Here is a 57,671-nt window from a genome sequence, read left to right on the forward strand (position 1 = left end):
ATCAATCCCTCGAGAAACTATCCAGTCAAACCCAGACTTTCTCAAGAACGAAGGACTTCGTCGCCAGCAGCGCCGCCGCCCTCGTCAGTGATCGGCGTTATAGGGAAACCAATTTTATCCGTCAACAGACGATTTCAAAATCATTCAACGAAAATGATAAGTCGTTGATATTACGATCTATATTTTCAGTTTGGCTAGCTTTTGAGCAGGCAGTGACCATTTCTTGCGCAGGATCCATTGAGATTTGACCGTCGCGACAACCGTGTTTCCGTGATGCTTGTCTATGTCTTGTCGGCTTGTTCTGGAGCTCTTTCACGTGCGATAGAAAGGTTCGATAACACATATGAACCACGCGGCCTTTCCACGGCCGATATCGGGATGAAAATGATGAACGTATTGGCCGAGGTCGAACTACCTGAACTCCCAAATCACTATCGTGGAAAGGTCCGTGACAATTACGATTTGCCGGACGGGCGTCGCATCATTGTTGCCAGCGATCGTTTGAGTGCGTTCGACCGTGCCCTGGCAGTCATACCGGACAAGGGTCGCGTCCTCACGCAAACCGCGCGGTTTTGGTTCGAGAACACGAAAGATATTTGCCCTAACCATGTGCTCGATTACCCAGATCCCAATGTTGTTATTGGCAAGCGACTGGACATCCTGCCGGTGGAAGTTGTTGTTCGGGGTTATCTCGCCGGAACGACAGGGACGTCGCTTCTGACGCTTTATAAGCAGGGTAAGCGCACGATGTATGGCCTTAACCTTCCGGATGGCATGCGTGACAACCAGGCTCTGCCACAGCCTGTCATCACGCCAACGAGCAAGGCTTTCGATGGCGGCCATGATGAACCGCTTTCTGAGAAGGAGATCGTGGAAGGCGGTTTGTTGACACAAGCACAGTGGGACGTCGTCAGTGGATACGCTCTGGCACTGTTTGATCGCGGTCAGACATTGGCAGCGAAGAATGGACTGATTCTGGTTGATACGAAGTATGAGTTCGGGGTCGACGAATCCGGAACGATCATTCTGGCCGACGAAATCCATACGCCCGACAGCAGTCGCTACTGGATGGCGGATAGCTACCAGAGCCGCTTTGAGGCAGGTGAGAAGCCCGAGAGTTTTGACAAGGATTTCGTTCGCAACTGGGTCGCCGAGCGATGCGATCCTTACAAGGATGACATTCCGACAATCCCGGGGGATCTTGTTGAAGCGACAGCGCGCGTCTACCGTGACGCCTACAACAAGATTACGGGCAAGGTCATCGATCCCATCTCTGCAGATGTCGATATCCATGCGCGCCTGCGATCGAACCTGGAACCCTATTATTCCAAGGGCTGAACGTCGAAAGAAAATCAAAGGCAGAAACGGCCACGTGCGTAGACCAAGACGAAAAGCTGAGGACACAAGAGCTGAAATCCTGGATATGGCCGAGCGGGTATTCACCGAACGCGGCATAGCTGGCTCTTCGATCGCGCACGTGGCACAGGCACTCGGTATGTCGCCTGCCAATGTCTTCAAGCATTTTCACTCAAAGGTCGCATTGGCCGATGCTATCTGCCAACGCAGCATCGAGAATATGGCAGCACAGTTGCAGGCTCTGAACGTGGAGGAGCCTGCACCAGACCGCTTGCGAAGCGTTGCGCACCAGTTGATGGCCATGCATCTGGCAGCCTTCAAGACCGCACCTTACATGATTGAGATGCTGCTCATCCTGTCCGAAACGGAAATGGCCAGCGGCGCGCGCTATGGCGAAATGATCGAAGGACTGTTCGCAGGTCTCATACGGCACGGCATCGAATCAAATATCTATTATTGTCGGGACATTCCGGCACGCAGCAGAGCTGTCGCGGCAGCTTTCGTGACCATTCTTCATCCCGTCTTCCTCGTCCGAACTCCTATGGAAGAGCTCGAAATGCGCTGCGATGAAATTGTCGAACTTGTGAATATTGCACTGCAGAATCCACTTGCTAAGTGACGATTTGTGAATTACGTCACTTTTAACGTTCTATGTTGAATGCACGGATCGTGCGCCTTTGCGCGCGCAGTTCTCTTGCTTGGCGTCGAACTTGCTCCATTATCAAGCCCGCATCTAATTGCCGATTGCCCCACGAAACCGGATCCCGCCTCATGAACACACGTCGTTACGTTCTTCCGCTCATGCTGTCACTCGCACTCGTGGGCTGCAGTGAGCAGGGAAACCAGAAGGCTGGAGCAAACCAGGCAGCGGGAGGCGGACAGCAGAGGCCACCTTCGAAAGTGAGTGTGGTCACAATGAAACAGGCAGAACAGCCTGTAACTCGGGTTCTGCCGGGTCGGGCCGTTGCTTTCCAGACCGCCGAGATTCGCCCGCGCGTGAATGGCATGATCGAGCAGATCAAATTCAAGGAAGGAAGCACGGTCAAGGCTGGCGACGTTCTTTATAAGATCGACGATGACACCTATGCCGCCTCGCTGGAGGAAGCAAAGGCTGCCCTTGCGAAAGCTGAAGCAAGCGTGCCGAGTGCTCAAGCCAACCTCAATCGCTATGAACGCTTGGTCAATAGCGGCGCGACACAGATCGAATATGAGAATGCCCGGGTAACGCTCCTGCAGGCGCAGGCTGATGTTGCGCAGGCAAAAGCGGCTCTCCAGAGCGCCCAGATCAATCTGGGATATACCGAGATCAAGGCACCCTTCGATGGTGTGACGACCATCTCGACTGTCAGCATCGGCAATATTGTAACCGCCAATCAGACGACAGCGCTGACGACATTGCGGCGGATCGATCCAATTTACGTCGACTTGACCGACTCCAGTGCCAACCTGCTCGAATTACGCTCCGCAATTGCGGCCGGCCGGCTCAAAGGCAGCCAGACTGAGGCCGATATAACGCTTACACTGGAAGATGGCACGAAATACGACAAGACTGGAAAGCTCGATATGGCCGAGATGGCCGTCAGCGAGACAACCGGAACCTACCAGATCCGTGCTGTCTTCGATAATCCGAACAACCTCATCCTGCCGGGCACTTACCTTCGCGCAACGGTCATCGTCGGCTACGAGAATGGTTTTCTCATTCCTCAGCGAGCCGCAAACCGTAATGCAAACGGCTCTCTGACAGCGAAATTTGTCACCGCCGAGAACAAGGTCGAAACGCGCACTTTCGATAACACCCAGCTTTCGGGCACGAACTGGCTGGTCACGAGCAATATCAAGGACGGCGACAAGCTGATCGTCGATGGCTTCCAATGGATCGCAGAGGGTGCTGTGGTCGCACCGGTTGACGCCAAGCTTGATGAAAACGGCTTCGTCGTCGAGCAGGCCGCAGCTCAGCCTCCGGCAGCTTCCCCTGCAAAACCTTAAAGCTAGTCGGCACGAAAGTCAGGCGTCAAGGAATAACCAATGGCCAAATTTTTCATTCGCCGACCGATCTTTGCTTGGGTCATCGCGATCATCATCATGCTTGGCGGTGGATTGGCGATCACCACGCTTTCCGTTGCACAATACCCGGAAATCGCCCCGACCACGGTTCGCATCTCGGCAACCTACACCGGCGCAAGCGCGGAAACCGTTGAAAAGTCCGTAACGACGATCATTGAGGACGGCATGACCGGGCTGGATGATCTGACCTATATGACATCCTCCTCAAGCACCGGTTCTGCAACCGTCACCCTGACATTCGGCAATACCATCGACCCCGATATTGCTCAGGTCCAGGTACAGAACAAACTGCAGCTGGTTCAGTCACAACTGCCCGATGTCGTCCAGACGGCTGGCATCACGGTTACCCGGTCCACATCCAGCATTCTGCTCGTCGGCGCGCTCGTCTCGACCGATTCGAAGCGCATGCCGGTGGAGCTTGGTGACATCTTCAGCACGCAGATCGAAGATCAGATCAAGAGACTCGAAGGCGTCGGTAGCATTCAGGTGTTCGGCACCGGCTATGCGATGCGGATCTGGCTTGATCCATTCAAGCTGAACAAGTTTCAGTTGACTCCGACTGACGTGACTGCGGCCATCCAGGCACAGAACCAGCAGGTCTCGGTTGGATCTCTAGGTGGCCTGCCTGTGGTAAAGGGTCAGCAGATCAGCGTTACTGTGACGGCCCAAAGCCAGTTGCAGACCGTGGACGACTTCAAGTCAATCATCTTGAAGACGGAGACAGGCGGCGCGACGGTGCGCCTCAGCGATGTGGCGCGCATCGAAATCGGTCAGGAAAGCTATTCGACGAACTCCCGCTCCAACGGCAAGCCGGCTACCGGCTTCGCCGTCAACCTCGCGACCGGAGCGAATGCACTGGATACTGCCGCACGCGTCAAGTCCGCCTTGAGCAGCGTGGCATCTTCACTGCCAGAAAACGTCATCATCACCTATCCGTATGATACGTCGCCATTCGTCCAGCTCTCGATCGAAAAGGTTGTCCATACCCTGATCGAAGCCATCATCCTCGTTTTCGTCGTGCTCCTGATCTTCCTTCAGAACCTCCGCGCGACATTCATTCCGATGATTGCCGTGCCGGTGGTCTTGCTGGGAACCTTCGGGATCCTTGCGCTTGCGGGGTACTCGATCAATACCTTGACGATGTTCGCAATGGTTCTGGCAATCGGCCTGCTCGTCGACGATGCGATCGTCGTGGTGGAGAACGTCGAACGAATCATGACCGACGAGGGGCTGTCCCCGCTGGAAGCGACGGAAAAGTCGATGGGCGAGATCACCGGCGCCATCGTCGGTATCGCGCTCGTCCTCACGGCCGTGTTCATCCCGATGGCCTTCTTCGGAGGCTCGACCGGCATCATCTACCGCCAGTTCTCAATCACCATTGTCTCGGCAATGCTGCTCTCCGCCTTGGTGGCGATCGTTCTGACACCTGCGCTTTGCGCAACCATCCTCAAGCCGACAGGCCATGGCCCGAAGCGCGGAATTGCCGGATGGTTCAACCGGAACTTCGATCGCACGACCAACGGCTACACGTCGACCGTCGGCTACATGCTCAAGCGACCACTGCGCGTCATGCTGATGTTCGCCATCATTATCGGTGGCTGCGGATGGTTGTTTACGCGTCTGCCCAATTCATTTCTTCCGCAGGAAGACCAGGGCGTTCTGCTGACGATCATACAGCTTCCCAATGGCGCCACGCAGGCGCGGACGGAAGAGATCATCAAGAAGATCGAGACCTACTACCTGGACAAGGAAAAGGATGCCATTCAGGACGTTTTTGCGGTCTCTGGCTTCTCATTCACCGGTTCAGGCCAGAACTACGGCATTGTCTTCGCAAAGCTGAAAGACTTCGACTTGCGCGAAGACCCCAAGCTGGCTGCATCTTCAGTGGTGCAGCGCGCAATGGGTTACTTCTTCACTCTGCGTGACGCTCAGGTCTTCCCTCTTCAGCCACCGGCGATTCCGGGTCTGGGAACATCAAGCGGCTTCTCCATGTATGTGGTCGACAGCGGCAAGACCGGCACGCAGGCGTTAACTGCGGCGACCAACCGACTTATCCAGCAGGGCAACTCCAATCCTAACGTATCCGCCCTGCGTTCGAACAATCCTCCGGCCGAAACTCAGCTGAAATTCCTGCTCGATCAGGAAAAGATGGGGGCCATGGGTCTGGATATCGCTACGGTCAACTCCATGCTCTCGGTGATTTTCGCTGGCAGGGATGTGAACGATTTCACGCTGAACAACGAGTTGAAACCCGTCTACGTCCAGGGCGATGCGGCGTATCGCATGCAGGCTGATTCGATCAACAGCTGGTATGCACGCAACACGCAGGGAGAGATGGTTCCCTTCTCCTCCTTCATGAAGACCCAATGGGTCAGCGGCGCGCCTACCCTCAGCCGCTTCAATGGCGTCAGCGCAATCTCGCTGGATGGCTCGGCCGGTGCAGGCGTAAGTTCGGGCACGGCCATGGACACCATGGAACAGCTGACGTCCCAGCTGGGTGGCGGCTACACTGTGGCGTGGCAGGGCATCTCCTATCAGGAACGCCTGTCGGGCTCGCAGGCGCCGCTCCTGTACGCGCTCTCGGTTCTGATCGTCTTCCTGTGCCTCGCTGCTCTCTACGAAAGCTGGTCAATTCCGTTCTCGGTCATCATGGCCGTGCCTGTGGGCGTTTTGGGAGCCTTAGGAGCAGCTTTGCTCTTCGGTCAGTCCAATGACGTCTACTTCAAGGTCGGACTGCTGACGACAATTGGCCTGGCGGCCAAGAACGCGATCCTGATCGTGGAATTCGCAAAGGATCGGCAGGCGGCAGGCGTAGGGATCATCGATGCGACCCTTGAAGCAGCTCGTCTGCGATTGAGGCCAATCATCATGACGTCCCTGGCCTTTATTCTGGGCGTTGTACCGCTCGCAATCGCGACCGGCGCGGGTTCGGCCGCTCAGAACTCGATCGGCATCGGGGTGCTGGGTGGTATGCTTTCTGCAACACTCCTCGGAATTTTCTTCGTCCCATCGTTTTTTGTAGTGGTGCGAAAGCTTTCAGGCGGTAAAAAATCCCCGGGTTAACCTTTGGCCGCCTTTCGTTAACAATTAAGGCTGACGGATGGCTGCTTCCCGCATAGGGATGCAGCCCATGGCCCGAGGCTTAAAAGTATTTCGTCAAACCAGGATGCTCACATGACCTCCATTCGCGCAGCAGCCCCTCTTGTCATGCTCCTGCTGTCCAGCTGCGTCCTCGGACCAGATCACAAGGCTCCCGAGATCGCACTTCCGGCAAAGTTCAAGGAAGGTAGCGTCCGCAGCAACGGCAACATTGCCCAGGAAGCGTGGTGGACGGCATTCCGCGACCGCCGTCTTGATGGCTACATCCAGAAGGGTCTGGATCAGAACCTCTCTGTTCTTCAGGCGCTGGAGCGAATCACTCAGGCTGAGGCGAGCGTTACCGCAAACGCTGCCGGCGGCTTGCCGAACCTGACCTTCTCAGCACAGGAACAGCGCAGCGGTACCAAGGGTTACAAGGGAACGCAGGTATCGTCGCCACCCTCGACGGCTGTGGCAGTCTCTCTCGATGCCTCTTGGTTCATCGATCTCTTTGGTCGCTATCGGCGTGCCAAGGAAAGTGCTTTGGCGAGCCTTGATGCCGCCTATGCAAACGTCGATGTCGCAAAGCTCTCGCTGCTTTCGTCAGTCGCTGGCGCCTATATCGATGCCCGCTACTTCCAGCAGCGCATAGCACTGGCGCAGCAAGACGTGAAATCCCGTCGCGAAACGCTGGATCTCACACAGCTTCAGCTTCAGGCCGGCGCCGCCTCGCGTCTGGATGTGGTTCAGGCAGAAGGCCTCGTGAATACGAGTATCGCGCAGATTCCCGGCTTCGAGACCCAGTTCCGTCAGGCTGCACACCGCATTGCTACCCTTCTCGGCATGCCTGCGTCGTCTCTGGTCGATGAACTACAGCGTAGCGGTGCACAGCCGGTCGCTCGCTTCAATATCCAGGCAGGGGTTCCGGCTGATCTCATCCGCAACCGTCCTGATATTCGGGCGGCTGAGCGCCAGCTTGCGGCGGCGACTGCGAATATCGGCGTTGCTGAATCACAACTCTACCCGTCGATCAGCCTTGGCGGCTCCATCACGCCCGCCTACACGAAGTTCGTGGGTGGCTCCGATGCGCACCGTATCTCCTGGTCCTTCGGTCCCACGCTCAACCTGCCTATCTTCGATGGCGGTCAGCTGCGTGCGAATCTGAGTGCTGCCGAATCGCAGGCGCGTGAAGCCTATCTCGCCTGGAAGTCGACGGTGTTAACCGGTATTCAGGAAGTGGAAAATGCGCTCGCTGCCGTACAGCGTGACGGCCGCACGGTTGCAGCCCTTCGCAACACCGTGAAATCCTACCAGGAAGCGCTTCAGCTTGCGACGGCCAGCTATCGTGATGGTGCGTCCTCGCTGCTCGACGTTCTGGATGCCCAGCGTCAGGTGTCGAATGCTCAGGCAAGCCTTGCGCAGGCCATCCAGCAGCAGGCACAGGACTATGTTGCACTCAACGTCGCGCTCGGAGGCGGTTACGCTTGGGGCACCAGCACCCAGAAGGGCCCAACAATCGTTGCAGCAGCCAAGGCTGCAAAGGCGCAGTAAACCGCGACTAGGCAGGGCAGATAACAACAAAGCCCCGGATCGAGCCTTCGATCCGGGGCTTTCTTTATGGCCAAAAAAAAGCGGGCCGAGGCCCGCTTTGTCGGAAAGGTTGGACCGGATCCGGATCAATCCTTTGCGCGCTCGACGTAGGAGTTGTCTTCGGTCGCGATGACGACTCGCGTGCCAGCGTCGATATGAGGCGGCACCAGGGTCCGGAGACCGTTGGAAAGAATGGCTGGCTTGTAGGAAGACGAAGCGGTCTGACCCTTGACGACCGGCTCGGTCTCGACGATTTCCAACGTTACATGGCGAGGAAGCTGAAGAGCCAGCGCAACACCTTCGTGCATGGACAGGATGCAGGTCATGCCTTCCTGCAGGTAGGCCTTCTGGTCACCCATGGTCTCGGCGCTGACGACAACCTGATCGTAGCTCTCCGGGTTCATGAAGTGGAAGCCTTCGCCATCCTCGTAAAGGTACTGGAAGTTCACGTCTTCCACGAAAGCGCGCTCGACCTGCTCGGTCGTGCGCCAGCGCTCGGAGACCTTCACACCGTCGACGATACGGCGCATGTCCACCTGGGTGACCGGTGTGCCCTTGCCGGGATGGAAATTCTGCGCCGTCAAAACGACGTAAAGCTTGCCGTCCACATCGAGAACATTGCCCTTGCGGACGGAGGAGGCGATAATCTTGACCATAGGGTTTCCTTGTGACTGCCTTGGCTTGTCAGTGCGTGGAATGCGTCGTAGAGGACCAATCAGCCGACGGACCGTTGACGCTTGATCTTTCTTCAAGGCGCGCAACTACCTCAAATCCGCGGAAAGTGGAAGCCTTTGCAGTCAAGGCGCAAGAAGAAAGCCGGAAAGGAAAGCTATCTCGTGTCGCAAGAAAGCCCGTTTTCGCCCTCGTTCTGGTGGCGGCCGGATGTTCATGCCGATCGTAGACCCTTCCTTGTCGGCCGTAATCGTATCCAGTCGGCCTTCCGCGCCTATTTCGACGCGAACGAATTTCTCGAAGTCGATACCGCGACCCTGCAAGTTTCGCCCGGAAACGAAGCGCATCTGCATGCCTTTTCGACGATTGCTTTGACAACCGACGGCCGAGCCCTGCCCTTGCATCTGCACACCTCTCCGGAATTCGCCTGCAAGAAGCTGCTGGCGGCGGGTGAGCGACGCATAAGCTGCTTTTCGCATGTCTTTCGCAACAGAGAACGGGGGCCGCTTCATCACCCTGAGTTCACGATGCTGGAATGGTATCGGGTTGGCGAAGACTATACGCAGCTGATGACCGATTGCGCCGACCTCGTCGCGCTCGCAGCCAAGACGGCGGGCACTACGCTTTTCAGCTATCGCGGCATGATCTGCAATCCGTTCATCCCGGCAGAAAGACTGAGCGTCGCGGATGCATTCCGCAAGTTTGCCGACATCGACATCCTGGCGACGATCAGTGAAGACGGGACGACGGACCGAGTGGCTCTGGCCAACCAATTAGGTAAAGCCGGCATCCGCCACGCAGACGACGATACATGGACAGATCTCTACTCTCGTGTGCTGGTCGAAAAGATCGAACCAAATCTGGGAGACGGACAGATGACGATCCTCGACCGATATCCGGTATCCGAGGCCGCTCTGGCGCGACCTTCTTCCGACGATCCACGCGTGGCGGAACGGTTCGAACTCTATGCCTGCGGGGTCGAACTCGCCAATGCCTTTGGAGAATTGACCGATCCGGTGGAGCAACGCCTGCGCTTCGAGGCCGAAATGGCGGAGAAGATGCGCGTTTACGGTGAATCCTATCCGCTCGATGAAGACTTTCTGGCGGCACTTGCCATCATGCCCAACTCAAGCGGCATCGCACTCGGCTTCGACCGACTCGTCATGCTGGCGACTGGTGCGCTCCGGATCGATCAGGTCATGTGGGCGCCGGTCGCGGATTATCGATGATGGCAACACGCCCGCTCAAGACACCATCCGAACTGCTGGACGCAGACCTGATCTCGCAGGAGCATCTGGCCGACGCTCAGGCGGTCGCTGAGCGCTATGCGATTGCCTTAACCCACACCGTGGTCGACCTGATTGATCGCGGCGCTCCCGACGATCCAATTGCCCGGCAGTTCATACCGGATATTGCAGAACTGACGACGACGAACGAAGAACGTGCGGACCCGATCGGAGACGGCGCGCACAGCCCCGTGCGAGGTATCGTACATCGCTATCCGGACCGTGTCCTTCTGAAGGCTGTTCATATCTGCCCGGTCTATTGCCGCTTTTGCTTCCGTCGCGAAATGGTCGGACCGACGGGCGACGGCACACTGTCACCGACAGAATTGCAGGATGCGCTGGACTATATCCGCTCCCGAACCGAAATCTGGGAGGTCATTCTGACGGGCGGAGACCCGCTGGTTCTCTCTCCGAGACGTCTTGCCGAGATCATGAACAGGCTGCGTTCCATTGAACATGTGAAGATCGTCCGATTGCATTCCCGCGTTCCTGTCGTCGATCCGCGCGCCATCAATGCGGAGCTGGTCGACGCCCTTCGGCAAAGCGGCAAGGCGGTCTATGTCGCACTTCATGCCAACCATCCCCGCGAAATGACGGATGAGGCGCGCGCTGCCTGCGCAACATTGATTGATGCCGGGATTACGATGGTCAGCCAGACCGTGCTTCTGAAGGGCGTCAACGACGATCCGGATGTGCTGGCAGCCTTGATGCGCGCCTTCGTTGAGGCGCGGGTGAAGCCCTACTATCTTCATCATCCGGATCTCGCGCCCGGCACCAGTCATTTTCGATTGGATATCGCCCGGGGCCAGGAAATCGTTGCTGCCCTTCGTGGCAATCTCTCCGGCCTCTGCCAGCCGACTTACGTTCTCGACATACCCGGCGGGCACGGCAAGGCAGTGCTCGGACCTCAGGCTGTTCAGGCGGCTGACGACGGCTGTTATTCCGTGAGTGACTACCGAGGCGGAACACATCGCTACCCGCCAAGCTAGCTGTCTTTATCGTCCGCAACTGATGCGTTTCAGACTGCTTGAGCGGTCCATTGCAACCTGATTCGCTGTCTCTTTAGCACCTATAGCCACACGCGTTTCAACGAATGCTATGGACGCAGGCGCTGATCGCGCTATTCTCCTTATAAATCAACAGCCTTCCGGGGGAGTAGCGATGGCTGACGCTGAGTACGAGACAAGCCCTGAAGCCATGAACGACGGCGAGCAGTCAGCTTACTGGCCTGAAGCCGACGAATTCGTTGCCGAGCACTATGGCCTGGCCGGGGAAGTCTTACCCGTCGATATCGACCCACCGCGCTTCTTCATTCGGTACGAAGAAGTTACCTGCAGGCTCGATTTCGGCGAAGAACAACAGCTATTCGAGCGCTTCAAGATCGAGCACGAGCTGCTGCATCGGTTGCGAGGAGAGACAGGGCGTATCGGCGCACCGGAACCGCTTGCAGCCCAGCAGGGAGCGGATCTGATCAGCCTGGACGGAAGTCTTGCGGAAGGCGATCAGGCATTTGCGCGTCTTTTTGCGTTTCCGCCCGGGGAGCCCATGCCGGATCTTGCGGAGCTCTCGGATCTGGAGATTGGCCGGATCGGAACATTTGCCGCCCAGTTGTCTCGTGATCTCGTCGCCATTTCGGATCTTGAGGGACATGCTACCCAAACGTCTCAGCTAATCGTCGATCAAGATCTGCGGCAGGTCGGGCCACAGGTTGTTCATTGCCTGAGAAATCTCACCGAACCGGCGGTGCGCGATCCAATCGCTCGCGCCACCGTGACCGCGCTTCGACAGGTTCAGCCTCTGGGAGAACAACTGCGCGTTCAATTGATCCATCATCGACCGATTGGTGATAATCTGGTTGGCCTGCCGGGGGAAGCCGGTTGGGTACCGACCGGCTTTACCAGCCCGGAGCTTTTGGGTAGCGGCTGGGTTGTCGCGTCTCTGGCCGGCGTCTGCGCAGAAATCCTGCAGCGCGGCACGGGCGGTGCATTGTCCGTTCTGCCAGCCATCAAGGCATTCCACGCCGAACTTCCCCTGACCGAAGCGGAACTGACAGCGCTTTGGCCACTGGTCGTTGCCACTGTTGCGCGTGAGCGTGCACAGCATGAGCTTGCGTCTAAGGACGTCAGCGCTAGCCCAAAACTACAGGAAAGCAGAACCGGCTTTGAGAAGACAGCCGACGTTGAACCCGGCGTGATGCATGCAGCCATCCTGCAAGCCGTTGAGTGGCCCTTGCCAGAAACGGCAGAATTTCTGCCGCTTCTGCCGGAACTGGATCTCCAGGATCTCCGTCTTGTCGATCTCTCCGCAACGAGCCCGCTTTTTGTGGACGGTAACTGGAACGACCCCGAGATCGATTGGCGTCTCCTGGCACGAATCGCCTGGGAAACAAAAATGGGGGCCACCCGCTTCGGAGAGTATCGTCTATCTCGTGGCTCGGCGGATGCTGACGCTCGCAACGTCGCCCTTCATATCGATATCTGCCTGCCGGCTGGAGCCACAGTGGCCGCTCCGTTCGGAGGCACCGTAAAGCAGACAAGCGGCCCGCTCATTCTTTCCGGCAAGGATGCCACTCTCTATCTCGAAGGCGTTGAAACGGTCTTGGCAGAGGGGACCATGTTGTTTGCGGGCGACCGTCTGGGGTCGGTCGGCGGTCCGGAGGGATCCGTCGGTGGATTGCGCATTCGCCTTGCACGCTCGCCGGACGTGGATCCGCCCTTGTTCTGTTCCGGAAACGAACTGGGGCTTTGGAAACGTCTGGTCCTGTCTCCTTCTATGGTGCTCGGTCTCAATGTGGATGCGCCCGATGTAGCCGGGGAAGGCTATGTGCGAGGCTGGAATGAGTATCTTTTCGACAGCTTCGGTCACCGCCGGATTGATTTGACAGGGTCAGCAGGCATTCTCGGCTATGGGCATGGAGTGCTTGCAGAAGCAGCTTACCGCCAATGGCTCACGCTCGGAGGCACAGTCGGGACCAGCCTGGAAGCGGAGTATCAGGCCGCCCTGCTTCAGGACATGCCGGGCCATCTTGATACCGTTCTTGCTCTGACCGACGAAACGCAGGCCATGGAGATTGCACGGCAATTGGCGGACAAGCTGTTTGATGATCCGGATGCCGTCTTGATTGCAGACGAAAGGCAATCCGGCTTCTGGCGCAACGGCAAAAACGCCTGGTCGTTTCAGACGGCAGAGCAAACTCCGGATATTGTCATCACCGGTTCGCCTGTTCCCCAGGAGCGGCTGGCAGCCGTCATCATCAGTCGATCGGTACTGCCGGATGGACTTGAACTGCCGCAACCCGATGCGACAGCGGTGGCTTGTCGTATGGGTCTGGCAGTTCTGGATGCCCTTGATGACGCAGCGCTGCGGCGTGAGGCGTCGAATGCTGCGGACCTTCTATGGACCAGACTGGAAGAGCTATCAAACAGGAATCCTGCACTCATCGGTATAGAAGGATCCGGTCTCGATCTTCGATTGAAGCTTTCCGGCTTGGACGCCACCGAGGTCGCAAACCTTCTTCAAGGCCTCGGCGTCCTGGTGTCGCCTCCCACGGCATCGGATGCAATCAGCGTTGTTGCACCGCTCACGCTATCGGAGGGCGCAGTCGCAGAATTCGTGGAAGCTTTGGCTGCCTGCCTGCCCGCCGTCGAATCCGGGCAGGACGAACAGGCACGCGATCTCGAGCCTCAAGACAAGCCAGATCCCCAATTTGAGAGCGAGCGTGAGCGAATGTGATCGCAATCCTATACAAAGGCAGATGCGCGAACAAGATTTCACACATCTGCCCGATTGCTGTCATCAAACAGAAAAAAATTCTAGCTATTCATAATTCCGATTGAACTGGAGCTTCGACTCGCTTATGGTCCAAAACACCTGAGACGAGCCGAAGAAGGTTCAGTCCGGAGAAGCGCAACACGAACGAGGGAGTGACAATGACGCTTATGATCCGCACTTCTCTTATTTGCGATGCGTCTGTTGTGAAACGCGTGGGCCAGATCTCCACCCCGCGCTGTCGAATGTGACGTTTCACCCGAAAACCGTCTGAAAAGTCTAATTCGTCATCGCTGCGTCACGCAGCCACACTAGGAGTATGACCATGCAAAAGCAGGTTATCGAATACGCTGGCGAGCCCGTTGGCATCGTTGTTCCCGACAACGATCGCTTGAAGTTCATAGCGGTCAAATTTCATGTCATCGATCTGGACGAGCAACGTTTTTCATCTGCTGATGAGGTGCGTCTCGCAATTCGCAATCACGTCCGCGATCAAGCCATCGCCGACCGTCGGGCAGTCGCCTGAACCTTAAATATCCCGAACGAGCGGACCGCCCAACATGTGAAGGGCGGTCGCGTTGTTCGCATCAGAACGCGGTAAATGTGAGCGTTGTAAGAGAGCGCTCGATTCCGGGAATGGATGCAATCTTTTCATTCACGAACTTCCCGATCTCTTCTCCCTCGCCGATGTAGATCTTTAGGAGCAGGTCCCAGTCGCCGCTGGTGGAATAGAGTTCGGAAACCAGTTCGGTCTTGTAAATGGCATCAGCCACTTCGTAGGTCTTGCCCGGCGCACAGCGCAACTGGACGAAAATCGGCTTCATGTCATTTTCCCGTATCTCAGGCTGTCGGCCAGCCGTGGTTGACGTGTGAACGAAACTATTGGCCGATGCGACTGCTTCGTGCAACCCGGTCCTGCGTTCTTGCAGCCTCCTCGACAATCCAGGTTCTGAACGCCGCAAGTGGCGGATAGGAGCCGCGCTCCGGTGGATAGGCCAGAAAGTAACGACCGCTGTGGAGTGGATAGGTCTCAATGGCTGGCACAAGCAAGCGCTCATCCAGTTCGCGATCAATCAGAAATCGGGGCATAAGAGCAAGCCCCATACCCGCGACTGCAGCTTCAAGCATGGTAGAAAACTGGTCGAAGAGCATTCCGTGCAGAGCCTCGAATTCGATGCCTCGTGAGGTAAACCAGTTCTCCCAGGCGTCTGGACGCGAATTGAGATGCAGCAGAGATGCGCCACGCAGATCGTCGCAAGACCGGAGATCATCACGCGACAGGTAAGCGGGGGCACAGACGGGGATCACATCTTCGTCCGTCAACACGGAAAGGCTTGCGCCTGGCCAGCGTGGCTCTCCGAAATGAATCGCGGCATCGAGAGTATCGAAACGGAAGTCGAATGGCTCAAGCCGGGTAATCAGATTGACCACGACGCCGGGATGACGTTCCAGAAACCGTGGCAGGCGTGGGGTCAACCAGCGACTGCCGAAAAAGGGCAGGATGGCAAGGTTCAGCGTCCCGCCAGCCGGGTTCGCCCGCAGATTGAGGGATGCATTGGAGATGCGTCGCAACGCCTCGCGGACCTCTCTTGCGTAGGTATCACCGGCAATCGTCAGGCGGATCGTCTGCCGCTCGCGCAAAAACAGGGCCACACCGAGCTGCCTTTCCAGAGACGAGATCTGGCGGCTCACCGCGCTTTGTGTCAGACCCAGTTCATTGGCTGCTGCGGTGACGCTGCCGGTACGTGCCGCGGCCTCGAAAGCGGCCAGAAGCGAAAATGAAGGCAGGAATCGGCGCGGCGGCAACATTGCGAGATCATTCCTCCTGAGAATGAACTGATGAGGAGAATTCGATATTCACGCCTTTGACGCGGCTGTAAAGATAGGTCGTCAAGCCTTCGGAACGATGATCCATGCTCAATGATCCCCGCACCCACGGCCTGTGGGCAAAGACTGCACCTGCCGCCCCGCCGACGACGCCACTCACCGGCGACAGGACGGCCGAAATCGTCATCATCGGTGGCGGCTATACGGGCCTGTCTGCGGCTCTGCACCTTGCGCAGTCGGGACGCTCCGTTATCCTGCTGGAGGCCAAGGACATCGGCTTTGGTGGTGCCGGACGAAATGTGGGCCTCATCAATGCGGGAATGTGGGTCATGCCGGACGATCTTCCCGGCGAACTTGGAGAGATCCACGGCGAACGCCTGCTGAACCTCCTCGGCAACGGCCCTCAAACGGTCATGGCACTCATTGAACAGCACGCAATAGAATGCGAGTTGACGCGCTCGGGCACCCTTCATTGTGCGGTCGGCGACGATGGCTTGAAAGAAATCGAAGAGCGCGCGCGGCAGTGGCAGAAGCGAGGTGCGCCCGTTGAACTGCTCGATGCAGCAGAAACGGAACGACGTATCGGCACGCGCGCTTATCGCGGTGCGCTGCTGGATCGTCGCGCAGGAACGCTCCAGCCACTCGCCTATGCTCGGGGTCTAGCCAATGCCGCCATCAAGGCGGGCGCCCTGCTGCATACGGGAAGCCCGGTCATCGGCTGGCAGGTTCGCGGGCAACGCCATATCGTTTCCACCGGCACCGGGAGCGCGACCGCAAACTGGGTGATCGTCGCAACGGATGCCTATAGCACCGGCCCATTCGAGACAGTGCGGCGGGAGCAGGTTTATCTACCCTATTTCAACCTCGCGACCACGCCCCTCTCCGACAATCTGCGACGCTCCATTCTGCCGGAGCGCGAGGGCTGCTGGGACACGAAGGAGATTCTCTCATCCTTCCGCATGGATGCCAGGGGCCGCCTGGTGTTTGGATCTGTTGGCGCACTGCGAGGCACCGGGACGGCAATCCACAAAGGCTGGGCCCGTCGCGCCCTTGCCAAGCTGTTCCCACAACTGGGCGAAGTGGAATTCGAGGCCGAATGGTATGGCCAGATCGGCATGACCGACAACGCCCTGCCGCGCTTTCATAAATTCGCCGATCGCGTCATTGGCTTTTCGGGCTATAACGGGCGCGGCATCTCACCGGGTACCGTTTTCGGCAAGGTTCTCGCTGCGCATGTTCTGGGCGAATTGCCAGAAGCTGATCTGCCTCTGCCGCTGACGGAACCAACCGAACCGCTGATGAGACCGATCAAGGAAGCCTATTACGAGGTTGGAGCACAGATTGCTCACCTTGCGGGCGATCGATTTTAAGTACTGAACGATCAGATGATCATGACCAGAAGACGAGAAGGACCAAGATGAGCCTCGCCACTCTGAACCTTGCCGCCGAAGCGGATACCATCCTTGCCAAACTCGGTGTGGCACCCAGCGCCTATAAAGGTGGAACTTTGGTCGTCCGGTCCCCCATTACGGGCACCGAAATCGGGCGTCTTTCTGAGCTGACATCGCAGCAGGCTCAGTCTGTCATCGATGCGGCGCATCAGGCTTTTCAGGAATGGCGCCTGGTGCCAGCCCCGAAACGCGGTGAACTGATCCGTCTTCTTGGTGAGGAACTGCGCGCGGCCAAGGCGGATCTCGGCAAACTCGTCTCCATCGAGGTCGGCAAGATCACGTCTGAGGGCTTGGGCGAAGTACAGGAAATGATCGACATCTGCGATTTCGCTGTCGGTCTCTCACGCCAGCTCTACGGCCTGACCATCGCCACGGAACGGGCGGATCATCGCATGATGGAAACCTGGCATCCGCTTGGTGTCGTCGGCATCATCTCTGCCTTTAACTTCCCGGTTGCGGTCTGGGCTTGGAATGCGGCGCTCGCTTTGGTCTGCGGCAATGCCACCGTCTGGAAGCCCTCTGAGAAGACGCCGCTGACGGCACTGGCCACGCAGGCAATTTTTGAAAAGGCGCTCAAGCGTTTCGTAGCCGAGGGCGGAAAGGCACCGGCCAACCTCTCGTCGCTTCTCATCGGCGGCCGCGATATTGGTGAAGTTCTGGTCGACCACCCGAAAGTGCCGCTGGTTTCTGCAACCGGTTCCACGGCCATGGGTCGCGCCGTTGGACCACGGCTAGCGAAGCGCTTTGCACGCGCCATTCTGGAACTGGGCGGCAACAATGCCGCCATCATTACCCCGACCGCGGACCTGGACCTGACATTGCGGGGCGTTGCCTTCGCTGCCATGGGGACAGCCGGTCAGCGCTGCACAACGCTTCGCCGTCTTTTCGTCCACGACAGCGTCTATGACAACCTCGTGCCACGCCTGAAGAAGGCTTACCAATCGGTTACGATCGGCAATCCAACTGTTGACGGAAATCTTGTCGGCCCGCTGATCGACAAGGCCTCATTCGAACGGATGCAAAAGGCCATCGAAGCTGCCAAAGCGGAAGGCGGCGCAGTGACCGGCGGCGAACGCGTTCTGGAAGCCGAAGCCGCTGACGCCTATTACGTCCGCCCGGCTGTTGTCGAGATGCGGTCGCAGTGCGGTCCGGTCACTGAGGAAACATTCGCGCCTATCCTCTATGTCATGAAGTATTCCGACTTCGACGCCGTGCTCGACCTGCACAATGGTGTGCCGCAGGGCCTGTCGTCGTCCATCTTTACCAATGACATGCGCGAGGCGGAAACCTTCATCTCGGCACGCGGATCCGATTGCGGCATCGCCAATGTCAATATCGGCCCGTCAGGTGCGGAAATCGGTGGCGCCTTTGGTGGCGAAAAGGAAACCGGAGGCGGTCGCGAATCCGGCTCCGATTCCTGGAAGGCCTATATGCGCCGCGCGACCAATACGCTGAACTATGGCCGGACATTGCCCCTTGCCCAGGGCGTCAAGTTCGATATCGCCTGACAGGCAGGAGGCACCGCATGGCTGAAACGCTCAATCTTCTCACCGATATCGAGGGGTTGAGTGTCGGCCATGCGACCGACCTGAACCTGGGTTCAGGAGTCAGTGTCGTTGTGTTCAATGAACCGGCCATCACTTCCGGCACCGTTCTGGGTGGTGCACCCGGCGGGCGGGACACCGCTCTTCTCGACCCGGCCATGACAGTGGAAAAGGTTGACGCGCTGGTCCTTTCCGGAGGCTCGGCATTCGGCCTCGATGCCGCAGGCGGTGTACAGGCTGGTCTTCGCGAAATGGGACGCGGCTTGCAGGTTGGTACGACACGCGTTCCGATCGTGCCGCAGGCAATCCTCATGGATCTATTGAATGGCGGCAACAAGGATTGGGGCCTTCATTCGCCCTATCGAGATATGGGGTATGAAGCATTCAAGGCGGCCCAGACCGGTCGTTTTGATCTGGGAACAGTCGGGGCAGGCACAGGCGCTACAACGGCCACCTTCAAGGGTGGCTTGGGCTCAGCCAGTGCGGTGACTTCCACCGGCCATCGAATCGGAGCTCTTGTTGCGGTCAACGCGCTGGGATCGGCGACCGTTAGTGAAGGCCCGCATTTCTGGGCTGCTCCCTTCGAGCAGGGTAATGAATTCGGCGGTCTTGGCCTTCCTTCGCAATTCAATGCGGATCATCTGGCACTGCGCCTGAAGGGCGTCAATCTCAAGGCCACGACCATCGGTCTGGTGGTGACCGATGCCATCCTGACCAAGGCGCAGGCTCATCGACTATCCATTATGGCTCAAGATGGACTGGCGCGGGCAATCCTGCCTGCCCATCTGCCCGCAGATGGCGACACGGTCTTTGCCGCCTCGACGGCCAGACGCGCTTTGGCGCAGCCTTCCGATTTCATGGAGTTGTGCCATCTGGCCACGCTGACATTTGCCCGGGCAACCGCTCGTGGAGTTTACGAAGCACGCGCCCTTCCCGCTGACAACAGCCAAAGAGCGTGGCGAGACCACCACGCATAACCTGATAAGAGCATCGGGCGAAAAAGTAGAAACCGGCTTTTCGCTCAACCGATGCGTCAACAAAGAATTTGGAGCGCCGGGCCGTTCCCGATTAGTCGCCCGACGCTTTAAAGGTCCGTCTCAGGCCGGCTGCGCGCTTGTTTTCATGACCCGCACAGTTATGAACCAGAAGAGGATCCCGACAGCGATCAGAGCTCCGGCAATTGCGTACTGAATAGGATCACGACCTGTCCATGGACCAGCAAGGAAGACGCAGCTGATCGCGCCAAGGACAGGCACGATTGTCGGCGTGCGAAAATGCTTGTGTTCCACTTTGTCCTTGCGCAGGACTAGTACGGCGATGTTGACGATCGCAAAAACACAGAGAAGGAGCAGAGCAGTCGTTCCCCCAAGCGCAGGCACGGCGCCAACGAAAGTAATCAGCAGCACAGCGATCGATGTTGTTAAGAGAATTGCGATGTAAGGCGTGCGTCGCTTTTCATGAACACGACCGAGCAATGTTGGGAGAACGCCTTCTCTGGCCATGCCATAGATCAGCCGACTCGCCATCATCATGTTGATCAATGCAGAATTTGCAACAGCGAACATGGTGATGATGCCAAAGACGCTGATTGGAAAGCCCGGTGCTCCCGCCTGAACAACTTTAAGCAAGGGCGTCTCGCCTTCCCCGAGATCTGCTGCGGGAACAAGGGTGATGGCGGATATCGCAACCAGGACATAGATGATCCCCGTAATGATCAAACCACCGAGCAAGACCTTTGGGAAAATGCGGCTCGGCTCCTTGCATTCTTCAGCCATGTTGACCGAATCCTCAAACCCAACCATGGCAAAGAAGGCCAGAGTGGTTCCGGCAATAACAGACCAGAAGAGGCCATGATCCTGAGCAGGCTGGAATGTGAACGCGCGAGACACATCGCCCTGCCCGCCCATGATTGCCCAGAAGCCGATGCCGATGATGATCAGCAATCCGCTCAACTCAACAACGGTGAGCAGGACATTGACCTTTACGCTCTCGCCCACGCCACGGAAGTTGACGGCTGCGACCAAGGCAATGAATGCGAGTGCGACAAGCGTGATCGTCAATCCGCCGGACGCAAGACCGGTTGAAGCTACGAAATTGGCTGCAAACGCACGTGAAGCGGTCGAAGCAGACGTGATGCCCGAAGACATCACTGCGAACGCAACAAGGAAGGTGAGGAAATGAATACCGAACGCCTTGTGCGTATAAAGGGCGGCACCTGCGGCCTTCGGGTACTTCGTGACCAGTTCCAGGTAACTGAATGCTGTAAGCAAGGCGACACCGAAGGCGACAAGAAAGGGTAGCCAGACCACGCCTCCGACTTCGGCAGCCACCTGTCCGGTCAGCGCATATATGCCTGTTCCAAGAATGTCGCCCACGATGAAGAGAAGCAGGAGGCCCGGCCCCATGACCCGCTTGAGTTCATGGGTCTCGCCCAGGTGTTCCGCCATCTTGCCGTCTTTCATGCTGACCCTCCCGCGCATTTCAAATCTGCATACGGACGACAAAATCCCTCGATGCAGCTTCAGGCAGTAGTTAGAGCAGCCGCTACCAATTCCGAGTGGGCCAAAGACGGAAATGCTGGAAAGGATCGTCTTCTATCACACAAACAATGCGTCCTCCTCTCGAAAGCACGGCTCCAGGTGCTGAGCAGTTTCGGGATCATATTCAATTTGGGACATTTCGGGATTGATGGCAGAAAGTACCTGATTTTTCGATGACACGGACGTTTTCGAGATCCGTAAGGAAAATCAACCGGGCGTGTGACAGGAATTATCTGCGCCATTACTGACTGACGCCCGACCGACGCACCGCCTCTAAACTGCATTTGATCTATAGTTGACGCTGTCAATCAGGTATCATCTAACCACCTCAAACAGCATTCGAATTAGAATCTGAGAAGCTTAAACGTTAACCATGTTTGTTATCCAAACTTAACAAAAAATTAATAATAACTCTTCGCAGATGCGGTAGGTCTGATAATGTGTCGGCTAAGCGGCTGAGGGTTATGCACATGGCGGAAGTAACGGACTACGAGCGTCTGGCCTATCAACTTATGAAGGGTCATCCAATTTTGGGACAAATCCCGGAAGGACTGGATGACGAAAAACGTGTCAATACGACACATTTCCGAGAGCGCCGCGAAGGCTTGCCACCGGAACTCAGCTTCGCTCTCCGAGAGTGGGAAAATCTCAAGATCAAGGTCGATCCGGCGAACCGGACACTGTGGTACTACATGACACCGCACTCGGCGCCCAGTTTCACACCAGGCCTGCTGAGCGATCTCATCGATTTCCGCAACACGGTTCAGTCCATTTATCATCGCACGCCAGCGGATCAAAAACTGCTCTATCTGGTCAGCGGCTCCGGCCTGCCAGGCATTTACAATCTGGGCGGCGATCTTGGGTATTTTGCGCAGCACATCCGCTCGAAAGACCGCGAGCGTTTGCGCCGTTATGCGCATGATTGCATCGATCTGATGTACTCGTGCGCCAGCAGCCTGGGCCTCCCCATCATCCTGATATCCCTTGTTCAGGGGGATGCACTTGGCGGAGGTTTCGAAGTCGCGCTCTCATCGGATATCATCATCGCGGAGCGTTCTGCGAAGTTCGGTCTTCCCGAGATCCTCTTCAATCTCTTTCCGGGCATGGGAGCCTACAGCTTCCTGTCTCGCAAGCTGGATCCGGCCCGAGCGATGCGGATGATTACCAGCGGCAAGGTCTATACCGCGGAAGAACTGCAACAAATGGGATTGGTCGAACTGGTTGTCGATGATGGAAAAGGCGAGGAGGCGGTTCGGGACTATATTGCCCGCAACAGCCGCAAGCACGCCATTCACCGGACCATCCGGGACGTAGGACGCCGGGTCAACGGGCTTACCTATGAGGAGCTTCGAGACGTCGTTGATCTGTGGGTGGACGCCGCGATGAATCTGGATGAGCAGGATTTGCGAAAGATCGAGCGTTTGCGAGCCGCTCAGGCCAAGCGGGTTGGCTTGACCTGACCCTGCGCCTCGTCAGGATGCGCGCCTCTTGCGTGAATCCAGCTCCTGCCGGAAGCGATCGATTTCCTCATGCAATTCATGAACGTGGATTTCGCCGCTTTCACTGAGTTCGCGGTCGGCGATCTCCCGCCAGTCAAGACACATCTGGTAGATGCGCATGGCGCCGACATTTGCCGCGGCGCTGCGCAAGGCATGCGCAGAATTTCGGAACTCTCCGACATTTTCCTCTGCAACGGCATTTGCGAGCGCCTTCATCGCATTGGCAGAATCGTCCACGAATTGCGTCAGCAAAGCGTCAACGAATTCATCACCACCAAGCTGCGCCAAGGCGGCAGTTGTCCCGCTGTCGATGACCGGCTGCTCTGATGCAGAGGGGGAATCCGCATCTGTGCCAGTTTCCTCGGATGATTCACGTGCAACAGGAATGGCGCCATCGAGCAGCCGATCAATTTCAGCAAGCAACCGCTTTGGCTCGATTGGTTTCGTAAGGCATTCCATCATGCCGGCATCGAGACATCTTTGTCGAGCCTCTCCGGTCGCATCTGCTGTAAAGCCAACAATTGGGATCGCAACCGTTCCGAGGGATGCGAATCGATAGAACTTTGTCGCCTCGATACCGTTCATGACGGGCATATTGACGTCCATCAGCACGAGGTCGAAACCACCCTTCAGCATCAGGTCGACGGCATCTTCACCGTTATCGGCAATCTCGAAGCTATGACCACCGCTCTCCAGCGTTTTGGCGATGACCATCTGATTGGTCTTGTTGTCATCCGCAATCAGGATCCGGTATCCGGCCGTAGCGGCAGGCTGGTCGTCCACAATCAATGGCGCTCCGCTCAAACCGGCCAGATGCTTCGCCAGTTCCATGTCACTGCCATTGGTGACCGCGACAAACAGGTTCCGGTCGAAGTCTGGAACCGGCGAAACGGGATCGACGAGAAGAACGAGAACCGGCTCGTCCTCCCCCGTGCCTGGCTGCAGCAGCGCGTGGGCGACTTCGACCGCTGTCGGATCTGTCAAGGCGGCATCGATCAGTACAGCGGGACGCGACATTCCGTTCGCTTGAAGCGAACGTATGCGGGCTATGGCAGCCTCTAGGCTGGTGACCGGTGAAAGTCCGGCGACAAGCGCACCGTCGTGATGCCGTTGCGATATGAGTATGGGAGCCGCTTCGGATGCATGCGGCGCCTCAAGCTCAGCCACCTCCACCGGCAGATGGAATGAGAAGACACTGCCACGACCCAGAGCGCTGGAGACGGATATTTCGCCGCCCATCGTTCGGACGAGTTGGCGAACAATTGCAAGACCGAGACCGGTTCCGCCAAAGCGGTCCATGATACTGCCATCAGCCTGCGTGAACCGCTCGAATATGCGCCCATGGGCAGACGGATCGATACCGATGCCGGTGTCAGCCACATCAACCAGCAGATCGCCGCGTTCATCCGTTTCCGAGCGGAACCCGACCTCGAGCCGCACATAGCCGTGCTCGGTAAATTTTACTGCATTGCTGGCAAGGTTCAGGATGACTTCCTCGAGATGGCGGCGATCGGCAACGACGGCACGTGGCGCACCAGGCCGGATGTGGATGGCAACACGCAAGCCCTTCTTGCTTGCGCTGACGCCGATCATGGCCCGGACGTCCCGCAGCAATGCGGATAGTTCAATAGGCTCGCTCTTGATCGTCATTTGCCCGGATTCGATCCGGGCAAAGTCCAGAACTGTTTCGATCAGCGACAGCAGCGAGCGCCCTGAAGCTCCGATAACACGCGCCATCTCATGCTGTTCAGTTTTCAGGCGCGCAGAGACAAGAAGATCCGCAAGGCCGATGATCGCATTGAGCGGCGTGCGCAGCTCATGGCTCATGCTGGCCAGAAACAGACTTTTTGATCTGCTGGCCTCCTCGGCCTGCTGCTTGGCTTCTGACAGTTTACGAATGAGCTTCGAGGTATAGGCGGGTATCACGATCAGTGCTGCTGCCAAGCCGATCGAAACACTCGGCTGGCTCTGCCAGAACGGAGTGTTTGCGTAGACAACGCCGAAGCAGACAAGCGCCGTGACCGCCGCGATTGCCAGATATGTCAAACCGAAGCGAAAACCATTCCCCAACACGGCCCAGAAATAGACCAGGATGAAAGCCGCGCCAGCCTCGCCACTGATGTGGACCCCGAAGGAAAACAACCCCAGATCGGCAACGATGCCGATAAGGCGGCGAACATGGGACACGCCGGGTGAAACAAGCAAATGAAGAAAAAGCGCGCCGGCGATGGCCTCGAAGGCAAGCGCAGGAACGGCGGCAATCTGCAAGGCAGTCGTTGCAGCATCCGACCCCATCATGTGCGATATCACGAGATAGATCAGGAATGTCGACGACAGCAGCAGTCGATTGGCGGTTAGTTCATGCTCGGTGTCAGGACGCTGCTTCAGGAGGGCCCGCATGTCATAGACGGATTGCGAGATCGACTGTTTGAAAAGGCGGCCGAAATCATAGGGACGCAGGCCGGTCATGCCGTCAACTCGAGCTTGCGACTGGCACGCACCATGGCGATGAAGTCTGCTGCCGGCATAGGCTTTCCATAGAAATAGCCCTGCATGACATCACATCCGTCTGCCTTAAGAAGATTTGCCTGCGCTTCGGTTTCAACCCCTTCCGCCACAACCGTCAGGCCGAGACTATGTCCAAGATTGGCGACTGTCCGCACGATCGCATGATCGCTCGGGTTATCGATCATATTGCGAATGAAGCATTGGTCGATCTTGATTCGGTCGAGCGGAAACTGCTTGATGTAGTTCAAGGACGAATAGCCGGTTCCGAAATCGTCAACGGAGATGGTCGCTCCGAGCTCGGCGATCTGTCGCAAGGTGGCGACCACCGACTCGCTGTCCTCCATCACGATGTTTTCCGTGATCTCGAGATCAAGGCAACGCGGATCGAGTTGCGTAGCAGAAAGCGCCTTGACGACCAGCGCCGAAACATTGACGCGCTGGAATTGGATAGGCGAAAGATTGACGCCGATCTTGATGGGACCAAGGCCCATTCGGTGCCAGGACTTGGCTTCACGACACGCCTCCATCAGCACCCATTCGTTGATCGGAACGATCATGCCGTTTTCTTCGGCGCGCGGCAGGAATTCGCCTGGCGACACCATCCCCCTGTCGGGACTGTTCCACCGCAAGAGCGCTTCAGCCCCAATGATCTGGCCTGTCGCTGAGGAGACTTGCGGCTGATAGTAAAGCTCGAACTCCTTTCGGTCGATGGCAAGGCGCAAGCGACTGTCCAGAGCCGCGTGATTGCGTGTGCGCTCGGCCATGTTCGTTTCGAACAGCCGGAACTGATTCCCGCCCCTTTGCTTGGCCTGCTGAAGAGCAAGCTCGGCATTCTGCATGAGACGTTCGTCCTCCGTTGCGTCGAACGGATAGAGAGTTACACCAACGCTTGCACCGCAGGCCGCGTCCTTGCCTCCAAACTCGAATGGCGCGCCGAGCGCCGTGACGATTCGATCTGCAAGATCGGCAGGCGGCAAAGTGTTGCCGGAAATCGATTGGAGAAAACCAAAGTCGTCCGCCCCCACCCGGGCGACAAAATCGTCAGGACCGGCAAGTGCCAAAAGTCTGCTGGCCACTTCCCGGAGGTAGGCGTCTCCGGCTTCGTGTCCAAGCAGATCATTGATGCTTTTGAATTCGTCAATATCCACCAGATGGATGGCGAAAGCACGATCGCCGCGGCGTGCGCGCGCAACTTCACGTCGCAGTCGATCCTGGAAGAAATTGCGGTTTGGCAGGCTTGTAACGGCATCATGCTGGAGGGCATGCAGCAGATGCTCGTCGGCCCGCTTTCGATCCGTGATATCGAGTGCGCTTGTCACGACGCCCATGATGGCGTCGTGAGAATCACGCAGCGGGCTCTTCGTGGTGAGGAAGACACGCTTTTCGCCAAAGCTGTTGGTTAGTTGGCGCTCAAAACTCATCAAGGGCTGGCCACTTCGAATGACCTTGCGATCCAGCAACCGGTTGGGAGCGATGAGATCCGGATCCACCAGGGCGTCGCTGCTTTTGCCTACAAGGTCAGCCGGATCGCAGCCGAAAAAACTTCCGGCGAAGTGGTTGGCGAACAGAATGCGACCATCCAGATCGCTTGCGCTGACCATGGCCGGAACCGTATCGATAACCTGGGCCAGTCTCTCGCTGGAATCGCGGAGAGCCGCTTCACGGCTTTCTTCACTGCTGGCGAGTTCCTGAGCCAGAACTTCTGCACGGGATTCCAGCAGTAACTGCTGTTTGCGCAGTTTGAGGAGATTGCGTGCGCGGGTGACGAACTCCTGATGATCGACCGGGCTTTGAAGAAAATCGGTAGCGCCGGCCTCAAGCGCACGCATGCGGAAGCTGCGTTCTTCGTAAACCGTAATGACGATGACCGGAATTTCAGAAAAGCCAGGAAGCAGGCGCAAGGCCCGAATGAAGCCTTCTCCGTCCATGACGGGCATTTTGTAGTCGGTCACGATCAGATCAGGCACAAGCCCTTCACCGAAATCCTTCAGCGCGAGCGACGGATCTCCAAACACACGGATAACCATGCCGCTTTCGATGGACGAGGCAAGCCTCTCGAAAATTCGGCGATTGGTCTCCTGATCATCGAGAATGACAATGAGGGGCATCAGGTTTCCGATATCATTTCGGCGCGCTTGTCGCACGCCGACAAAAAAATCCACGTGCGCTTTCGAACACACAGTTCGACAATTCACTGACATTAGATCGGATACCCGTTAAGATTTCGCTACCAAGATATGCAACCAAATCAAAACAATACATTCATCCCCGCGTTGTATGTGTTAACGCGGGACACATGGAACGGATCTCAGAATAAGCGTCTTGTTTTGAAGAGAAATTGAATGTTCTGGCGCGATTGGTCAGGACGTCCGTAAGACACGACAGTCTGCCAGAGACAGACTGCGGATGAACAATGTCATGAGTGGGACTATGACGCGTAAGGAAAAAGCCAATCGTCTGGACAAGCTGCGCAAACATTGGCATCGCGCCAGCAGGCAGGAGCGGCTTGAATTTCTCCGCGAATTGGGGACACTCTCCGATAGTCCAAACCTTAGTGCTGGCAACTTCATGCCGAGAGATAGGAAACAGGAGCCGATAGCGGATGGCCGCTACCTGCTTCCTTCTGCGGTCAGCCGTATCGAAGCCATCCTTCGAAATCGCAAGATCGGACCTTCCGAACTGGTCACAGAAATCGGTTTTCCCGAAGAGACCATGGCAATGACCAAAGCGCTTGTCCGCGGCAGAAGCCTTCGGCTAATGATGATTTCAGCGCTCGCAAACTGGCTGCACGATCAAGAGGCGACAGCGCATGCCAGGCAACCTGACGACTAGAGCACTCAGAAATCGATAGCGCGTCCGTTGATTTCCCAATCGCCGAACCGCGCCGGGTCCGCACCTCCGCGACCGCCATGCTCGACAGGCAGATCGAACTGCATCTCACTCTTTCGGCGCTCCTCCGCTTCGCGCAATGCACGTTGAGCTGCAGGCGACAGGGTCTTCGGGCGCTCCGAGACTGACGCGTCGGCTGAAGTTGAAATTTCATTGTCGTTATCGGGTGCAGGCATGGCCATCACGTCCTTGTTTCAGATGGTCAAAGATCAAACCAGTTGAAATGAAGGTTCAGTTCACCACATCATTTATGCCTGTTCTGCCGCAGTTTAAAGGCCATTTTGGACGTCTGGAAGGTCACGACTATGAATACGATGCGCACAGCCATGCTATTGGCGTTCATGACAGCCCTGTTCATGGGGGTCGGCTTTCTGATTGGTGGCCGGGGCGGGATGATGATCGCCTTCCTCATCGCAGCCGGGATGAACCTGTTTTCCTATTGGAACTCGGACAGGATGGTTCTGTCCGCCTATCGGGCACAGCAGGTGGACGAAAGCAACGCGCCGGAATTCTTCGGCATGATCCGTGATCTCTCGGCCAATGCGGGCCTGCCCCTGCCCAAGGTCTACATTTACGAAAGCGCCCAGCCGAATGCGTTTGCCACCGGACGCAATCCGCAGAATGCAGCGGTCGCCGCCTCGACAGGTCTTCTTCAGCAACTGACTCCGGAAGAAGTCGCCGGTGTGATGGCGCATGAACTGGCACACGTTCAGAACCGGGACACCTTGACCATGACGGTGACGGCCACACTGGCCGGCGCCATATCCATGCTCGGGAATTTCGCCTTCTTTCTTGGCGGCAATCGCGAGAACAATAATCCACTCGGTTTCATCGGCGTTCTGGTCGCGATGATCGTCGCGCCCTTTGCGGCAATGCTTGTACAGATGGCAATCAGCCGCACGCGTGAATATTCTGCCGATCGCCGAGGCGCGGAAATCTGTGGTAACCCGCTATGGCTGGCATCCGCCCTTGCAAAGATTGCTGGCGCTGCGCAGGTCATTCACAACGCAGATGCCGAGCGAAACCCGGCAACGGCCCATATGTTCATCATCAACCCTCTCTCGGGCGAGCGCATGGACAACCTGTTTTCAACACATCCGAACACGGAAAATCGCATTGCCGCTCTGCAGTCCATGGCAGCCGAATTCCGCTCGTCTCCCTCGACGCAAACCTTCACGGCTGCTAGACCGAGCCGGACAACCCGCTCGGTGCCCAACACTGGTTCCGTGCGGGGCAATGACGAACCGCGCAAAGGTCCCTGGTCTTGAACGAAAACACGCAGAACAAGAAAAACAAGCCTCAAGGCCGTTCGGCGGTTCGCCCATCAAGACCATCTCCCGCGACCCAGGACGCAAAGCCGGGTCTGGACGTTCGGGTCGCTGCCTCCAAGATTCTTGCTGCTGTCATCGACAAACGCACACCTCTGGACGGGATGCTGGACGCCGGTCATGGCAATCCCGTCTATCGGGCACTCAGCGACGCAGACCGCGCCCTTTGCCGGGCGATCCTGAACGCCACTCTGCGCCACCTGCCGCGAATTGAAGCCGCCTTGGCCGCAATGCTTGACAAGTCGCTGCCCGAGGGGGCCCGGGCGCTCCAGCATGTGCTGACGACCGCAGCGGCACAGATCCTGTATCTGGATGTTCCATCCCACGCAGCGGTGGATCTTGCCGTTGAGCAGGCCAATCGCGACCCTCGCAATCGTCGCTTCGCGAAGCTGGTCAACGCGCTTCTTCGGCGCATGGTGCGAGAGCGAGATGCGATCCTCGAAGACGGGCGCGACATCTCCCCGATGCCGGCATGGTTCCTGAAACGGCTTGCTGCAGCCTATGGGCCCGAAACCGCAAAAGAAATCGCCGAATCCCAACTCACGCCAGCACCTATCGATCTGACGGTGAAGAGCAATCCGGAAGATTGGGCAAAGCGGCTGAACGGTCGTCTTTTGCCGACCGGGACAGTTCGTCTTGCTGCATTCGACGGCGCCATTCCTTCACTGCCCGGCTTCGCAGATGGGGAGTGGTGGGTTCAAGACGCCGCGGCCAGCATACCCGCACAGCTGTTTGGCAATGTTCAGGGCAAGCGTATTGCCGATCTCTGCGCAGCTCCAGGCGGAAAGACGGCTCAGCTTGTCGTCCGCGGCGCAAAGGTGACCGCCGTCGAGCAATCGGCAAATCGCGCCAAGCGTTTGGCGGAAAACTTTGCAAGGCTCAAACTGGACGCCGAGGTCGTTCACACAGACCTGTTTGCATTCAAACCAGATGAATTGCTCGATGGCGTTCTGCTTGACGCACCCTGCTCCTCGACCGGGACCACCCGCCGACACCCTGACGTCCTCTGGACCAAGGGTGTTTCAGACATCGAGAAGCTTGCAGCCCTGCAGGCCAAGATGTTGCGGCACGCCATCACGCTGGTCAAACCCGGCGGCCTGATTGTCTTCTCCAACTGTTCTCTCGATCCCCTCGAAGGCGAGAACGTCGTTCGTGATCTCTTGGCCGAAACGGATACCATAGAGCGGGTGCCTGTTCCGAAGGCGGATTGGCCCGGCCTGGAAGATGCCATCAATAATTCTGGCGAGTTCCGCACCTCGCCCGCAATGCTTAAGGCAGAAAATGGCTATGCGGGCGGCATGGATGGCTTCTTTGCGTGCATCCTGCGGCGTCGGTAAGGGTTTCTTCACCATAACGCGCCAGACTCGGCTGCCAAGGTGTAGTCCGCCATACTCCTGCGAGAGCGATTGGCGCCGGGCGATCCCAGCTCAAACGGCAATCATCGCTTGGGTGTCTGGAAACACCTGAAACAATTTATTGGAGCGTTTCGGGCGATCCGTTCGTGTCGCTTGGCACGCCCTCTCTCACGCATGTCGGTATTCATGATGCAGTTGGCCGAGCGCCGTACACGATTATCTCTGGCACTGATGGAGGCCCGACGACGCTTTGGTCGTCGCATGGCGAGCCTTTGCATGTCTATCGGTCGAGCGTCGCAGGGAGTTCCGGAGCGTTTGATCGTTGCTCCAACTGATTTACGCGCCGTTGATCCCTTCATCGCGGAGGAGATCCTGGCTGGCCGGTTTCCGCTGGCTGGACGCTTGCTGGAAGTCGAAAACGACTCACCCTTTCTGCAACATCTGCCGTCCAAGGCCTTTGCAGAACGTCTGCACGCCTTTTCCTGGATGCGGCATATGCGGGCGCTCAAAACAGCCAAGGCGCGAAACCAGACACGGGCCATCATTTCGTCCTGGCTTGCAATCCATGGTCACCATACAAGCGGCATAGCTTGGGAGCCACATGTCACGACGGAGCGCGTCATCGCCTGGCTGTCACACTCGCCGGTGGTGTTGAATGGCGCGGAAGCAAGCTTCTATCGCCGCTTCATGAAGAGCCTGGCCTTCCATAGGCGATATCTGCGCAAGATTTCCACCTGCGTGGGCGAAGGCGAGGTGAAGCTGCGAATCCACATCGCGCTCGCGATGATGTCGCTTGCGATGCCATCTTCTGCCAAGCTGGTGCTCAAGGATGGTCAGAAGCTGGATCGCGAGCTGGAGAGACAGGTCTTGGCAGACGGCGGCCACATCTCCCGCAATCCCCGCACCGCGTTGGAAATCCTGCTTGATCTTTTGCCGCTGAGGCAAACCTATATCAATCTGGGGCAGGATGTTCCCACCAAACTGATCCCCACGATCGACCGCATTTATCCGGCGTTACGCTTTTTCCGCCATCAGGATGGAGATCTCGCGCTTTTCAATGGAGCGACAGCCACCCCGGCTGCCGAACTTCTCGCGGCTCTGCGTTACGATGAAACCGGTGGCAAGCCATTCAAGGCGCTTCCTCATAGCCATTTTCACAGGCTCGCCGCCGGTGAAACCACCATAATCGTCGATACGGGCAAGGCTCATCGGCTCGATGTCTCGCAGACTGCGCATGCGGGGTGTCTGTCGTTTGAAATGTCGGCTGGCAGAAGCCGGTTCATCGTCAATGCGGGTATGCCACGCTTCGCGAACCGCAGCTACCGGCTGATGGCGCGTTCGACCGCAGCGCATTCCACGATCACACTTGGCGAAACCTCCTCGTCGCGAATCCTGCAGTCGAACTTGCTGGGACCGCTCATTCTGGACGGAATCGAAGAGGTGACTGCCGAACGATGGGAGGACTCTTACGGCAACGATTGGCTGAAGGCGAGCCATGACGGCTATGTAAGACCCTTTGGCTGGGTGCACCGGCGCGAGATCGGGCTCGCGGCGAAGGGAAACAAGATCAAGGGACACGATCATTTCTTCCGTCCCGAAGATCAGATCGAACAGCGTCATGACGAGAGTCTTGCCGCAACCGCCCGCTTCCATATTCACCCGTCAATCCTCCTGACGCAATTGCATGAAGACACGGTCATGCTGGAGGGAGCGGATGGTGAAACCTGGCTTTTCTCGGCACCCGGACAGAGCGTCGATATCGAAGACGACATCTTTTTTGCCGACGTGACCGGCATCTGTCCCAGTCAGCAGCTGGTGATCGAATTTACCCTGCCTCAAACGACAGATCTTCGTTGGATGCTAAAGAAACAAGGGTAGAACTGATTCGCATTCCCTCGAAGGTCAAGCTGTGCTAGGCGGCGCGCATGAAAAAGGCGCCAGCTGACGGGCGTCCCACCTGAACGGAGTGACCGATGGCCGTTGTTTCCAAAATGATCCCTGCCCCTGACAAAGTGAAGATCCGCACAGCGCTCTTGTCCGTCTCGGACAAGACCGGCGTCGTGCAGCTCGCACAGGCCCTCAGCAGCCATGGAGTACGCCTTCTGTCAACCGGCGGCACCTTCAAGACGCTGGCCGCAGCCGGTCTCGACGTCACCGACGTGTCGGATGTCACCGGCTTTCCTGAAATCATGGATGGTCGCGTCAAGACCCTGCATCCCGGTGTCCATGGCGGCCTTCTCGCCATTCGCGACGATGCGGATCACGTCAAGGCTATGAATGACCACCAGATCGGCGCGATCGACCTAGCAGTCATCAACCTCTACCCGTTCGAGGAAGTTCGCGCCGCAGGCGGCGACTATCCAACCACAGTCGAGAACATCGATATTGGCGGTCCGGCGATGATCCGTGCAGCGGCCAAGAACCACGCCTATGTAACGGTGGTGGTCGATCCGCAGGATTATCCGCAACTCATTCAGGCGCTTGCAACGGAAGAAGGCCAGACGGCCTATGCGTTCCGCCAGAAAATGGCGGCCAAGGCCTATGCCCGCACCGCCGCCTACGACACGATGATTTCCAACTGGTTTGCCGAGGCCCTCGACATCGAGATGCCGCGCTACCGCACACTCGGCGGGGTTCTCTCGCAGGAAATGCGCTACGGCGAAAATCCGCACCAGTCAGCTGGCTTCTACCTGACAGGCGACAAGCGTCCAGGTGTTGCGACCGCTTCGCTCATTCAGGGCAAGCAGCTTTCCTACAACAACATCAACGATACGGATGCAGCCTACGAACTTGTTGCCGAGTTCCCTTCTGAAAACGGTCCTGCCTGCGCAATCATCAAACACGCCAATCCCTGTGGTGTCGCGATCGGCAGCTCGCTAATGGAGGCTTATAAGCGGGCACTTGCCTGCGACAGCACCTCTGCTTTTGGCGGTATCATTGCCCTGAACCAGACACTCGATGCCGCGACGGCAGAAGAGATCGTCAAACTGTTCACCGAAGTCATCATCGCACCGGACGTAACGGATGAAGCCAAGGCCATCATCGCCCGCAAGCCCAATCTGCGCCTCCTGGCCGCGGGTGGTTTGCCGGATCCGCGCTCGCGCGGCCTGACCGCCAAGACTGTTTCGGGTGGTCTTCTGGTACAGACCCGTGACAACGGCATGGTGGAAGACCTTGATCTGCGCGTTGTGACCGAGCGTGCGCCAACGGAGCAGGAACTGATCGACATGAAGTTCGCCTTCAAGGTGGGCAAACATGTGAAGTCCAACGCCGTTGTCTATGCCAAGAACGGTCAGACGGCTGGCATCGGTGCTGGTCAGATGAGCCGTGTGGACTCTGCCCGAATTGCCGGTCTCAAGGCCGAAGAAGCCGCTAAGGCCATGGGCTGGGCTGAGCCTATGACGCGTGGTTCTGCTGTTGCGTCGGAAGCGTTCCTGCCCTTTGCCGATGGCCTTCTGTCCATGATTGCGGCAGGCGCAACCGCCGTCATCCAGCCGGGCGGCTCCATGCGGGATGAAGAAGTCATTGCCGCCGCAAATGAGCATGGTGTTGCCATGGTCTTTACCGGCATGCGTCACTTCCGCCATTGATATCGGTTAAAGATCCCGCGGCCGACAGATCAGCGGCGGGATCTTTTGACTGCTGTCAATCAGGCGATTTGGCGGGATAGCGTGTTGCAAGAAGCAGCAGAAATCCGGCTCCGAGAAAAACGATCAGCGTAGCCATGCCGAGGCGGGCAGACCCCGTTGCATAGGTGACGATGGAAAACGACAGCGTTGCCAGAAAGCTGGTGGCGCGACCGGAAAGCGCATAGATTCCGAAATAACGTCCCGCCTCGTCTACAGAAATGCTCCGGGCCAGATAAGAGCGTGAAGACGCTTGAACAGGTCCGAATGCGGCACCGATCAGTGCTCCGAAAATCAGATAGGCTTTTTCCGCCGAGGTGGCAAAGGGGCCTCCGCTATCGACCGCAGGCAGCGAGACAAGACCGAAGATCGTATAATCGACCCCGGTCGAGACAATGCCGGTCGTGGCAATGATCAGGAGGATGAGGCTCCCGATCACCACGCGCTTCGAACCCATGATGCGATCCAGGCGTCCGGCGATCAGACAACTGAAAATGGCCACAACATTGATCAGTATCCCGAAGAGCCCGATTTCAAGCGTTGCCCAGCCAAACATGCCAGCCGCAAAGGCACCGCCCAGGATCAGCACACCGTTCACCCCATCCTGATAGAGCATGCGGGCAATGAGGAAGCGTAGGGTCATCCGACGGTGGGTGACCAGTTCAGCCACGGTGCTTTTCAGTTGCGCGACACCCGCCCGCACGGCCTGGCGCATGGGAAGGCCGCGTGCGGCATCCGGCGTGAAAAGGAACATCGGCAGGACGAAAATCAGATACCAGAGTGCTGCAAGTGGCCCTGTTACGCGCGCATCTTCACCCTGAACCGGGTCGAGACCAAAGAGAGGCGAGAGACCGAGGAGTGTCTTGCCTGTCTTTGGGTCGCCCGCAAGGAAACCCACAACAAGGATCAGGACGATCATGCCGCCGAGATAGCCGAGCCCCCATGCCGTATTGGAGATGCGGCCAACCTCCCGCTCCGGTACCAGCCGCGGCATCATGGAATCATTGAAGACGATGGAAAATTCCGCTGCGATCGAGGCCAGGATCATGAAGGTGACAGGCCATAGAAGCGACGACCCCGGTGCCGCAAACCAGAGCATCGAAAGCGATGCAATCTTGATCAAGGCAAAAAACAGGATCCACGGCTTGCGTGCACCCGATTGATCCGCGATCGAACCCAGAACCGGCGACAGAACGGCGATGATGATCGAGGACACCGTTGCCATGTTGCTCCACATGGCCTGTGCCGAGACCGGATCTTCAGTCAGTCGGGCAACGAAATAGGGGCCGAAGACAAAGGTCGTGACAACAGTAAAGAATGGCTGGGCTGCCCAGTCGAACAGCATCCAGCCCCAGATTCCGCGGGAAGAGGCACGCGTCTCCATCCCGGTTTGCAAAGTGCTCACGCGTCCATCTCCAAGCAGTCATTGTCAGCGACGCAGGAGAGCCGCCCTCTGGTCCGGCCACGGCGATAAACCGAAGCCGGACCTGAAGATCCTATAGGATCACCGAACCTGCGATTGGGCAAGATCGGTAAACAGGCTCGCTGCGACCATCATCTTCGCCAGCGACGTCTCACCCCCTTCGCTCAGCGCCAGCAAGTCGCTGCTGATGCGGTTCAAACGAATGCGGTCACTCGCCAGCCAAGCCTCCAAAGGACGCTTCTCGCTTCCATAGCCAGCGAGAGCAGCGGATACGATATCGCGTCGCGCTGTTGCGATCTGTTGAAGGCTGCGCACCAAAGCAAGGTTCTCGTAGTGATCCGCCGGGCTGAAACGCTCGCCCGCATCGAGGAATCGGTTGACGCGGAACGTGTCGGTGACGCTGAAGTACACTTCGGTCGCCCGAGCGAGTGGCGCGCCACTGCGATCAGAGATCAGCATGATTTCCGGCACAAGAACGAGATTGGGAAGAAGATCCAGCTCGGTCGCCAAGTCTGCGGGTACATCCTCGGGCCAATCTGTGGCCTCGATTGCCGTCTTGGCAATCGCGGAGCGCAGGCTCTTCAAGCCACCGCGAATATTCTGAACGGCCTCCGCCACAGGCAAGGTGGTCATGCCCGTCTGCAGGATGAAGATGGTTGCGCCCATGAAGATCTCGCCGATACGCTCATAGAGATCGTTCTGAACTTCGCCATCCAGCTTGGTATCCAGAGCATCAACCGCCGCCCAAAGCTTGGGCAGGTCGAATGCATCGCGGGCGATGAATGACGCCTTCACGGCATCCACCAGACCACGACCGCTGATATCGCTCATCATCTGTGCGAAGCCGGGGCCCCCGCGGTTGATGACCTCGTTGGCAAGAATGGTCGCGATGATCTCGCGGCTCAGCCTGTGGTTGGAAATATCCTCGGCAAATGTCTTCTGCATCTGCTTGGGGAAATAACCGGTGAGCACCGAACCGAAGTAAGGATCATCCGGCAGCTGGCTCGCCACGATCGCATCAAACAACACGATCTTGGAGTAAGACAAAAGAACGCCGACTTCCGGCCGCGTCAGCGGCTTGCCGCTCGCATAGCGATCGGCAAGTTCGGCATCATCCGGCAGCATTTCCACCTTGCGGTTCAACTCGCCACGGCTTTCGAGCGCAGACATCAATCGTGCAAGTTCCTCACGGTTTCGCACACCACGGCGTGCCGTCAGGGAAATCGCCAGAGACTGCAGATAGTTATTGCGCAGAACCAGATGACCCACATCCTCCGTCATGGAAGCCAGCAGCTTGTCGCGCTTGTCACGCGGCAGGCGACCGTCCTGCATGGCAGGGCTGAGAGCAATCTTGATGTTCACCTCAACGTCCGACGAGTTCACACCAGCAGAGTTGTCGATCGCATCCGAGTTGCAACGTCCACCGTTCAGCGAATAGGCGATACGACCCTTCTGGGTCACACCGAGGTTTGCCCCCTCACCGATGACTTTTGCGCGAACTTCTCCCGCCGTGACACGGATCGGATCGTTGGCGCGATCACCCACTTCCGCATCGGTTTCAGAGGGGGCCTTGATGTAGGTGCCGATACCACCGAACCACAGAAGATCGACAGGGCTCTTCAGGATCGCCGTCATGATCTCGAAGGGTGTGGCCACGTCCTTGTCGATATGGATGGCAGCCTTGGCCTGTGGCGTCAGCTTCACCGACTTTTCGGAGCGCGAGATGATCATCGCGCCCTCAGACAGCACGGACCGATCGAAATCCTGCCAGCTCGACCGTGGCAGGGCGAACATGCGCTCGCGCTCCTTGAAGGTCTTTTCAATATCCGGGTTCGGATCAATCACGATGTCTCGATGGTCGAAAGCGGCAATGAGGCGGATCTGCCGCGACAGCAGCATGCCATTGCCGAACACATCGCCTGACATATCTCCCACCCCCGCCACGGTGAACGGCGTCGACTGAATATCGATATTCATTTCGCGGAAGTGGCGCTTGACGGCTTCCCAGGCCCCACGCGCGGTAATACCCATCTTCTTGTGGTCGTAACCGGCAGAACCACCGGAGGCGAACGCATCATCCAGCCAAAAGCCTGCTTCCTGCGCCAAGCCATTTGCGGTGTCGGAGAAGGTTGCAGTTCCCTTGTCGGCGGCCACTACGAAGTATGGGTCGTTACCATCCAGTCGCAGCGTATCGGCAGGGCCAATAATGTCACCGCCGACGATATTATCGGTGATGGACAGCATCGTACGGATAAAGGTCTTGTAGGCATCGCGGCCCGCATTGAAGAACAGATCGCGCTGTGCTGGCGAAGGCAGCTTTTTCGGGAAGAATCCGCCCTTCGCACCAACCGGTACGATAACTGCGTTCTTGACCTGTTGCGCCTTCACGAGGCCCAGCACTTCCGTGCGATAGTCTTCACCGCGGTCGGACCAGCGAAGACCACCACGGGCTACTTTGCCGAAGCGAAGGTGAACGCCCTCCACTTCAGTGCCGTATACGAAGATTTCGCGGAAAGGCAGAGGCTGCGGCAACCCTTCCAGGCGGCTGGGGTCCAGTTTGAAGGCTAGGATAGCCTTAGACTTTCCATCGGCATCCTTCTGGAAATAGTTGGTGCGCAACGTGCTGTCGATGAGGTTCACGTAGCGACGCAGCGTCCGGTCGTCGTCCAGGTTGGGAACGGCAGTGAGTGCGCCTTCGAGTGCTGCGTGATGATCCGCCAGTTTGCGCTCGCGCTGCTTGTCGCCAATGCTTGGATCGAAGCCGTCCCGGAACAGTTCGAAAAGGCGGCGGCTGATCTGCGGATAGCGCGCGAGGGTATCCGCGATATGGGCCTGCGAGTAGACGATGCCTGTCTGGCGCAGATAGCGGGCGAAAGCACGCAAGACATTTGTCTCGCGGACGGACAGCCCGGTGAGCAGCACCAGTCTGTTGAAGCTGTCATTGTCGACGGCACCGGAGAAGGCGGCGAGAAACGCCTCCTCAACCAATGGCGCTTCTTTGACCATATCGATGGAGCGCTGTTCCGTGAGTTCCAGCTCCATGTCGTGCACGACGATGCGCTTGCCATCCGCCTTCAGGAACAGATCGAACGTCCGTTCGCTGACGACCTGGAAGCCGAGATTTTCGAGAAGCGGAACACGGCGCGATAGAGCCAGATGTCCTTCCGCATGGAAAATCTTGAGGGATAGGACCTTGCGTCCTTCCTCCACAAGCTTGCGCTCATAGAGAGCGATACGGATGGTTTCACCCTGCCCGCAGGCCAAGATATCGTCCAGATCTTCTACCGTTTCTGCTGGCGTGAAAGCTTCCTGGAAGGCATAGGTCGTTTCCAACTGCGGCACTTTGGGGCCAGCAAGAGCGACAAACTGCTCTTCCCAAGGTGTCGAGATATCGCGAATCGTATCTTCGAGCTTGCTCTGGGCGACGCGCGGCGTCTTTCCGTCGCGGCGTCCGATGATGAAGTGCACGCGCGCGGTGCCGCCTTCCGGGAATGCCGGGTAATAGGCTGAAACATGCCCCTGGAACACCTCGGCCAAGTAGTGGCCGATCTTTTCGCGAACGACCGAGTCATAGTTTTCACGTGGAACATAGACAAGGATGGATACGAAGCGATCGAAGTGGTCGATACGCGCCAGAGCACGCACGCGCGGACGCTCCGCCAGTTCCATGATCTGCTCGCAGTAACGCGCCAGAAGATCCGGATCGATCTGGAACAGGTCGTCGCGCGGATAGGATTCCAGCGTGTTCTTGAGCATGCGTCCGGAATGGCTCAAGGGGTCGAAGCCGAAATGATCCTCGACCTTGGCGACCTTCTCGCGCAACAGCGGAATGTCGATGACAGAATGCGTATAGGCGGTTGCGGTGAACAGACCGACGATCCGCAGTTCGCCGGTCACCTTGCCCTCAGCGTCAAAGCGCTTCACGCCGACGTAATCCATGTAGGCACGGCGGTGAACGACGGATTTCACATTGGCCTTGGTGACGATGAGGTAATCCGGCCCCTGCAGAAACTGCAGGATTTCCGGCGTCGTGGTCACCTTGTCCTTGCCCTGGCGCAGAACCAGAACATCCGGATCGGAAAGAATCCCAAGACCTCGACCCTTTCCGCGCTCGACGGTCGCGCTTTCGCCATCGCCGGAATAGATATACTCCCGCATACCGAGGAAGATGAAATTTCCGTCCCGCAGCCAGCTCAGGAAATCCAGAACCTCCCCGCGCTGCATCTTGCGGCCGCGCGCCACATTGTCCGGAAGTTCGCTCATGGCGGCGTCGAGAAGATCCAGCATCGGCTTCCAGTCGCTGATGGCGGAATGGACACGATCCAACACCTGGCGCAGGCGTTCGATCAGGGAGTGAGCCTGCTCATCGCTCAAAAGCGCCAGATGGATCTGAATGAAGCTAACATGCCGTGCATTTGCCTGACTGCGCTCATGCGAATAAAGCTTAGGAGACGAGCCTGGCTCAAAATCCAGAATAGGATGAACCGCGAGCGTGATATCGCGATGGGTGCTGGTCACCTCTCCCATGACGGAATCGAAGAGGAAAGGCATATCCCGGTCGATAATGGTGAGGATGGATATGCGCTGGCCATTGGGCTGAACGTCGTCTGAGGACGAAACAGTGATCCTGGCCGCATCGCCCTTCCAGGCCTTCAGCTCTTCGCTTGCGTGAAGCGCGGCGGCAGCCAGCATCTCCGGCGTATAGGCGGCGATATCATCGTTACTCGCCCGCCCGAACAGGATTGCCGGATCGAGAAGGACCCCGCTATGGTCCGTCAGCACAGTTTGCGCCAACTCGATCTGCTTTTCCCGTTTCGGATTTTGCCTTACGGCCATGATTTCCTCCCATAGAGTTGTTTTTTGTATGAGATATTGAGGAATTTCTTGAATATTGCAGCCATATCAGAGCCGCATGGCAGCCTTTGGACAAGTTTTGGCAGAATTCAATACGTTTTCTTGGCGCGATCGTCGTAAAATCGATTCAACAGGTTCGAAAGGGTGTCGTATTCGATGAAAAACGATCAAAGCGCGGTCATTGTGATCTCAAGTCACGTGATTCGGGGTTCCGTCGGCAATCGTGCGGCCGTGTTCGCATTAGAGACCATGGGAGTTCCCGTATGGGCCATGCCGACAGTCCTGTTACCCTGGCACCCGGGCCACGGACCATCGACCCGCATGGTGACACCGCCTGACATCTTCGAACAGATGATTGATGACCTTATTCGCAGCCCATGGACGGGAGAGGTCAAAGCCGTGCTGACCGGCTACTTTGGTCATCCGGATCAGCCGGCCGCTGTCGCGCGACTGGTCAACAGTCTGCGTCAGAAAAATCCCGATCTGTTCTACGCCTGTGATCCGGTCATTGGCGATAGAGGCGGCCTCTATGTACCTCAGGCGACAGCAGAAGCGGTTCGTGATCATCTGTTGCCGTTGGCTTCCCTGGCAATGCCCAATCGATATGAACTTGCCTGGTTCGCTGAAGCCGACCTTGACACCAACAGCGCCATCATGGACGCGGCAATCGCGCTCGGTCCTTCGCGAATGCTGGTTACGTCAGCGGTCCCGATGATGGCTGGCGGCACCGGTAATCTTTACATCAGCGGTAACACCGCTCTTCTGGCGGAACATCGGCTGATTGATAACGCACCGAACGGGCTTGGCGATCTGCTCTCCGCCATCTTCCTTGCCCGATTGCTTTCCGGCATGTCCGAAGAGAAGGCCTTGCAACTCGCAACTGCCAGCGTCTTCGAGATGCTGGCACGAACAGCCAAACGCGGCAGCGACGAGCTTGGACTGGAAACGGACTCTGCGAGTCTGTCAGCGCCGATGGCCATGGTGCAGATGCGACACCTTATGCACCCATCACGGGCAAAACGGCGGTGAATGCCGGCAAGGTAGATCTCCAGACCCCAATTAGACCAGCGCATTTGTGATTAAAAGACAAAATTGTTGAGCAAGCCCCGTTCCGGGTTTAAGCGGGAGGCGTTGAATTCATCTGAAGGATAAGCCTGACCATGAGCGATTTTCCCGTCTCCCTGCTGAAAGGCTACGAAGACTTCATGAGCGGGCGATATGTGGAGGAGAGCGGGCGGTACCGCTCACTCGCCGAAAAGGGTCAGAAGCCGCACACCTTGATGATTGCGTGCTGCGATTCACGGGCAGCACCGGAAACCATTTTCAATTGCGGGCCGGGTGAACTTTTCGTCGTGCGAAACGTCGCCAATCTGGTTCCGCCTTACGAGCCGGACGGACAGTTCCACGCAACATCGGCTGCCCTGGAATATGCCGTACAAGCTCTGAAGATTCGCGATATCGTCGTGATGGGTCACGGTCGCTGCGGCGGCATTCAGGCCGCACTGGACCCAATGGACGAGCCCCTCTCACCGGGCGATTTCATCGGCAAATGGATGGGCATGCTTCGCTCGACTGCCGACCAGATCCCAAGCACGGAGATCATGACGCAGTCAGAGCGGCAGACGGCGCTCGAGCGCGTTTCAATCCGCAATTCGATTGCGAATCTGAAGACCTTCCCCTGCATCCGCATCCTGGAAGAAAAGGGCAGCATGCGTATTCACGGGGCCTGGTTCGATATCTCGACCGGCGAGCTTTGGGTCATGGATGGAAAGACCGGCGATTTCATCCGGCCTCAGGCATAACGACCTCCAAAGAAAAAAGCGCCCCTTTGGAAGGGACGCTCTCCAATCAGGATCAAGGGCGTATCAGCCGTCGATCTGAGCGCCGATATAGGCGATAGCCTGCTGATACACTGTCGCTGCATTCCAGCCTTGGATAGCCTTGAAGTTCGGCTGTCCCTGCTGATAACCAGCACCACGCTGCCATCCGTGACCGACAAGGAAATTCGCTGTCGATGCCAAGGCGTCTGCGCGCGAACGAACCATGTCGACATGGCCGTCACCGTCGCCATCCGCACCATAGCGAATGACGTTCAGCGGCAGGAACTGCGTCTGCCCGATCTCGCCATGGGCAGCACCCTTCGCCGTGGTGGAAAGATCACCGCGGGCAACAAGCTGGAGAGCTGCATAAAGCTGTTCCGTGAAGTAGTCCGAGCGACGGCAATCATAAGCCAGCGTGGCTACGGCAGAAAGCGTATGCTGATCGCCCAGGAAGGAACCAAAGCCGGTTTCCATGCCCCAAATTGCAAGCAAGGGACCAGCCGGAACGCCGTAGCGGCGTTCAATATTGGCAAACAGCGCCGCATTTGCAGACTTCATGCTTTTGCCGCGTGAGATGATCGCCTGTCCGCCGCGCTTCTTCATGAACTCGTCGAACGAAAGCTTGAAGCTTTTCTGACCACGGTCAGCCCGAATGGTCGGCCGGTTATATTGCACATTCGCAAAAGCCGTCTCGAGCACGGAGGGGGAAATACCCTTGGATGGCGCAACCCGCTTGAAATTATCCACCCAGGCATTGAAACCCGAGGCATCGTTTCCGCAGGATGCAGCCTGGGCTGCACTGACGCTGAGGAGCATTGCGAGGGCGGCAACACCGCCAGCGATCGATTTCAACATTCGTTGATCCCATCCGTTGCAGAACCGCGGCTCTTCGCACCACCAGGGTTCCTGTTTCTGTCGAGGTTATGGCGAGAGGCTTCGTCGCGCACAACTCAACCACTTATGAAATGATCGTGAACTGTCCAGAGAAAAGCCCCGCTCGTGAGAGCGAGGCTTACCGAAACATGGTTACGAAACCGTAAGTTTATGCCGCCTTGCTGCGCGGCTTGATAAGACCGCGGTTGACGAGAAGCTCTGCGATCTGAACGGCATTCAGTGCAGCACCCTTGCGCAGGTTGTCGGAAACGACCCACATGTTGAGACCGTTTTCGACCGTTGCATCTTCGCGGATGCGAGAGATGTAGGTGGCATCTTCACCAGCGCATTCGACAGGCGTGACGTAACCGCCGTTCTCGTGCTTGTCGATGACAAGGCAACCGGGAGCTTCGCGCAGAATATCACGTGCCTGATCGGCAGTGATTTCGTTTTCGAATTCGATATTGACGGACTCCGAGTGACCAATGAAGACCGGCACGCGCACAGCGGTGCAGGTAACCTTGATCTTCGGATCCAGCATCTTCTTGGTTTCGGCCAGAACCTTCCACTCTTCCTTCGTGTAGCCGTCTTCCATGAACACGTCGATATGCGGAATGACGTTAAACGCGATGCGCTTGGTGAACTTCTTGGACTCAACCGGGTCTGCGACGAAGACAGCACGCGTCTGTGTAAAGAGTTCGTCCATGCCTTCCTTGCCCGCGCCGGAGACGGACTGATAGGTCGAAACGACGACACGCTTGATCTTCGCGACATCATGCAAGGGCTTCAGGGCGACGACAAGCTGCGCCGTCGAGCAGTTGGGATTTGCAATGATGTTCTTCTTGGTGAAGCCGGCAATCGCATCCGGGTTAACTTCCGGCACGATCAGCGGAACTTCCGAATCATAACGCCAGGCTGATGAGTTATCGATGACGACGCAGCCCTGCGCGCCGATCTTCGGCGACCACTTCTGCGAGATCGTGCCGCCGGCAGACATCAGGCAGATGTCCGTATCGGAAAAATCGTAATTGTCGAGATTGGAAACCTTCAGCGTCTTGTCGCCGAAGGAAACTTCCGTGCCCTGACTGCGAGCGGAAGCCAGCGCGACAACTTCTGATGCTGGAAAACCGCGTTCGGAGAGGATGTTCAACATCTCCCGTCCGACATTGCCGGTCGCGCCGACGATTGCAATCTTGAAACCCATGTTACTGCTCTCTTTCTCTTCTCTCCTCGGATGTGGGAGGGGGGAACCACGGAAACGCGCCGTGTATCCCTTATCCCCGGCCAGACCGGGGAGAGAGCGGTGGGCCAGAGACGTCAGACGGTTTTCGTCGTCGTTTTGGCCGTGGTTTTTTCGGATGCGGATGCAACGGGAAGCGATCCGGCTGGTCGAGCCGGTTGGCAGAAGGCAGCGATGTGATTGTCGCAGCGATACATTCTTGCTTCCTTTCGGCTGAACTCATTAGAAGATTTCGTGATGAAGTCAAGACCTCGCTGGGCCGTTGCCGATCTTCGACTGGACAAGACAGGGCACGCCTTCTAGAGCAGGCGGCATCAGGAGAGAACACTGCATGCTGGCCAACATTGCCATTCTCATCGGCTGCTTCGCCGTCAGCGTATTTTGCGTCTATGTGATGATCCGCAACGCAGCGGCGCTGGGCCTCATCCAGATCCCTCTTGGAAGATCGTCTCACGTGAAACCAACCCCGGCAGGCGGCGGCGTTGGCATCGTTATCGCTGCCTGCCTGGCCGGTTTTCTCCTTCCCGGAACGACACTCAGCGATCTAGCCCTGCTTGTTCTTTCGCTCATTATCGCTGTCGTTGGTTTCATCGATGACCGCAATCCGCTTCCGGCGCGATTGAGAATGGCTGTCCAGACAGTATCCGTCATCTGTGTATTGCTCATCACTCAACCGGTCGCAGTGCTCAGCGGCGGGTCCAACCTCATCCTGATGCCTTTGCTTGCTCTCCTTCTCCTCATTAGCGGGGTCTGGTGGATCAATCTTTTCAATTTCATGGACGGGATCGATGGAATTGCAGGGCAGCAAACCGTGACGATGATGGTGTCTGCGATGACACTTTCCTTCCTCCAAGTTCCTGCGGCCCTCGATCAATGGCCCTGGTGGATGATGGCAATCGTCGCGGTTGCCACACTTGGTTTCCTGGTATTCAACTGGCCTCCTGCAAAGATCTTCATGGGTGATGCAGGCAGTACTTTTCTGGGCTTCATCATCGTGGCACTGGCGTTCCAGACCTTGGTCCAGGGCTGGATGACGCTGCCACAATGGCTGTTGCTCTCCCTTCTGTTTGCGACCGACGCCACAACGACACTGATTGTCCGCTTTCTGGGCGCCGACAGGCTGTCACAGGCTCATCGTGCACATGCCTATCAGCGCCTGTCTCGCCGCTTCGGAGGCGCGCGGCCCGTCTCCACAGCAGCGTTTTTCATCAATCTTCTGATCCTTCTACCGCTCGCGATGATCGTGCCGCAGGGGTTCGCCGGATGGTGCATCGTCCTCATCGCCTACGGCCTCGCGATTTTGGCCGTGCTGGCGGCGGGCGCCGGACTACCTGACGACGTTTCAGCCTCTCCACGGGCTTATCGCGCTCGATGTGTTCGGCTGAACGGCAGGAAGCCGACATGATCCTTGTTACCGGAGCCAATGGATTCGTGGGTCGCCATCTGTGCGATGAACTGCAATATCGGAATATTCCGTTCCGGCCAGTCACGCGCAATGGCGCAAACGCGACGACTGCGATTGGCGATATCAGCCGGACCACGGACTGGTCGGCGGCTTTGCAAGGAATCGAGACGGTCGTCCATCTTGCAGCCCGGGTGCATGTCATGTCCGAAACGGAAGCGGACCCACTGGCTGCCTTCCGCGCGTTGAACGTGGAAGCCACGGTCAATCTGGCACGGCAGGCACAGGCTGCAGGGGTCCGTCGCTTCGTTTTTGTAAGCTCCGTCAAAGTAAATGGCGAAAGAACAGGCCTCGGAATAGCCTTCAAGGCAAGTGACCCTCCGGCACCCGAGGACGCCTATGGTCAATCAAAGGCCGAAGCAGAAGTACAATTGCTGAAACTTGCCGACGAAACAGGGCTTGAGGTCATCATTGTAAGACCGCCACTGGTCTACGGGCCGGGCGTGGGCGCCAATTTCAGGCTGCTGATGCGATGGGCTGCAAGCGGCCTCCCCTCCCCCTTCGGCCTCTGCCAGAACAAGCGCTCGCTGATCTATGTCGGAAATCTGGTTGATCTCCTCATCAGGGCGGCAAAAGCAGAGATGCCGAACGAGAGAGTGTTCATGGCAAGTGACAAAGAGGATTTGTCGACGGCCGACCTCTTCTCCAGGCTGGCACGCCTACAAGGTCGAAACGGGTTCAATCTTCCGGTACCCCCAGCCCTTTTGCACGCGATGGCTGTCGCGCTGGGGAAACGTTCCTATAGCGACCGCTTGCTTAGCAATCTCCAGGTCGATATAGGCAAGACGGTCGAAAGCCTTCGATGGTCACCACCATTCGAGGTCGATGACGCCTTGAAGAAGACCGTTCTGGGATTACCCTCGCGAGAATGACATTTCGTTGATGCGGAGTTTGCGCCGCTTGATATGCCCACAGTAACAGGGTTCCCGCCGGATAGACGATGCTTCACTTTTTGCGCCACATCATCGAAAGCATGCCGCGCTTCTGGAAGCGAGTGATCCTGATCGGTTACGACTGTGCTGCGCTGATCATGGCGATCTGGGCAAGTTATGCCCTGCGCTATGCTGTCTGGGATCCGGTGTTGACGGACGAGCGCATCTTTCTCGCACTGGCAGCACCCATCATCGCCATACCGATCTTCATACGGCTGGGCCTCTACCGCGCTGTGCTGCGCTATTTGCCTGATACGGCCATCTGGACAATCCTCCAGGCCATGGCGGCAGCCACCATGCTCTGGATCCTTGTCGTCTTCATGCTGGAAATGTCCGGGCGCGGCGTCGTTCCCCGCTCGGTCCCGTTCTTCTATTTCGCGATCGGCACGACGCTCGTCGGCGGCTTCCGGTTTGCCGTGAAAGTTATCCTGAACCAGGGCACCGGCATGCGCCGGGATGAGCATCCGATTTTCATCTACGGTGCAAGCGCCTCCTCGGTACAGCTTGCAACCGCGTTGCGCGGCAATGGCAATCGATATGTCGTCGGATTGCTGGATGAGGATCCGAACCATCATGGTCGCGATCTTGGTGGATATCGCGTCTACAATCCGGCCAACTTGCCAAAGCTGATCGATCAATATGGCGTCGAGGAAATCATCCTCTCGCTGTCGTCGCTTTCGGCAGATCGGCGCAAGAGCGTGATCAGCAGCATCAGCGGTCTCGGCGTGAAGATCCGCACAGTGCCAGACATTACCGACCTCGTGGATGGACGCTATCTCGCCAACCAGATCCGTGAGATCGAGATCGACGAATTGCTGGGTCGCTCCTTCGTACCGCCGGATCCGAAGCTGCTCGGCAGGATCCTTGAAGATCGTACAGTGATGGTGACGGGCGCGGGCGGATCGATCGGATCGGAACTCTGCCGCCTCATCGTTCAATGGAAGCCGAAGGCTCTCATTCTCTTCGAAGCCAATGAGTATGCGCTTTACATGATCGACCAGGAACTGCAGGCGACAGGGCGCTGCCCCGTCATTCCGGTCCTGGGGTCCATCACCCATGAAGCGCGTGTGCGCGATGCCATTTGCCAGCACAAGGTGGATATTCTTTACCACGCGGCAGCGCACAAGCATGTGCCACTGGTCGAAGCCAATGCCATCGAGGGTATAGAAAACAACATCTTCGGAACAGCAACGGTTGCAAAGGTTGCCTTCGAGGAAAACATCGCAGACTTCGTCCTCATCTCGTCCGATAAGGCGGTTCGCCCAACCAATGTCATGGGCGCTACCAAGCGCTGGGCCGAACTCATCGTGCGCCAGATGGCGCTGAAGGCGCGGGAACTGGGTCGCGAGCAGAACTTCTGTGCGGTTCGTTTCGGGAACGTTCTGGGCTCGAATGGCTCCGTGGTTCCGCTGTTCAAGAAGCAGATCGCCAATGGTGGGCCCGTAACGGTAACCAATCCGGACATGCGTCGTTATTTCATGTCGATCCAGGAAGCAGCCGAACTCATCGTCCAGGCAAGCGCGCTATCACAGGGCGGCGATATCTTCCTGCTGGAAATGGGCGAACCGGTCCGTATCGGCGATCTGGCGGAGAACATGATCCGGCTGGCCGGGTTTGCAGTCAGGGACGCCAGGAACCCGGTGGGCGGAATTGAGGTCAAGGTGACAGGCAGTCGCCCCGGTGAAAAGCTTTTCGAAGAGCTGTTCTACGATATGGCAAACGCCATGAAGACCGAACATCCCAAGATCCTGCGTGCGGATTCCAGCGCCATTGCCAAACTGCCGCTCAAGGAAGCGCTGGACGACCTCTGCGACGCGGCCCGGCGTCGGGACGAAGACAAAGCCCGTGACATCCTGTTTTCGTTTATCGGCATGGATCCGGACAACGACCCGGCAAAGGCCTGATCCGCCTCATTCGATCATTTTATCGCGATCGGGTCTGGTCCACTGGTCAGGCGCAAGCCGCTGCGCGGGCGAGGGAAATCTCGCTCCATCTTCCTGAACAGCAATCCGTATCGCGCAAAAATGCTGGCAAACGACAGGGCAAACCAGGCTCCAAGAGCCAAGCCGGCAATGACGTCGCTTGGATAATGCGCCCCAACCATGACGCGGGAAAAGCCGAGCCAAAGCGCGAGAATCAGGATCGGGAGGCGCAAGATCGGAGCCAGAAGATAGATGCTCATCATGATGGCGCCGATGGTCGTGGCATGACCGGACGGGAAACTTGCATAAAGATGGCCGCCCTCGAACGGCGCAAACGTAAATGTGCTTTCGAGCGCCGGTCGCGTTCGCCCAATCAACCATTTCAAAAGATTGGCAGTCAGGCCTGAGATCGCGACCGTCAGAATCACGTAGCTTGCCGCCTGCATGACGAGGAAAGCGTTGTAGCGAATGCTACGGCAATCGACGGCTCGCAGATGTTTCAGCGCCTGCAGAAGCAGGACGCCCGCCACGGCAAAGATCCATCCCGAATTGCCGACTTCAGTAATGACTGTCCCGAAGGATTTGAGCTCCGAGTGCGTAGAGCGAAAAAAGCGGGCGACAGGCTCGTCGAAAACAAAAGCGGACAGAAGCGCGATATTTCCGCCCAGGATCAGCCACTCAGGATGATAATCGACTGGACTATGACGATGTCTGTTAGAACGCCGGACGATGGACTTGAGCATCGGGCCACCTCATCGCTGAAATTGGCCTGGGATACACTAGCTACGTAACAGCAGTTTGATGCCCTTCTCCCTATGTTAGAGCGGGGTTCGACCTGATTGAATCATTCTGCGGCCATGGATTTTCGTCAGGATCAAGGATTTTGCCGACGGGCATATCTGGATATACGTCCGAGGCGAAAGCCGAAGATAGTGGCGAAAATATAGGCCGCCCACCGGCCACGCCGCTTTGCCGAGGCAAAGCGACAAGCGTGTTCGGCACTTCAAATGCTTGCCGGATTGCAAAGCAATCCGGCGGGAGGATTAGCCGAAACCGGCCGTCCACTGTGTCGAAGGGCTTGGCCGTATGCGATAGCTACGACACGCGCCCTTCTCCTCGTGGAACGAACCGGTTTGGGCTAACAGAATTGATCCCATCAGATCGAACCCCGCTCTAAAATGCAAACGCCCTGCATCTGCAGGGCGTCGCAATCGTCGTAGATGAAAAATTCGCTCAGGCCGCGAGCGACTTGAACTCGGCCAGAATGGCATCGCCCATTTCGGCGGTGCCGACGCGTGTTGCGCCTTCAGCCATGATATCGCCAGTACGGATACCCTTGTCGAGGACGTTGGCAATAGCCTTTTCGAGGCGATCGGCTTCCGCAACCATGCTGAACGAATAGCGCAGGCACATGGCGAAGGAGGCAATCATGGCAATCGGGTTTGCAATGCCCTGACCTGCAATATCCGGCGCCGAACCATGTACAGGCTCATAAAGCGCCTTCCGCTTGCCGGTCTTGGGGTCCGGTGCCCCCAGCGAAGCAGACGGCAACATTCCGAGGGAGCCGGTCAGCATGGCGGCCACGTCGGACAACATGTCGCCAAAGAGGTTGTCGGTTACGATCACGTCAAACTGCTTCGGCGCACGAACGAGCTGCATCCCGCCGGCATCCGCCAGCATATGGTCCAGCTTCACATCGGAGAACTTCGCCTTGTGGGTCTCGGTCACAACCTGATTCCACAAAACGCCAGACTTCATGACGTTGCGCTTTTCCATGGAGCAGACGGCGTTCTTGCGCGTGCGGGCGAGTTCGAATGCGACCGACGAGATACGCTCGATTTCATAGGTATCGTAAACCTGCGTATCGATTGCGCGCTTCTGGCCATTGCCCAGATCTGTGATCGTCTTCGGTTCGCCGAAGTAAACGCCGCCCGTCAACTCGCGAACGATCAGGATATCGAGGCCTTCAACCAGCTCGGGCTTCAGGGAGGACGCATTGGCAAGTGCCGGATAGCAGATGGCCGGGCGCAGGTTTGCGAACAGTTCGAGATCCTTGCGCAGGCGGAGCAGACCGGCTTCCGGACGCACTTCGTAAGGCACCGCATCCCACTTCGGACCACCAACGGCACCGAAGAGAACGGCATCAGCTGCCATGGCCTTTGCCATGTCGTCCTCGGAAATGGCCGAGCCATGCGCATCATAGGCACAACCGCCGACCAGGCCTTCTTCAGTTTCGAAGCCCGTATTCATGGCTTCATTCATATAGGCGATGATCTTGCGAACTTCGGCCATGGCTTCCGGGCCGATACCGTCACCGGGAAGAAGGAAAAGCTTGTGAGACATCAATCATATCCTTGGCAAAAGCAGGCTCACCTCTGCGCTGCCGTCAGCCAGCGCTCCTCTCCTCACCTCGTCCGAGCCTGCCGCAGAACGAGAGCAAAAGAAAACCCGGTTCCTTGAGGAGCCGGGTTCATGTTCGATCAGTTTCAGAGCCAGGGGCGCTCGGCCTGTACCTTGCTCTCGAAGCTCGCGATTGCGGAATCGCTCTTCAGCGTGGTGGCGATATCATCGAGGCCTTCCAGCATGATGTGCTTGCGCGCGGGGTCGATGTCGAAGGTGATCTTGCCGCCATCCGGACCAGAGATTTCCTGCGCTTCCAGATCAACCGTCAAGACTGCGTTGGAGCCACGCGAGGCATCGTCCATCAGCTTGTCGAGATCATCCTGCGAAACGACGATCGGCAGAATGCCGTTCTTGAAACAGTTGTTGTAGAAAATGTCGGCGAAGGACGTGGAGATCACGCAGCGGATGCCGAAATCCAGCAGCGCCCATGGCGCATGCTCGCGGGAAGAGCCACAGCCGAAGTTATCACCGGCCACCAGGATCTTGGCATTTTCATACTGAGGCTTGTTGAGAACGAAGTCAGGGTTCAGCGAACCATCATCCTTGTAGCGGGCTTCAGCAAAGAGACCCTTGCCGAGACCGGTGCGCTTGATCGTCTTCAGGTAATCCTTCGGAATGATCATGTCCGTGTCGATATTGACAACGGGAAGCGGCGCAGCAACGCCGGTGAGCTTGACGAATTTTTCCATGATCTGCCTCCGCGAGACTTATAATTCGGAAGCTGCCATAGACCAAATTGCAGGGAATTTGAAGACCGGATTAACGTCAAACGGTACTAAAGCATGTCGCGCAAAAGTGTTCAGCGGTTTTGCGCTAACGACATGCGATAAAATAAAGAGTTAAAGCGTCATAAGCGGATATTAACAATCGCGACCCGCTTCAAAGCAGGGCCAAACAGGCGCGTCGCGCAAAAGTGTCAGACAATTGCACCTCTGCGATAGGCCCGGGGGCATATTCCCGAGAGGCACTCCACTCAAGCGCCTCATCAACAAGCTGCTTAGATTTCAGAGATCGATGATGGTGCCTCGGCCATCGTTCCAGACACGCATTTCGAACTGGGTAGATTTTGCCTTGGCGCGCACAGGTGCGGGTTTGAGGCGAGGCGTCATGGCTTTCACCACGGTAAAGACGGCCAACATTCCGGCAAAGGCGAGCGTTAGGGACGCTGTCAGCACAACAAGTGTACCGATCGCAGCAATACCGACCAGACCATAGAGGAGTGCACGAATGTTCTGCATGATATTCAAAGCCTTTCTTCTGTGGGAAATGTGGGCCTTAATCTTGAGTCTTGCAAGGGCTTTTGCATTTCTGCGCTATTGCATCGCATCACAAAGATTGTCACAAAGTTGCGATGACTGAACGTGCCTCTTCTCTTCCCGTTCTGCACCGATCTCTCCTCAGCGTTCCTGCCTCGAATCAGCGAGCGCTGGAAAAGATTCGCATGCTCGAATGTGATGGTGTGATCCTCGATCTGGAGGATTCCGTGGCAGTCGAACAAAAAGCTGCTGCCCGCGACAATCTGCGTCAGTTCTTTTCGGCAGGACGAATTGCTGATTGCCTCACCATCATTCGCGTCAATCCGCTAGCTTCGGAGTTTGGAGCGGAAGATATCGCTCTCGTGCGAGAATTAGTGCCGGATGCGGTTCTCATTCCCAAACTGGAAACCCTCGCAGAGCTCGAGGCCTGTGAGACGCTACTCGCCGCTACGTCGCCCTCGCTTGAAATATGGGGCATGATGGAGACGCCGAAGGGCATCCTGAATGCGGGGATGCTGGCTGCCGCCCGCCGTGAAATCGCCCCAAGACTTCAAGGCTTCGTGGTGGGGCTGAACGATCTGCGCAAGGAAACACGCGTTCTGCCGAAGCCCGGCCGGGCCTACCTTGTTCCTTGGCTCATGCAGGTGGTGCTGGCCGCCCGCGCCCACGGCCTCACCGTCATCGACAGCGTATTCAACGATTTTCGTGATGGCGAAAACTTCGAGAACGAGTGCCTGCAAGGCCGTGAAATGGGATTCGATGGCAAGATGCTGATCCATCCTGCCCAGATCGAACCGGCAAACCGGCATTTCGGTCCTTCTGAACAGGAACTCATTGAGGCGCGCATGATTCTGGACGCCTTTGCAAAGCCGGAAGCGTCTCAACTCAATGTCATCAACCTCGATGGCCGAATGATCGAGCGGCTGCACCTTGAACAGGCAGAGCGATTGATCAACCAAATGCACATCATTGAACGAAGAAAGATGAAAATATGAAAGTCTATCGCTTCCTGACCGGACCAGACGATTCCAGCTTCTGTCATCGCGTGACCGATGCCCTCAACAAGGGCTGGGAACTTTATGGCTCGCCATCCCATACGTTCAACGCCGCAGAGAACAAGCTTTACTGCGGTCAGGCAGTTGTAAAAACGGTAGAGGGTAAAGAATATGATCCAAGCATGAAGCTGGGTGAGCAATAATATTATAATGAATGGAGTGCTAATGCCTGATATTTTAACTCTATCTACATTTGCACTTATTGCCTTGGGCATGGTTCTGACACCCGGCCCTAATATGGTGTACCTGATTTCGCGCTCGATTTGCCAGGGGCCGAAAGCAGGACTCATTTCTCTCGGCGGCGTGGCGCTCGGCTTCATATTTTACATGCTGTGCGCGGCATTCGGTATAACGGCCATCGTCATGGCCGTTCCTTATGCCTATGATGCGCTGCGGATTGGCGGAGCGGTCTATCTGCTTTATCTGGCATGGCAGGCGGTAAAACCGGGCGGCAGATCGCCATTTCAGGTGAAGGACCTGCCGCAGGATAGCCCAGGCAGATTGTTCGCCATGGGCTTTGTGACCAATCTTCTCAACCCGAAGATCGCCGTCATGTATCTTTCGCTGCTGCCGCAATTCGTCCAGCCCGATCATGGGAGCGTGCTCATACAATCGCTAGCACTTGGAACGACGCAGATCATGATCAGCATTACAGTGAATGCTATGATTGCACTCGCAGCAGGATCCATCGCAGGCTTTCTATCCCGCCGGCCAAGCTGGCTGGTTGTTCAACGCTGGCTGATGGGGACAGTCCTGGCAGGCCTTGCCATTCGCATGGCGACGGAAGCCCGTCGATAAGATGGGACCAGGCTAATCAGCCGGTACGATCCGCTGCCTCGTCTGCGCTTTCCTCGATGCGCTCCATATCATCGTCACTCAAGCCGAAATGGTGGCCGATTTCGTGGATGAGAACATGGGTGATGATATCGCCCAGCGTCTCGTCATTTTCAGCCCAGTAGTCAAGGATAGGGCGACGATAGAGGCGGATGCGGTTGGGAAGCTCACCCGTTTCCATGGTGAAGCGTTCAGAAATTCCACGTCCTTCAAAGAGACCCAGAAGATCGAAAGGCGTTTCCAGCGCCATATCCTCAAACACTTCATCATCAGGAAAATCTTCGATCTCAATGATCAGGTTCGTCGTCAGCGCACGAAATTCTTCCGGAAGATTGCCATAGGCCTCGATTGCCAGCGACTCGAAAGTGCTGATGGTTGGGGCGTGGCGATCCCGCCAATCATCTGTCTGGTCAACACGGGCCATAACTGCTCCTTTTCTCGACCCCATATAAGGTTTTCTCAAAAAATTTTCGAGTGCGGATTCAATCACCACCTGCATGAGTCGGTGAAACTGGTTACCAGCCCCGTTGACTCTTGCCGCGACCTCTGGAATCCATAAGAACATAACATGAACATATGATCTCTTCAGGCGTTATACCGAGGAGATCCAAGCGATGGAGCTGACGTCATGGCGAAAAACGCCTTGGCGCAGGAGACTGTTTTTGCCCTGCGCGAAACGATTGCCCGGTTGGAAGGCAAATCCCTTCCGGCACTGGCCGCCGCCCAGGCAAGCCATGCCGGACATCCGGCAGGTGGCGACGAGGCCCGGATCAGGACGGGAGTGGATTTCCTGGATGAAGCTTTGGACGGCGGTCTGCCTTGTGGCGGGATCACCGAACTGCGCAGTGACGGTCTACGTCATGCAGGCGCTCTGTCCGGCTTTGCCATGGCGCTTGGATGCCTGTTCCAGAAGGCTGAAAATCGCCCACTGCTGTGGATTTCAGATCGCATGACCGCCAGTGACGCCGGTCTGCCCTACCCAATCGGGTTGAAACGCTTTGGCCTGTCCATCCACCGGTTCCTGCATGCGGCACCGAACCGGCTGGAAGACGCCCTGTGGCTTGCAGAAGCCGCGCTTTCAAGCGGCATCTTTGCCGCAACCTTTTTTGAAGTGCGCGGAAACCCTGCCCACTTCGGCTTGACCGAAAGCCGACGATTAAGCCTGCGGGCAAAGGCAGCAGGACGTCCGCTTCTGATCTTGCGACATGGGGGAGAGGAAGAGGCATCCAGCGCCCTTTTCCGTTTCCATGTCGAACCCTCCCTCGCCTCCCCTCGTCGCCTGCCAGATGGATCGATGCTTGGCGGCAGCATCGGTTCATCCGTCTTCCATCTAACTTTGGAAAAGAGCCGCAATGCGGCCCCGCTTTCCCTGCATCTGGAGTGGAACCATCATGACCGCCGTCTCATCGCCCTCGACCCGACAGAACACGCTCTTTCGTTCGAACGGCCGACAGCGCATTCTGGCGCTTCACTTCCCAAGGCTCTCGACAGACAGGATCCTGCGCCGCCGCTGGGGGCTGTCCTGGCGTTCGACCGGGCGTCCTGAAGACATCATTTTCGTCTGCGCCGGCCGGCGGGAAAACGCCATGCGTCTGACCGCACTGGATTCGCATGCTGAAACCGTGGGGCTGAAGCGAGGGCAGGGGCTGGCGGAAGCGCGCGCCATCCATCCTGCTCTTGTCATGGTGGAAGAAGATGAAGCAGCGGACAAACGCTTTCTGGAAGCCCTGGCGGACTGGTGTGACCGCTACACGCCTTTGGTGGCACTGGAAGGCAGGGATGGCCTGTTCCTGAACATCACTGGCTGCGCGCATCTTTTCGGTGGTGAAGAGGCCATGCTGCGGGAAATCCTGCTGCGGCTGGAGCAGATGGGACTGGAGGTCAAAGGTGCCATCTCGTCCGCTCCGGGTCTTTCGTCGGCCGTCGCCCGTTTCGATGCAAGCCGAATTATCGGTGAGGATGAGCATGAACGCATACTGGCGCCCTTGCCGCTCGCAGCTCTGAGGATTGATGATGCAACCGTGCAAGGGCTCGCCAAGCTTGGCCTGAAACAGGTTGGCGATCTGCTGGAGGCCCCACGCGCACCCCTGGCACGACGTTTCGGGACACAGCTTCTTCTGCGGCTGGATCAGGCCTTGGGTCTGGATGACGAAGCCATATCCCCTCGCCGACCCGTAGCGCATCTTTCCGCTGAAAGACGTCTCGCCGAGCCCGTTCAGGCGGAGGACGACATTCTGGAACTCACCTCTCAGGTGGCGCAAAGCCTCAAACCGGGGCTGGAGGCAAGAGGTGCAGGTGGGCGCGTCTTCGAACTGGTTCTGTTTCGGGTCGATGGCAAGGTCTTTCGGCTGAAGGCGGGTGCCTCTCGGCCCTTAAGGGATGCTGCTCGTATTGCCAAACTCTTTGCCGAACGGCTGAAAGGTGTTCACGATGATCTGGATGCGGGCTTCGGTTTTGAGCTCCTGCGGCTGAACGTGCTGCGTCACGAGGTTTTTGATCATGCCCAGAAGGATTTCGAAGGCGAGGATGAAAGGCATTTATCACTTGCAGATTTCGTGGATCAGGTTTCGGCCCGCTTCGGCCCCGAGTGTCTTACGGCCTACCAATTACGAGAGAGCCATATTCCGGAGCGCGCTATCCTTTCCGTGCCAGCCCTCAGCCATATCTTCAAACCGGTGCCGATACCGGAAGCAGCACCGTTGGTAGAGAATGCTCTTATCGGCAAAGAGCGTCCCTTGCGCCTGTTCCGCCATCCGGAGCCACTGGAGGCCTATGCCGTGGATGTACCGGATGGCCCACCCATCCGTTTTCGCTGGCGCAGGCTGACGCATAAGGTTTGCCATGCGGAAGGGCCTGAACGCATTGCCGCCGAATGGTGGCTGGAAGGTGAGGACGCGCCGACGCGGGATTACTTCCGGCTGGAATGCGAGACGGGTCAGCGCTTCTGGGTCTATCGCCAGGGGCTCTATGACCAGATCGCCAATCCAAGCTGGTACATGCATGGCATTTTCGCATGAGACCGGATACGCCTGCCTTCTGCGAGATTGGTGCTCGCACCAATTTTTCCTTTCTGGAGGGAGCATCCCATCCGGAGGAAATGGTACAGGCTGCGGCTGAACTCGCGAAAACAGGCGAGCTCAAAGGTCTTGGCATTGCCGACCGCAATTCTGTGGCAGGCGTTGTGCGTGCCCATGCGCAACTACGGGATCTGCCAGA

46 protein-coding genes (1 of these 46 running past the window's edge) are annotated in these 57,671 nt (G+C 57.3%); 30 read left to right on the forward strand and 16 right to left on the reverse strand.

Annotated features, from left to right (window positions below; translation table 11 throughout):
• The 6 genes from ASD54_RS27100 to ASD54_RS24410 form a co-directional block, all read left to right on the forward strand.
• Positions 1-248, forward strand: a 248-nt coding sequence (locus ASD54_RS27100) for a hypothetical protein (protein WP_210170900.1), incomplete at its 5' end; no start/stop codon positions are given.
• Positions 249-387: 139 nt separating this feature from the next.
• Entirely contained in the window at positions 388-1,338 is a 951-nt protein-coding gene (locus ASD54_RS24390; RefSeq protein ID WP_062557319.1) for a phosphoribosylaminoimidazolesuccinocarboxamide synthase, read from the forward strand.
• An 85-nt stretch (positions 1,339-1,423) separates the two neighbouring features.
• On the forward strand, positions 1,424-1,975 hold the full coding sequence (locus ASD54_RS24395) for a TetR family transcriptional regulator (RefSeq protein ID WP_062557204.1): 552 nt from the start codon (positions 1,424-1,426) through the stop codon (positions 1,973-1,975).
• A 152-nt stretch (positions 1,976-2,127) separates the two neighbouring features.
• Entirely contained in the window at positions 2,128-3,342 is a 1,215-nt protein-coding gene (locus tag ASD54_RS24400) for an efflux RND transporter periplasmic adaptor subunit (RefSeq protein ID WP_082547378.1), read from the forward strand.
• 39 nt (positions 3,343-3,381) lie between these two features.
• The gene (locus tag ASD54_RS24405; RefSeq protein ID WP_062557205.1) at positions 3,382-6,483 is read left to right on the forward strand and encodes an efflux RND transporter permease subunit; all 3,102 of its coding nucleotides are present in this window, start codon (positions 3,382-3,384) and stop codon (positions 6,481-6,483) included.
• Between the two features lie 111 nt (positions 6,484-6,594).
• Positions 6,595-8,049 (forward strand): efflux transporter outer membrane subunit, encoded by a 1,455-nt coding sequence (locus tag ASD54_RS24410; RefSeq protein WP_062557206.1) that lies wholly within the window; start codon positions 6,595-6,597, stop codon positions 8,047-8,049.
• A 125-nt stretch (positions 8,050-8,174) separates the two neighbouring features.
• Here the strand turns inward: ASD54_RS24410 and efp are convergent, their stop codons facing one another.
• On the reverse strand, positions 8,175-8,744 hold the full coding sequence (efp, locus tag ASD54_RS24415; protein ID WP_062557207.1) for an elongation factor P: 570 nt from the start codon (positions 8,742-8,744) through the stop codon (positions 8,175-8,177).
• Positions 8,745-8,924: 180 nt separating this feature from the next.
• On the opposite strand from efp, the gene epmA reads away from it, so the two are divergent.
• The 4 genes from epmA (at position 8,925) to ASD54_RS24435 (ending at position 14,340) form a co-directional block, all read left to right on the forward strand.
• Positions 8,925-9,989 (forward strand): EF-P lysine aminoacylase EpmA, encoded by a 1,065-nt coding sequence (epmA, locus tag ASD54_RS24420; protein ID WP_062557321.1) that lies wholly within the window; start codon positions 8,925-8,927, stop codon positions 9,987-9,989.
• Positions 9,986-11,035, forward strand: a complete 1,050-nt coding sequence (locus ASD54_RS24425; protein WP_062557208.1) for a lysine-2,3-aminomutase-like protein — start codon at positions 9,986-9,988, stop codon at positions 11,033-11,035. The genes epmA and ASD54_RS24425 overlap by 4 nt, the downstream gene beginning before the upstream one ends.
• Positions 11,036-11,207: 172 nt before the next feature.
• Positions 11,208-13,778: an aminotransferase class III-fold pyridoxal phosphate-dependent enzyme gene (locus ASD54_RS24430; RefSeq protein ID WP_062557209.1), complete on the forward strand. Its 2,571-nt coding sequence runs from the start codon at positions 11,208-11,210 to the stop codon at positions 13,776-13,778.
• 361 nt (positions 13,779-14,139) lie between these two features.
• A complete protein-coding gene (locus ASD54_RS24435) occupies positions 14,140-14,340 on the forward strand; it encodes a hypothetical protein (RefSeq protein ID WP_062557210.1) in 201 nt (66 codons plus the stop codon).
• A gap of 61 nt (positions 14,341-14,401) precedes the next feature.
• On the opposite strand, the gene ASD54_RS24440 is transcribed toward ASD54_RS24435, so the two are convergent.
• Entirely contained in the window at positions 14,402-14,638 is a 237-nt protein-coding gene (locus tag ASD54_RS24440; protein WP_062557211.1) for an Lrp/AsnC ligand binding domain-containing protein, read from the reverse strand.
• A 55-nt stretch (positions 14,639-14,693) separates the two neighbouring features.
• Positions 14,694-15,623: a LysR family transcriptional regulator gene (locus tag ASD54_RS24445; RefSeq protein WP_062557212.1), complete on the reverse strand. Its 930-nt coding sequence runs from the start codon at positions 15,621-15,623 to the stop codon at positions 14,694-14,696.
• A 104-nt stretch (positions 15,624-15,727) separates the two neighbouring features.
• Here ASD54_RS24445 and ASD54_RS24450 point away from each other — a divergent pair, with 104 nt between their 5' ends.
• The 3 genes from ASD54_RS24450 to ASD54_RS24460 are packed head-to-tail and all read left to right on the forward strand — an operon-like array spanning position 15,728 to position 19,613.
• Positions 15,728-17,011 (forward strand): FAD-binding oxidoreductase, encoded by a 1,284-nt coding sequence (locus tag ASD54_RS24450; RefSeq protein WP_062557213.1) that lies wholly within the window; start codon positions 15,728-15,730, stop codon positions 17,009-17,011.
• A gap of 47 nt (positions 17,012-17,058) precedes the next feature.
• A complete protein-coding gene (locus tag ASD54_RS24455; protein ID WP_062557214.1) occupies positions 17,059-18,600 on the forward strand; it encodes an aldehyde dehydrogenase family protein in 1,542 nt (513 codons plus the stop codon).
• A 17-nt stretch (positions 18,601-18,617) separates the two neighbouring features.
• The gene (locus tag ASD54_RS24460) at positions 18,618-19,613 is read left to right on the forward strand and encodes a P1 family peptidase (protein WP_062557215.1); all 996 of its coding nucleotides are present in this window, start codon (positions 18,618-18,620) and stop codon (positions 19,611-19,613) included.
• Positions 19,614-19,733: 120 nt separating this feature from the next.
• Here the strand turns inward: ASD54_RS24460 and ASD54_RS24465 are convergent, their stop codons facing one another.
• Positions 19,734-21,098 (reverse strand): APC family permease, encoded by a 1,365-nt coding sequence (locus ASD54_RS24465; protein ID WP_062557216.1) that lies wholly within the window; start codon positions 21,096-21,098, stop codon positions 19,734-19,736.
• 548 nt (positions 21,099-21,646) lie between these two features.
• Here ASD54_RS24465 and ASD54_RS24470 point away from each other — a divergent pair.
• Entirely contained in the window at positions 21,647-22,636 is a 990-nt protein-coding gene (locus ASD54_RS24470) for a crotonase/enoyl-CoA hydratase family protein (RefSeq protein WP_244484845.1), read from the forward strand.
• A 12-nt stretch (positions 22,637-22,648) separates the two neighbouring features.
• Here ASD54_RS24470 and ASD54_RS24475 read toward each other — a convergent pair whose 3' ends face one another.
• Together ASD54_RS24475 and ASD54_RS24480 are read right to left on the reverse strand one after the other, a co-directional pair.
• Positions 22,649-25,144 (reverse strand): ATP-binding protein, encoded by a 2,496-nt coding sequence (locus ASD54_RS24475; RefSeq protein WP_062557217.1) that lies wholly within the window; start codon positions 25,142-25,144, stop codon positions 22,649-22,651.
• On the reverse strand, positions 25,141-27,291 hold the full coding sequence (locus ASD54_RS24480; protein ID WP_062557323.1) for an EAL domain-containing protein: 2,151 nt from the start codon (positions 27,289-27,291) through the stop codon (positions 25,141-25,143). The genes ASD54_RS24475 and ASD54_RS24480 overlap by 4 nt, the downstream gene beginning before the upstream one ends.
• A gap of 322 nt (positions 27,292-27,613) precedes the next feature.
• Between ASD54_RS24480 and ASD54_RS24485 the strand changes: the two genes are divergently transcribed.
• On the forward strand, positions 27,614-28,015 hold the full coding sequence (locus tag ASD54_RS24485; protein WP_062557218.1) for a hypothetical protein: 402 nt from the start codon (positions 27,614-27,616) through the stop codon (positions 28,013-28,015).
• 5 nt (positions 28,016-28,020) lie between these two features.
• On the opposite strand, the gene ASD54_RS24490 is transcribed toward ASD54_RS24485, so the two are convergent.
• The gene (locus ASD54_RS24490) at positions 28,021-28,248 is read right to left on the reverse strand and encodes a DUF1674 domain-containing protein (RefSeq protein ID WP_062557324.1); all 228 of its coding nucleotides are present in this window, start codon (positions 28,246-28,248) and stop codon (positions 28,021-28,023) included.
• 129 nt (positions 28,249-28,377) lie between these two features.
• Here ASD54_RS24490 and htpX point away from each other — a divergent pair, with 129 nt between their 5' ends.
• The 4 genes from htpX (at position 28,378) to purH (ending at position 34,345) form a co-directional block, all read left to right on the forward strand.
• A complete protein-coding gene (gene htpX, locus ASD54_RS24495) occupies positions 28,378-29,340 on the forward strand; it encodes a zinc metalloprotease HtpX (protein WP_062557219.1) in 963 nt (320 codons plus the stop codon).
• On the forward strand, positions 29,337-30,737 hold the full coding sequence (locus ASD54_RS24500; protein ID WP_062557220.1) for a transcription antitermination factor NusB: 1,401 nt from the start codon (positions 29,337-29,339) through the stop codon (positions 30,735-30,737). Before htpX ends, ASD54_RS24500 begins: the two co-directional genes overlap by 4 nt.
• Before the next feature lie 294 nt (positions 30,738-31,031).
• The gene (locus ASD54_RS24505; RefSeq protein ID WP_244484846.1) at positions 31,032-32,633 is read left to right on the forward strand and encodes a heparinase II/III family protein; all 1,602 of its coding nucleotides are present in this window, start codon (positions 31,032-31,034) and stop codon (positions 32,631-32,633) included.
• Between the two features lie 95 nt (positions 32,634-32,728).
• Positions 32,729-34,345: a bifunctional phosphoribosylaminoimidazolecarboxamide formyltransferase/IMP cyclohydrolase gene (gene purH / locus ASD54_RS24510; protein ID WP_062557221.1), complete on the forward strand. Its 1,617-nt coding sequence runs from the start codon at positions 32,729-32,731 to the stop codon at positions 34,343-34,345.
• 55 nt (positions 34,346-34,400) lie between these two features.
• On the opposite strand, the gene ASD54_RS24515 is transcribed toward purH, so the two are convergent.
• Both ASD54_RS24515 and ASD54_RS24520 read right to left on the reverse strand, forming a co-directional pair.
• The gene (locus ASD54_RS24515) at positions 34,401-35,765 is read right to left on the reverse strand and encodes an MFS transporter (RefSeq protein WP_062557222.1); all 1,365 of its coding nucleotides are present in this window, start codon (positions 35,763-35,765) and stop codon (positions 34,401-34,403) included.
• Between the two features lie 120 nt (positions 35,766-35,885).
• The gene (locus ASD54_RS24520; protein WP_062557223.1) at positions 35,886-40,640 is read right to left on the reverse strand and encodes an NAD-glutamate dehydrogenase; all 4,755 of its coding nucleotides are present in this window, start codon (positions 40,638-40,640) and stop codon (positions 35,886-35,888) included.
• A gap of 174 nt (positions 40,641-40,814) precedes the next feature.
• Between ASD54_RS24520 and pdxY the strand changes: the two genes are divergently transcribed.
• Positions 40,815-41,687 (forward strand): pyridoxal kinase PdxY, encoded by an 873-nt coding sequence (gene pdxY, locus ASD54_RS24525; RefSeq protein WP_062557224.1) that lies wholly within the window; start codon positions 40,815-40,817, stop codon positions 41,685-41,687.
• 131 nt (positions 41,688-41,818) lie between these two features.
• Positions 41,819-42,460 carry a carbonic anhydrase gene (locus ASD54_RS24530; RefSeq protein ID WP_062557225.1) on the forward strand — a complete coding sequence of 214 codons (642 nt, stop codon included), beginning with the start codon at positions 41,819-41,821 and terminating at the stop codon, positions 42,458-42,460.
• Between the two features lie 63 nt (positions 42,461-42,523).
• Here the strand turns inward: ASD54_RS24530 and ASD54_RS24535 are convergent, their stop codons facing one another.
• Both ASD54_RS24535 and ASD54_RS24540 read right to left on the reverse strand, forming a co-directional pair.
• A complete protein-coding gene (locus tag ASD54_RS24535; RefSeq protein ID WP_062557226.1) occupies positions 42,524-43,333 on the reverse strand; it encodes a lytic transglycosylase domain-containing protein in 810 nt (269 codons plus the stop codon).
• 187 nt (positions 43,334-43,520) lie between these two features.
• Complete coding sequence (locus tag ASD54_RS24540) at positions 43,521-44,555, reverse strand: aspartate-semialdehyde dehydrogenase (RefSeq protein ID WP_062557227.1); 1,035 nt, start codon at positions 44,553-44,555, stop codon at positions 43,521-43,523.
• A gap of 367 nt (positions 44,556-44,922) precedes the next feature.
• Between ASD54_RS24540 and ASD54_RS24545 the strand changes: the two genes are divergently transcribed.
• The 3 genes from ASD54_RS24545 to ASD54_RS24555 all read left to right on the forward strand — a co-directional run bounded on the left by ASD54_RS24545 (position 44,923) and on the right by ASD54_RS24555 (position 48,889).
• Complete coding sequence (locus ASD54_RS24545) at positions 44,923-45,996, forward strand: glycosyltransferase family 4 protein (RefSeq protein WP_062557228.1); 1,074 nt, start codon at positions 44,923-44,925, stop codon at positions 45,994-45,996.
• Positions 45,993-46,925: an NAD-dependent epimerase/dehydratase family protein gene (locus tag ASD54_RS24550; RefSeq protein WP_062557229.1), complete on the forward strand. Its 933-nt coding sequence runs from the start codon at positions 45,993-45,995 to the stop codon at positions 46,923-46,925. Before ASD54_RS24545 ends, ASD54_RS24550 begins: the two co-directional genes overlap by 4 nt.
• Before the next feature lie 68 nt (positions 46,926-46,993).
• Positions 46,994-48,889, forward strand: coding sequence for a nucleoside-diphosphate sugar epimerase/dehydratase (locus ASD54_RS24555; protein ID WP_062557230.1), 1,896 nt, complete (start codon positions 46,994-46,996; stop codon positions 48,887-48,889).
• Between the two features lie 14 nt (positions 48,890-48,903).
• Here ASD54_RS24555 and ASD54_RS24560 read toward each other — a convergent pair whose 3' ends face one another.
• The 4 genes from ASD54_RS24560 to ASD54_RS24575 all read right to left on the reverse strand — a co-directional run bounded on the left by ASD54_RS24560 (position 48,904) and on the right by ASD54_RS24575 (position 52,548).
• Entirely contained in the window at positions 48,904-49,650 is a 747-nt protein-coding gene (locus ASD54_RS24560) for a phosphatase PAP2 family protein (protein ID WP_062557231.1), read from the reverse strand.
• Between the two features lie 490 nt (positions 49,651-50,140).
• On the reverse strand, positions 50,141-51,253 hold the full coding sequence (leuB, locus tag ASD54_RS24565) for a 3-isopropylmalate dehydrogenase (RefSeq protein WP_062557232.1): 1,113 nt from the start codon (positions 51,251-51,253) through the stop codon (positions 50,141-50,143).
• A 140-nt stretch (positions 51,254-51,393) separates the two neighbouring features.
• On the reverse strand, positions 51,394-51,999 hold the full coding sequence (gene leuD / locus ASD54_RS24570; protein WP_062557233.1) for a 3-isopropylmalate dehydratase small subunit: 606 nt from the start codon (positions 51,997-51,999) through the stop codon (positions 51,394-51,396).
• A 315-nt stretch (positions 52,000-52,314) separates the two neighbouring features.
• Positions 52,315-52,548, reverse strand: coding sequence for a hypothetical protein (locus tag ASD54_RS24575; protein ID WP_062557234.1), 234 nt, complete (start codon positions 52,546-52,548; stop codon positions 52,315-52,317).
• A gap of 113 nt (positions 52,549-52,661) precedes the next feature.
• Here ASD54_RS24575 and ASD54_RS24580 point away from each other — a divergent pair, with 113 nt between their 5' ends.
• Genes ASD54_RS24580 through ASD54_RS24590 form a run of 3 tightly spaced genes read left to right on the forward strand, consistent with a single transcriptional unit; the run spans position 52,662 to position 54,419 of the window.
• Positions 52,662-53,561, forward strand: a complete 900-nt coding sequence (locus tag ASD54_RS24580; protein ID WP_062557235.1) for a CoA ester lyase — start codon at positions 52,662-52,664, stop codon at positions 53,559-53,561.
• On the forward strand, positions 53,558-53,764 hold the full coding sequence (locus tag ASD54_RS24585) for a DUF1737 domain-containing protein (protein WP_062557236.1): 207 nt from the start codon (positions 53,558-53,560) through the stop codon (positions 53,762-53,764). The genes ASD54_RS24580 and ASD54_RS24585 overlap by 4 nt, the downstream gene beginning before the upstream one ends.
• Positions 53,765-53,786: 22 nt before the next feature.
• Entirely contained in the window at positions 53,787-54,419 is a 633-nt protein-coding gene (locus ASD54_RS24590) for a LysE family translocator (protein ID WP_062557237.1), read from the forward strand.
• 16 nt (positions 54,420-54,435) lie between these two features.
• On the opposite strand, the gene ASD54_RS24595 is transcribed toward ASD54_RS24590, so the two are convergent.
• Complete coding sequence (locus tag ASD54_RS24595; protein ID WP_062557238.1) at positions 54,436-54,879, reverse strand: metallopeptidase family protein; 444 nt, start codon at positions 54,877-54,879, stop codon at positions 54,436-54,438.
• A 204-nt stretch (positions 54,880-55,083) separates the two neighbouring features.
• On the opposite strand from ASD54_RS24595, the gene ASD54_RS27360 reads away from it, so the two are divergent.
• The 3 genes in view from ASD54_RS27360 to ASD54_RS24610 are tightly spaced (at most 7 nt apart) and all read left to right on the forward strand, a layout consistent with a single transcriptional unit that may run on beyond the window.
• A complete protein-coding gene (locus ASD54_RS27360) occupies positions 55,084-56,001 on the forward strand; it encodes a hypothetical protein (protein WP_062557239.1) in 918 nt (305 codons plus the stop codon).
• A 7-nt stretch (positions 56,002-56,008) separates the two neighbouring features.
• Complete coding sequence (locus tag ASD54_RS24605) at positions 56,009-57,472, forward strand: DNA polymerase Y family protein (protein WP_280139233.1); 1,464 nt, start codon at positions 56,009-56,011, stop codon at positions 57,470-57,472.
• Positions 57,469-57,671, forward strand: the 5' portion of a protein-coding gene (locus tag ASD54_RS24610; RefSeq protein WP_062557241.1) for an error-prone DNA polymerase. 3,199 nt of this gene lie beyond the right edge of the window; 203 of the gene's 3,402 nt are visible here — the first part of the coding sequence; its start codon is at positions 57,469-57,471; the stop codon falls past the right edge of the window. Before ASD54_RS24605 ends, ASD54_RS24610 begins: the two co-directional genes overlap by 4 nt.

Source organism: Rhizobium sp. Root149 (assembly GCF_001427345.1).
Lineage (GTDB): Bacteria > Pseudomonadota > Alphaproteobacteria > Rhizobiales > Rhizobiaceae > Neorhizobium > Neorhizobium rhizoryzae.

Coding starts and splice junctions, on each gene's coding strand:
- ASD54_RS24390 (WP_062557319.1), top strand. CDS start 388: ATGAACGTATTGGCCGAGGTCGAACTACCTGAACTCCCAAATCACTAT.
- ASD54_RS24395 (WP_062557204.1), top strand. CDS start 1,424: ATGGCCGAGCGGGTATTCACCGAACGCGGCATAGCTGGCTCTTCGATC.
- ASD54_RS24400 (WP_082547378.1), top strand. CDS start 2,128: ATGAACACACGTCGTTACGTTCTTCCGCTCATGCTGTCACTCGCACTC.
- ASD54_RS24405 (WP_062557205.1), top strand. CDS start 3,382: ATGGCCAAATTTTTCATTCGCCGACCGATCTTTGCTTGGGTCATCGCG.
- ASD54_RS24410 (WP_062557206.1), top strand. CDS start 6,595: ATGACCTCCATTCGCGCAGCAGCCCCTCTTGTCATGCTCCTGCTGTCC.
- efp (WP_062557207.1), bottom strand. CDS start 8,744: ATGGTCAAGATTATCGCCTCCTCCGTCCGCAAGGGCAATGTTCTCGAT.
- ASD54_RS24425 (WP_062557208.1), top strand. CDS start 9,986: ATGATGGCAACACGCCCGCTCAAGACACCATCCGAACTGCTGGACGCA.
- ASD54_RS24430 (WP_062557209.1), top strand. CDS start 11,208: ATGGCTGACGCTGAGTACGAGACAAGCCCTGAAGCCATGAACGACGGC.
- ASD54_RS24435 (WP_062557210.1), top strand. CDS start 14,140: ATGCAAAAGCAGGTTATCGAATACGCTGGCGAGCCCGTTGGCATCGTT.
- ASD54_RS24440 (WP_062557211.1), bottom strand. CDS start 14,638: ATGAAGCCGATTTTCGTCCAGTTGCGCTGTGCGCCGGGCAAGACCTAC.
- ASD54_RS24445 (WP_062557212.1), bottom strand. CDS start 15,623: ATGTTGCCGCCGCGCCGATTCCTGCCTTCATTTTCGCTTCTGGCCGCT.
- ASD54_RS24450 (WP_062557213.1), top strand. CDS start 15,728: ATGCTCAATGATCCCCGCACCCACGGCCTGTGGGCAAAGACTGCACCT.
- ASD54_RS24455 (WP_062557214.1), top strand. CDS start 17,059: ATGAGCCTCGCCACTCTGAACCTTGCCGCCGAAGCGGATACCATCCTT.
- ASD54_RS24460 (WP_062557215.1), top strand. CDS start 18,618: ATGGCTGAAACGCTCAATCTTCTCACCGATATCGAGGGGTTGAGTGTC.
- ASD54_RS24465 (WP_062557216.1), bottom strand. CDS start 21,098: ATGAAAGACGGCAAGATGGCGGAACACCTGGGCGAGACCCATGAACTC.
- ASD54_RS24470 (WP_244484845.1), top strand. CDS start 21,647: ATGGCGGAAGTAACGGACTACGAGCGTCTGGCCTATCAACTTATGAAG.
- ASD54_RS24475 (WP_062557217.1), bottom strand. CDS start 25,144: ATGACCGGCCTGCGTCCCTATGATTTCGGCCGCCTTTTCAAACAGTCG.
- ASD54_RS24480 (WP_062557323.1), bottom strand. CDS start 27,291: ATGCCCCTCATTGTCATTCTCGATGATCAGGAGACCAATCGCCGAATT.
- ASD54_RS24485 (WP_062557218.1), top strand. CDS start 27,614: ATGACGCGTAAGGAAAAAGCCAATCGTCTGGACAAGCTGCGCAAACAT.
- ASD54_RS24490 (WP_062557324.1), bottom strand. CDS start 28,248: ATGCCTGCACCCGATAACGACAATGAAATTTCAACTTCAGCCGACGCG.
- htpX (WP_062557219.1), top strand. CDS start 28,378: ATGAATACGATGCGCACAGCCATGCTATTGGCGTTCATGACAGCCCTG.
- ASD54_RS24505 (WP_244484846.1), top strand. CDS start 31,032: ATGTCTATCGGTCGAGCGTCGCAGGGAGTTCCGGAGCGTTTGATCGTT.
- purH (WP_062557221.1), top strand. CDS start 32,729: ATGGCCGTTGTTTCCAAAATGATCCCTGCCCCTGACAAAGTGAAGATC.
- ASD54_RS24515 (WP_062557222.1), bottom strand. CDS start 35,765: ATGGAGACGCGTGCCTCTTCCCGCGGAATCTGGGGCTGGATGCTGTTC.
- ASD54_RS24520 (WP_062557223.1), bottom strand. CDS start 40,640: ATGGCCGTAAGGCAAAATCCGAAACGGGAAAAGCAGATCGAGTTGGCG.
- pdxY (WP_062557224.1), top strand. CDS start 40,815: ATGAAAAACGATCAAAGCGCGGTCATTGTGATCTCAAGTCACGTGATT.
- ASD54_RS24530 (WP_062557225.1), top strand. CDS start 41,819: ATGAGCGATTTTCCCGTCTCCCTGCTGAAAGGCTACGAAGACTTCATG.
- ASD54_RS24535 (WP_062557226.1), bottom strand. CDS start 43,333: ATGTTGAAATCGATCGCTGGCGGTGTTGCCGCCCTCGCAATGCTCCTC.
- ASD54_RS24540 (WP_062557227.1), bottom strand. CDS start 44,555: ATGGGTTTCAAGATTGCAATCGTCGGCGCGACCGGCAATGTCGGACGG.
- ASD54_RS24545 (WP_062557228.1), top strand. CDS start 44,923: ATGCTGGCCAACATTGCCATTCTCATCGGCTGCTTCGCCGTCAGCGTA.
- ASD54_RS24550 (WP_062557229.1), top strand. CDS start 45,993: ATGATCCTTGTTACCGGAGCCAATGGATTCGTGGGTCGCCATCTGTGC.
- ASD54_RS24555 (WP_062557230.1), top strand. CDS start 46,994: ATGCTTCACTTTTTGCGCCACATCATCGAAAGCATGCCGCGCTTCTGG.
- ASD54_RS24560 (WP_062557231.1), bottom strand. CDS start 49,650: ATGCTCAAGTCCATCGTCCGGCGTTCTAACAGACATCGTCATAGTCCA.
- leuD (WP_062557233.1), bottom strand. CDS start 51,999: ATGGAAAAATTCGTCAAGCTCACCGGCGTTGCTGCGCCGCTTCCCGTT.
- ASD54_RS24575 (WP_062557234.1), bottom strand. CDS start 52,548: ATGCAGAACATTCGTGCACTCCTCTATGGTCTGGTCGGTATTGCTGCG.
- ASD54_RS24580 (WP_062557235.1), top strand. CDS start 52,662: ATGACTGAACGTGCCTCTTCTCTTCCCGTTCTGCACCGATCTCTCCTC.
- ASD54_RS24585 (WP_062557236.1), top strand. CDS start 53,558: ATGAAAGTCTATCGCTTCCTGACCGGACCAGACGATTCCAGCTTCTGT.
- ASD54_RS24590 (WP_062557237.1), top strand. CDS start 53,787: ATGCCTGATATTTTAACTCTATCTACATTTGCACTTATTGCCTTGGGC.
- ASD54_RS24595 (WP_062557238.1), bottom strand. CDS start 54,879: ATGGCCCGTGTTGACCAGACAGATGATTGGCGGGATCGCCACGCCCCA.
- ASD54_RS27360 (WP_062557239.1), top strand. CDS start 55,084: ATGGCGAAAAACGCCTTGGCGCAGGAGACTGTTTTTGCCCTGCGCGAA.